Below are 43,135 nucleotides of genomic sequence, written 5' to 3' on the forward strand. Positions count from 1 at the left end.
GCTCCGCCTCGGCCTCGGCCGAGGCCCCCGGCACCGGACCCGCCGCGGGCTCCCGCACCGGGGCCGGCATCTGCAGCACCGGCCCCACCACACGCCCCGCCGTCACACCCACACCGTGAAACTGCTGCATCTTTGACCTTGAACTTTCTCCGCTTGTCAGGCGGCGACAGGCTGCGCTTCGGCGGCCGCGGGGGCCTTCTTGCCAACGTAGCGCTTGAGGCCCACCGTCGCCAGAGCCGTCACCGCGACGCCGACCGCGATCGAGATGACCCACATGATGAAGTTGTCGATCGCGAAGAAGACGAAGATCCCGCCGTGCGGAGCCTTCGAGCCCGCGTTGAACGCCATGCTGAGTGCGCCCGTCACCGCGCCGCCGAGCATGGAGGCCGGGATGATCCGGAAGGGATCGGCCGCTGCGAACGGGATGGCACCCTCGGAGATGAAGGATGCGCCGAGAAGCCAGGCAGCCTTGCCGTTCTCGTGCTCGGCCGCGTTGAACGTCTTCGGTGAGAGGACGGTCGCGAGGGCCATGGCGAGGGGCGGCACCATTCCGGCAGCCATCACGGCAGCCATGATGTGGTACGGAGCCTGGTTCGTTGCGCTCGCGGCGCCGAGGCCGGCGACGGCGAACGAGTAGGCGACCTTGTTGACCGGGCCTCCGAGATCGAAGCACATCATGAGGCCGAGGATGATGCCGAGCACGACGGCTGCTGCGCCGGACATTCCGGAGAGCCAGTTGTTGAGCGCGGTCGTGATGAAGGCGATGGGGCCGCCGAGCACCACGAACATGAGGCCTGACGCGATGATGGATGCGATGAGCGGGATGATCGCGACGGGCATGAGGCCGCGGAGCCACTTGGGCGCGGAGAACGACCCGAGCCAGTGCGCCGTGTAGCCGGCGAGGAGACCGCCGACGATGCCGCCGAGGAAGCCTGCACCCATGAAGCCAGCGACCGCACCGGCCGTGAAGCCGGGGGCGATGCCGGGACGATCGGCGAGGGCATACCCGATGTAGCCGGCCAGGGCCGGGACCAGGAAGCCCAGCGAGAGGCTGCCGATCTTGAACAGGACCGCGCCAAGGTAGGCGCCGAGCGGGCCCCAGGCCTGCGGGCCGAACTGCGACGGCAGGTCGAACACGTTGTTCTTGACGACGATCGTGTCCGCGTACTTCGTGATGTCGTAGCCGCCCAGGAGGAAGCCGAGTGCGATGAGCAGGCCGCCGGCCGCGACGAACGGGATCATGTAGCTCACGCCGGTGAGGAGGGCTCGCTTGAGCTTCCCTCCGACCGACTCACGGCCCTCGGGCTCCTCGACCCGGGCTCCGCCGGCTGCCGGGAGCCGCCGCCCGTTCGGGTCAGCCGCTGTGGAAAGCGCTTCGTGGAGCATGACGAGCGGCTCGTCGATGGCCCGCTTCACAGGGGACTGGACGTAGGGGAGGCTCGCAAAGCGATCCTTGCCGCGGACGTCGACATCGACAGCGAACACGACAGCGTCGGCGTTGTCGATGACGGTCTGGGGGATCGGCGTCGTGCCGGCGGAGCCCTGGGTCTCGACGATGACGTCGATGCCGTTCTCCCTGCCTGCGGCGACGAGCGAGTCGGCCGCCATGTACGTGTGGGCGATGCCCGTCGGGCACGCGGTGACCGCGACGACCAGCTGGCGATGCTTGCCTGCGGTGGGGGCCGCGGCCGCGGCGGTCGGGGTGGCATCGGTCGCCGGGGCCTGGGCGGGCGCGGCGGCGGCATCCGAGCTGCCGAGGCCGAGCGCCTCGTTCACGAGGGCGACGACGTCCTCCCGCGTGCGGGCCGCGCGGAGGGAGGCCGTGAAGTCCTTCTTGATGAGGCTCCGGGCAAGCTTGGCGAGGAGCTTGAGGTGCTCCTGGTCAGCGCCCGAGGGGGCCGCAATGAAGAAGACGATGTCCGCGGGGCCGTCCTTGGCGCCGAAGTCGACTGGCCGCGAGAGGCGGGCCATCGCGAGGGACGCAACCGTGACGGCCTCGGACCGGCAGTGGGGGATGGCAATGCCGCCGGGGACACCGGTGGCCGTCTTCTGCTCGCGGGCGTAGGCGTCCGCGAAGAGGCCGTCGACGCCGGTCGCGCGGCCGTCGTCGACGACGGCCTGGGCGAGCTGCCGGATCACGTCGGCCGAAGCGTCGCCGAGGGCGACGTCCAGCAGGACCAGCTCCGGGCTGATGAGTTCGGTCATGGTCAGTCCTTCGTGAGAGCCGTGACGGTCACGGCTGAGGGATCGGTCTGGTTGGCAGCCGGGACGGTGGATCCCGGCAGGGAGGCGGCGGCCGCGCCATGCGCGACTGCCTGACGGAGGCGGCCTTCGGCGTCCGCTCCGCCGATGTCGGCCAGGAGGTACCCGGCCAGTGAGGAGTCGCCGGCACCCACGGTGCTGACGGCCCGGATGGGGGCGTGCGTGGCGAGCCACGCGCCGTCGGCCGTCACAAGGACGGCACCTTTCGCGCCGAGCGTGGCAAGCACTGCCCCCACACCGGCGTCGACGAGGGAGCGTGCGGCGGTGGCCGCCCGCTCGGGTGAGGCCTCGAGCTCCGCCGGGGTGCCGGGGTCGGGGAGGCCTACGAGCTCTGCGAGCTCGGCGAGCTCGTCCGCGTTGGGCTTGAGGAGGTCCGGACGGCCGCCCAGCGAGGCGGCGAGCGGAGCCCCGGAGGAGTCCACGGCGATCTTGGGGGCGTCGGCGCCGAATTCTGCGCGGAGGCGCTCGGCGGCCGACGTGTAGAAGGTGGCCGGGACGCCCGGCGGCAGGGACCCCGCGAGCACGACCCAGGCCGCCCCGCTCGACTGCTCCACGAGGAGCTTCAGGAGCTGCTCCTGCTGGTCCGCGCTGAGTTCCGGTCCGGGCTCATTGACCTTGGTGGTTACGCCGCCGGGTTCCGTGAGGGTCACGTTGGAACGGAGGGCCTGGTCGATGGGGAGTGCCGCGAACGGCACTTCCGTCGCCTCGAGGCCTGCGAGGAGCGGGTCGCCCGGGTCGCCGGGGAGCACGGCGAGCGTCTCGAGGCCCGAGGCGACGAGGGCACGCGAAACGTTCACTCCCTTGCCGCCTGACTCCTGCCGCACGGCGACGGCGCGCTGCACCTCGCCCCGCAGGAGGGGGCCGCCGAGCTCGACGGTCCGGTCGAGGCTCGGATTGGCGGTCAGTGTCACGATCATCGGTTGCCTGCCTTCACTACTTCCACTCCAGCCCGCTCGAGCGCCGTCGCGAGTTCCGGCGACGGATCGGCGTCGGTCACGAGCGCATCGAGTTGGTCGAGCCGCGCGAACTGGACGAGGGTTTCGACCCCGAGCTTGCTCGCGTCGGCGAGGACGACGACGCGACGCGCCGCCCGCACGAAGGCCTCCTTGACCGCGGCTTCCTCGCTGTCCGGGGTGCTGAGCCCGAAGGCCGAGTGCACGCCGTTGGTCCCGATGAAGGCGAGATCCGGGCGGAGGCGTTCGACGGCGTCGACCGTCTCCTGCCCGACGGCGGCCCTCGTGAGCCCGCGGATGCGGCCTCCGAGGAGATGGACGGCGTGGGAGGGACTGCCCGCGAGTTTGTCCGCGAGGGGGAGGGCATTCGTGATGACGACCTGCTCCGCGGCGTGGTTGCGCCGGCCCGTCTGGGCGAGGAGGACGTCGACGAGTGCCTCTGTAGAGCTGCCCGCATCGAGCAGGATGCTGCCCGGCCGGCTGCTGGCCACGAGCTCTGCAGCGGCCTCTGCGATGAGGTGCTTCTCGTGGAGGTGCTGGACGAGGCGTTCGGAGAGGGTGGTCTCGGTCGTCGACACGCTGTCGGACGGGACGGCTCCTCCGTGGACACGGCGCAGGACGCCTGCCTGCTCGAGGGAGGCGAGGTCCCGCCTGACGGTCTCCGTCGTGACCGCGAAGCGCTCGGCAAGCTCTGTCACGCTCACGCGGCCGGCTTCGGCGACTCGCGCCGCCACGAGCCGCTGCCGTTCCTCGGCGAACATCTGCATCCGAACGTCCTTGTCCTCGTGCACCCATCCTCGAACAGATGTGGCGTGCATCACAACAACTTTGGTTTGATTGACTCTATCTGCGTTTATGTGGCTTTGTCAATGGGTTCCAACACAAACACAGATGAGCTGCAGCGAGGCGCACGAGGACGGGATGGCCAGACACACGTGGAGCCCGGCACTGGGCCGGGCTCCACGGTTTCTCTGGGCTCTGGGGAAACAGTCTCGGGGGTCACACGTCCAAATCGTCTACACCCGCGCGCCCATGCACGACGGTGCGGCGCGTCGAGGCCGCCATGATGAGCGACACGATGAGTCCGAGCACCCCGACCACCATGAGGATGTACCCGATCACCACTTGGTTGACGTAGGGGATCAGCCCTGGGGCCAGCGCGAACGCCAGGATGGCACCCAGCGCGATGAGAACGATCGATGAACCAATTCGCATGATTCACTCCTCTGGTTGGCGGGTGCAACTTGCACTCGATGATCGTGCATTACCCGCAGCGAAAGCTTTCAAACGGGGTACCCCTGTTCGCTTCCGGCGTCTCTCCCGAGTGCGGTGCCCGCCGCTACGCTGGGTGGATGGCGAGGAAGAATTCAGCACTCCGCATTGCCGGGACGACGGCCCGCGGCGCTATGTTCGACCGCGAGGGCAATGCCCGCCCGGGCCTCCAGCGGGCGATACTGCGGGCTGTGGACGTCCAGCGCCCGCTCGTCCTGGCAAACCTCCAAAGGCTCAGGCGACGCTACCCGCACCTGACGGCGGCCGAGCTCGGCCGGCGCCTCGACCGGGACTACCTGCGCGCCGTCGTCGGCGGAGGGGCCGCGATCGGCGGCACGGCCGCCGTCCCCGGAATCGGCACGCTCACGTCGCTGGGCCTCTCGGCGGTGGCGACCGTCGGCTTCCTCGAGGCCACCGCCTTCTACGCCGCCTCGATCGCGGAGCTGCACGGCGTACACCTCGACGACCCCGACCGCGCCCGTACGACGGTCATGGCGATCATGCTCGGCGAGGAGGGAACCGCACTCCTCAGCGAGCTCACGGGCCATGCCGTCGGGGACCGCGGTACACCCAACGCCGCGTGGGGGGCGGCGATCAACCGCTCGATCCCTGGACCCACCGCCCGGCTCGTGCAGCGTCAGGTGCGCAAACGCTTCGTCAAGTGGCTCGTGCGCCGCCAGACCGGCGCGATGATCGGCCGGGCCCTGCCGTTCGGGGTCGGGGCAGTCGTCGGCGGTTTCGGCAACCGTGCGATGGGGCGCGCCGTCATCCGCTCGACGCGCGCAGCCTTCGGCACGGCACCGGACGTGCTGCCGGGGGAGCTCGCGGTCTAGTCCCCTCGCGGGTCCAGTCCCCTCGCGCCGCTAGCCCCCAAAGATCGCGTGGGCGATCGTGTAGATGACGAGCCCCGCGAGGGCGCCCACGACGGTGCCGTTGAGCCGGATGTACTGGAGATCCCGGCCTACCTGGAGCTCGATCTTCTGGGAGGTCTCCTCGGCGTCCCAGCGCGCAATCGTGTCCTCGATGACGCCGGCTATGTCCGAGCGGTACGTCGCCACCGCGTAGCCCGCGGCGTCAGCTATCCACTTGTTCACCTTGCCCGCGAGCTCCTCGTCCGAGACCAGCCGCGTGCCGAAGTCCCGCACGGCGGTGGTGAAGCGGTGGTAGAGCTCGCTCTGCGGGTCGTTGACGGCGTCCAGGAGCGCGTGCTTGATGGTGGTCCAGGTACGCCGCGCGAGGTCGCGCACCTCGGGATCGCCGAGGATCTGGCCCTTGATGTTCTCCGCGCGGGCAATCATCTCGGGGTCGGACTGCAGGTCTCGGGCAAGGTCCTTGAGGTACTTGTCGATGGACTCCCGCACCTGGTGGTTCGGATCGCTCTGGACCGCAGCGACGAACTTGGAGAGTTCGATGTAGACCTTGTCGCCCACGAGCTCGTTCGCGAAGTTCGGGACCCATGAGGGAGAGCGGTCAGTGACGACGTGGGTGACGGTCCCGTAATTGGCTGCGACCCAATCGGCTGCCCGGTCCACGAGGAGGTCGACGAGGCGGTGGTGGTGGCCGGCGTCGAACACCCGCTCCGCGAGGCGCCCGATCGGCGGCCCCCACGGGGGCGCGAGCAGGTGCTTGCGGACGAGGGACTCGATGACCGCCTGGACGTCGTCGTCGTTGAGGACGGTGAACGCGCCGCGGATGGCCGCCGCACCCTCTTTCGCCACGCGCTCGGCGCCCGCGGGCGTGGCGAGCCACGAACCGGCCTTGCGGGCGATGTCGACGGAGTCCAGCTTGTCCCGCACGACGTCGGCGGAGAGGAAGTTGTCCTCGACGAACCCGCTGAGGGCCGAGCCGATCTGGTCCTTTCGGCGGGGGATGATCGCCGTGTGGGGGATCTTGAGGCCCATCGGGTGCCTGAAGAGCGCTGTGACGGCGAACCAGTCAGCCAGCGCGCCCACCATGCCGCCCTCTGCCGCCGAGCGGACGTACTCGAGCCACGCGAACTGGCGCTGGAGCGCGAAGGCGACGGCGAACACGACGGCCATGGCGATGAGGAGGCTCAGGGCCAGCGTCTTCATGCTGCGCAGGGCTTCCGCGCGCTCGGCGTCCGCGGGGCTGAGCTCGGCCGTCCGGCCCGTCTTCCGGCTCTCGGCCCGATTGAGCGTCACCATAGGCCAACCCTACTCGGGGAATCGCAAGCCGGCAGGTCCGATAGCGTAGGGCTATGACTTACGAGCGCCCTCTCGTGTATGCCCACCGCGGGGCCAGCGCCCAGTTCGCCGAACACACCCGCGCCGCGTACCTCCAGGCCCTCGAGGACGGCGCCGACGGCGTCGAATGCGACGTCCACCTCACCCGCGACCAGCACGTCGTCCTCCTCCACGACCCCAATCTGGACCGCACGTCGAACGGCACCGGGTCCGTCGCGGACCGCACTCTGGACGAGCTCCGTGACCTCGACTTCTCCTCATGGAAGGGCGCCCGCATTCCGGTCGAGTTCGGTGCGGTGAGCCAGCAGCTCCTGACGCTGCCCGAGCTGCTGGAGCTCCTCGCCGGCGCCGGCCGTGAGATCGGGCTCGCGATCGAGCTCAAGCATCCCAGCCCCTACCAGCTTCGGCTCGAGGACACCGTGCTCGCCCTTCTCGAGTCTCGCGGCTGGGAGCCGAGCTCGTCCCGTCTGGGCAATATCCGGGTGAGCTTCATGAGCTTCGACGCCGACGCCATCCGGCATCTGCTCGAGCGCGTCCCCGCAGAGCACGTGTGCATGCTCGTCGACGACGTCCAGGTCGAGGACGTCCGGACCGACCTGGCCTTGGGACGCTTCACGGGCGGGGCCGTGGCGAACGTCCTCAAAGCCGCGCAGGCCGAGGCTGAAGCGATCATCGACAGCGGCAGGACGGGCATGGCAGGGCCCGGCATCGGCTACGTGCGCACCCACCCCAATCGGGTCCGCGACTGGCTCTCCGCCGGCCAGCGCTTCCGGGTTTGGACCGTCGACGAGCCCGACGACGTCGAACTCTGCCTGTCCGTCGGGGTGCAGGAGATCACGACCAACCGCCCCGCGGAGGTGCTTCGACAGGTGGTCACGGCAGTTGCATGACGGGCTCGCTGACGGAAGGGAAGCGGACGACGGCGCTGGCCCGGTGCCGCTGCGGCGCTCGCCGGCGTTCCGCATCGGAATGTCCATCGCCGTTGCCACGGGCCTCTACGGGATCTCCTTCGGCGCCCTCGGCGTCGCCTCGGGCCTGAGCATTCTGCAGACCATGGCCCTGAGCCTGCTCATGTTCACGGGCGGCTCCCAGTTCGCGTTCATCGGCGTGATCGCCGGTGGGGGCTCAGGCGCCGCGGCAGGCGCGGCGGCAACACTGCTCGGGATCCGCAACGCCGTCTACGGGATGCAGCTCAATGCCATCTTCGGCCCCCGCGGCTGGAGGCGATTCGCCGCGGCGCATGTGACGATCGACGAGTCGACCGCGACGGCGTCGGGGCAGAGCGACCGCCTCGAGCAGCGCCGGGGGTTCTGGACTGCGGGACTCGGGGTCTTCGTGCTCTGGAACCTGTTCACGGCCGTTGGCGCGTTCGCTGGCAACGCGTTGGGCGACCCGAAGCAGTGGGGCCTCGACGGCGCCGCGGTCGCGGCGTTCCTGGGGCTCCTGTGGCCCCGTCTCAAGGGACGCGAACCCGCGGCGATTGCGGTCGTCTGCGCCCTCGCGACGGTGCTGGCCGTGCCGTTCCTGCCGCCCGGCGTCCCGATCCTGGTCGCCGCGCTCGTGGCAGCAGCCCTCGGCTGGATGAGCCACTCGCGGACGCGCCCAGGGCGCCCGCTCGAGACGGAGGGCCTCGAGCCCGACGTCGACCCGTATGCGCACCATCTGGGCGGCCATCGGGAGCCCGCAGACCCGACGAAGACACAGAACCGGACGAGGCCCCAGAAGCGGACGAAGAAGGAGCCGGGACAGGAGGGCGGCGAATGAACCTGTGGTTCTGGGTCGTCGCCTCGTGCGCGGCCGCCTACGCCATCAAGCTTCTCGGCTACCTCGTGCCGCGGCGGTGGATGGAGAACGAGCGGATGACCCGCGTCGCGGGGACGGTGACCATCGGACTGCTGGCCTCGCTCACGGCCGTCAACACGTTTGCGAGCGGCCAGTCGTTCGCGTTCGACGCGCGGGTCGGATCGCTCGTGGCTGCGGCGGTGGCGCTCATCCTGCGGGCGCCGTTCCTCGTCGTGGTCATCGTCGGAGCGGCAGTCGCCGCGGGACTCCGGCTGCTCGGCTGGGGCTGACCCGCGCGGCCGCCGCAGGCGTGCGGGGCCCCCACGCGGAGGCGCGGATCAGAGCGGCAGATCCACCTCGGGGATGGCCTCGAGCGGGGGGAGGGGCCGTGGCTCACGGCGCGTGCGGATGGCGTCTTCGACGAGGGCCACGTATCGGAGCCATGCCATGGAACCAGGAGCCACAGTGTCGCCGACTCCGATGAGCATCGCGACGAGGCGGACCATATCGAGCAGGCGGAGCTCCTCGCGCAGGGTGCCCTGTTCCTGTCCCCGGTTGAGCAGGACACCCAGGGACTCGATGAGCTTTCCGGCGAGCCCTACGAGGAGCTGGCGCCGGCCGGCGACGGCGGAGAGCAGGTGGTGCTCGTCGTTCGCCACCTGCATGACGGCGCTCAGGACCTCCACGAGTCCCGCGGCGGCGTCCGGGTTGTCGAGGGCCTCTTCCGCCACGGGTTCAACCTTGACCTTGATCTGCCGCTCGATCGCCGCGAGGACAAGCTCCTCCTTGTCCGCGAAGTTCCGGAACAGGGTGGCGGGCCCGACGCCCGCCCGGTCGGCAACCGACTTGAGGGAGACGTTGGGGCCGTCCTCCCGGAAGCACTCGAGCGCGGCCGTGATGATCTTCTCGATATTGCGGGCCGCGTCCGCCCGCATGGGCTTCCGCCAGGCGCCTTCGTACTGCATTCCTCCACGGTAGCTATCGAGAGTGGGAGTGTCGTCTATGTGAAGCTGAACTCTCAGGGAAATCTCGCCTGTTTCGCACGGAATAGCCAGCTTGGCCCCCCGCCGCTGCTCCGCCCGAGCGTGGAAGACTGGGCCCATGATCGTCGCATTCTCTGTCTCGCCCTCCGGTGACCGGCCTTCCCAAGCCGGACGCGCGCCGTCGGACGTTCCCTCCGACTCTGTCCACGAGGCCGTCGCCGCGGCCGTGAGGGTCGTGCGGGAGTCCGGGCTGCCGAACCGCACGAGCTCGATGTTCACCGAGATCGAGGGCGAGTGGGACGAGGTCATGGACGTCGTCAGGCGGGCGACCGAGGCCGTCGGCCGCTACGGGACGCGCGTCTCGCTCGTCCTCAAGGCGGACATCCGCCCCGGGCACACGGGGGAGATCGAGGGCAAGGTGGAGCGGCTCGAGCGGGCGATCGCCGAACAGTCTTCCTGAGCGTTGCGCCGGTCCTCCCGCGGGGCCAGACTGAGCGACATGGCCGAGCACGCACCCCAGTCCAAATGGATCGACGTCGAACGCTGGCTCACCTCGACTGTCGTGAAGCCGGGGCCCGAGCACGAACGGGCGCTGCGCACCGCTGCGGAGCGAGGGATGCCGACGATCGAGGTGCAGCCGACGGCGGGAAAGATGCTCCACCTCCTCGTCCGGATGAGCCAGGCGAGGCGAGTCCTCGAGATCGGCACCCTCGCGGGCTACAGCACGATCTGGATGGCCCAGGCGCTCCCCGAAGGGGGCCGACTGGACTCGCTCGAGTACCTTCCCGAGCATGCCGAGGTGGCCCGCGCCAACGTCGCCGCCGCCGGCCTGCAGGACCGAGTCGAGATCCACGTCGGGCCCGCCCTCGAGACGCTGCCCACTCTCGAGGGACCGTACGACTTCGTCTTCGTCGACGCCGACAAGCAGAACGACACGAACTACCTCCAATGGGCCGTGCGACTGGGGCGACCCGGGACGGTCGTCGTCTTGGACAACGCGGTGTGGGAGGGGGCGCTGCTCGACCCGCAGATGGACGAGACGAACGCCCCAGGGATCATCGCGGCCCTTGAGCTCCTCGGCAGCCCGCCGTTCGACTCGACCGTCGTCCAGACCGTGGGCTCGAAGGGCTGGGACGGCTTCGCGCTCGCCGTCGTGAAGTAGGTTCGGCAATCGCTGATGGCACCCACTCAACCCGACCCCCGCGTCGACGAGTACATCGACCGGCTGCCCGAGTGGCAGCAGGCGATCTGCCGCGAGGTGCGCGCCGTGGTGCGCGAGGCCGACGCCGAGGTCGAGGAGACCATCAAGCGGACGGTGCAGCCGTACTTCGTGCTCCAGGGCAACATCTGCGCTCTGCTGGCCGCGAAAGACCACGTCAATGTCTTCATCTACGACCCCACGGTCCCCGATCCGGACGGCATCATCAACCAGGGCCAGGGGAACTCCACGGCTCGGGCCGTCCAGATCTACCGGGACGACGAGATCAACCGGGGCGCCCTCCTGGCGATGTTCCGCGCGGTCATCGCGAACAACCGCGCCGGAGGCTGGCGACGCACCAGTCGCGGCGGCTGAGGCGATCTAGAGCTAGCGTGGACCCATGAATGCCCGTCCGGTTCCCGGCCTCTACCCGATCGACACGGGCACGGCGGAGCTGCAGCGCGACGGGGACTCGTCGGACGGCTGGCTCCTCAAGATCAATGGCGTCCAGAGCTCCCACGTCGTCCTGAGCGATCCGCTGCGCCTCGACTTCGAGTACATGCGCTGGATCGTCGCGCTCGTCGAGGAGCACTTCCCGCCAGAGACAACAGACCGGCTCCGCGCACTCCATCAGGGCGGGGGCGGCTGCTCGATGCCGCGATACCTCGCGGCACGCTACCCGCACGCGCGGCAGGTCGTCGTCGAACTCGACGGCCAGCTGGCCGAGTACGTGCGGAACTGGTTCGATCTCCCGAAGGCTCCGCTCATGCGGCTCCGGGTCGGGGAGGCGCGCGAGGTCACGGAGTCGCTCACTCCCGGCACAAGGGACCTCATCGTCCGCGACGTCTTCTCCGGCTCCCGCACCCCGTACCCCCTCACCACCGTGGAATTCACCCGCGCCTCGGCCCGGCTCCTCGACGGTCGCGGACTCTTCGTCGCCAACATCGGCAGCGCGCCCGACCAGGTCACAGCCCGGGAAGAGGCCGCCTCGATCGCCGAGGTCTTCCCCTACGTCGCCGTGGTCGCGGACCCCGCGATGCTCAAGGGGCGCCGGTACGGCAACATCATCCTCGCGGGGAGCGATTCGCCTCTCGAAGGCTCGGCTGCGCTGCGTCGTCGTCTCCTCGGCGGAGGAGTGCCTGCGCAGTTCTGGGACGACGCAGAGGCAAGAAGCTGGATCGGCAGAGCGACCCCCCGCCACGATCCGGCGTGACGCCCGAGCTCAGCCGGCGCCCATGAGGACGGGCCGCGCCTCCGCCACCTTGCGCTTGAGCGCGTCAACGACGGCGGCGACCGCGGGCTTCCGCATCGAGTCCGGCCGCAGGACCATCCAGTACGGAAGCTGCTCCTGGAAGTAGCCCGGGAGGAGCCGGACGAGATCGTCGTGGCGGTCTGCCATGAAGCATGGCAGGAAGCCGATTCCCGCACCCGCGCGGGTCGCCTCGACGTGCACGAACACGTTGGTCGACGTGAGGCCGTCCCGCATCTCGGGGGCGAGGCGGCGGGGAGCATCGAGGTCGTCGACCTGGAGCATGGAGTCGACGAAGTAGACGAGACCATGCGCGGCGAGCTCCTCGGGGGTCTCCGGGGCGCCGTGCCGCTCGAGGTAGTCACGCGAGGCGTACATGCCGAGCGTGTACTCGCCGAGCCGTACCGCCTCGGCCCGGTGGACCTGCGGCTCGCCCACCACGACCTCGATGTCGACACCGGACCGCTGCTGGAGGGCGCGGCGCGTCACCGTGATGAGCTCGACGGCGAGATTCGGGTGGTCGCGCCGGAGCTCCGCGACGGCCGGGGAAGCGATGTAGGCGCTGAAGCCGTCCGTCGCCGTCATGCGCACGACGCCCGTGACCGGATCGTCGGCCCCCGGCGCGAGGCGCGCCACAGCGTCGGCGACCTGTTCGGCGACGCCCACTGCCCGCGCCCCGAGGGGAGTGAGCTCCCAGCCTCCGGCCGCTTTCGCGAGGACGCGGCCCCCCAGTGACTTCTCCAAGGCGGCGATCTTGCGGGCGATCGTCGTGTGGTTGAGGCCGAGGCTCGCACCCGCCGTCGTGAACTTGCCGGCCCGGGAGACCTCGAGGAGGACGAGGAGCTGGTCGGGGGAGGGGGACGCCATGCCGCTCACTCTAGTGGGCGTCGGAGGGCGCATCTGCAGATTCGCACAGTTACTCTGCGGTACTGGTCATTGAAGCACCAAAATCGCGCAGGAATACTGGCAGGGTTCGCGTGGCCCACATCACAGGGGCCAGCGACGGCGAGACCAGCAAGGCCCAGCCAGCAAAGCCGCGCAGGGCCGACAGACAGCAGTGTCGGAGCAGACACCGGAGGGAACCATGAGCCCAACCCAGCGCCCGGTCGGCACAGCAGCCGACCGACCGCTTCTGACCAGGATCGTCTCCGCCTCGATGGCCGGGACGGTCGTCGAGTGGTACGACTTCTTCCTCTACGCGACCGCGTCGACGATCGTCTTCGACAAGATCCTCCTGCCCAAGATGGGCAACGAGTACGACGGGATCATCGCCGCGTTCCTCACGTACGCGGTGGGCTTCATCGCCCGCCCGCTCGGCGGCGTTGTGTTCGGCCAGATCGGCGACCGGCTCGGCCGGAAGCGGACGCTCCAGATCACCATCATCCTCATCGGCGCCGCGACCGTGCTCATGGGGTGCCTCCCTACCTACGCGCAGATCGGCCTCTGGGCCCCCACCCTGCTCGTCCTGCTCCGCTTCGTCCAAGGCCTCGCCCTCGGCGGCGAATGGGGCGGCGCGGTGCTCCTCGTCGCGGAGCATGCGCCGGACAAGGACCGCGCGTACTGGGCGTCGTGGCCGCAGGCGGCGGTTCCCGTCGGCAACGTCCTGGCCACCGTCGTCCTCTGGATCATGACGACGGCTCTCCCCTCGGGGGCGTTCCTCGCGTGGGGCTGGCGGGTCGCGTTCTGGCTCTCCGCCGTCGTCGTCCTCGTGGGCTACGTGATCAGGACCAGGATCACCGAGGCTCCCATCTTCGAGGCTGCCAAGGCCGAGCTCGAGGCAGAGAAGGCCGCCGGATACGGCGTCCTCGAGGTGCTCCGCCGCTACCCGCGTGGGATCCTCGTGGGAATGGGCCTCCGCTTCGCGGAGAACATCATGTACTACCTCGTCGTGACGTTCTCGATCGTCTACCTCGGTACCGGGCTCAAGATGAACACCGGCTCCATCCTCGGGGTGATCGCGATAGCACACGTGTGCCATTTCGTGGCGATCCTCACGGTCGGCCGCCTCGCGGACCGCGTCGGCCGCAAGCCCCTCTACCTCGCCGGAGCGATCCTCACGGCGACGTGGGGTTTCTGGGCCTTCCCGGCCTTCGGGACGAAGAACACAGGCGTCATCCTCTTGACGATCATCGTGGGCCTCGTCTTCCATGCCCTCATGTACTCTGGCCAGCCGGCCATCATGGCCGAAATGTTCCCGACCCGCATGCGGTACTCCGGCGTGTCCATCTGCTATCAGGTCACCTCGATCGTCGCGGGCTCCCTCGCCCCGGTCTTCGCGACCGCATGGCTCAAGTCCACGGGTTCGTGGTGGCCGACGGCCGTGTACCTCGCCATCGCGTCCCTCATCACCATCGCCGCCGTCATTGCGCTCCGCGAGACGAAGGGGGCCTCGCTCCGCGCGCTGGACGCCGCGGACGCGGCCCGCGTCGGGGCTGCCGGCGCCGGGATCCGCGCATGAGCGGGCTCGCGGGACGCAAGGCACTCGTCACCGGAGGTGCCGCCGGCATCGGCGCCGCCGTGGCGAGGGTGCTCGCGGAGCGGGGAGCCGCCGTCGTCATCGCCGACCTCGACGGCGATGGCGCCCAGAAGCTCGCCGCCGAACTGGGCGGCGAGGCGTGGGCGGTCGACCTCCTCGACACCGCGCCGCTCGAGTCCCTGCGCCTCGACTGCGACATCCTCGTGAACAACGCCGGGATCCAGAAGGTCGCCCCGATCCAGGAGTTCGAGCCCGGGGCGTTCCGCCGGATCCAGAAGCTCATGGTCGAGGCCCCGTTCCTCCTGATCCGGGCCGCGCTCCCGCACATGTACGAGCGCGGCTGGGGGAGGATCATCAACCTCAGCTCGGTCCACGGGATCCGCGCCTCGGCGTTCAAGAGCGCTTATGTGACGGCGAAGCACGCCCTCGAAGGCCTGTCGAAGGTCACCGCGCTCGAGGGTGCCGAGCACGGCGTGACCTCGAACTGCATCAACCCCGGGTACGTCCGGACAGCGCTCGTCGAGCGGCAGATCGCTGACCAGGCCGCGACCCACGGCATTTCCGAGGGCGAGGTCCTCGAGGAGGTCATGCTCACCGACATGGCCATCAAGCGGCTCGTCGAGCCGGCGGAGGTCGCCTCGCTCGCGGGCTGGCTCGCGTCGGACGACGCCGCGATGGTCACGGGCGCGAGCTACACGATGGACGGCGGCTGGTCGGCGAGGTAGGCCTAGCGGCTCGCGGCCGCCGCCTCGCCCGCCCGCTCGCCCGGGGCGACCACTGGAAGCGGTGCCGTCTCGTCCAGCAGGGCGGGACGGCGCCGCCCGTCGCCCCGGACCCACAGTGCGTAGGCGGCGCCGAGCAGCGCAAGCCACACGGCACCGACCACGAGCGCGACGCGCGTGTCCTCGAACCAGCCCAGCACGCCGATGACGAGGGCGAGGAACGCGATCGCGGCGATCGATGCTACCGGCCACAGCGGCGACGGGAACTCGGACGGGGCGAGCGCGAAGCGGCGGATCTCGCGCTTCATCGCGACGTGGCTAGCGAGGATCATGACCCACACCCAGACTGTCGCGAAAGTCGCGATCGAGGCGATGATCGTGAACACGTCCTCCGGGATCACGGCGTTGAGCACGACCCCCACGAGCAGGACGCCCGTCATGACCACCACGGTCAGCCACGGCACGCCCCGCTTCGAGACCTTCCCGAAGGACGACGGCGCGTGCCCCTGCTGGGCGAGCCCGAACAGTACGCGGCCTGCGCCGAAGATGTCGGAGTTGATGGCGGAGAGGGCGGCGGTGATGACGACGGCGTTGAGGACGTTCGCGGCACCCGGGATCCCGAGCCCGTCGAAGATCTGGACGAAGGGGCTGCCCTGGCTGCCCACCTCGGACCAGGGGAACAGGCTCATGAGCACGGTGAGCGTGAGCACGTAGAACAGGAGCACGCGAACGGGCACCGTGTTGACGGCCTGCGGGATGGCCCGCTTCGGGTCCTCGGCCTCTCCTGCGGTGACGCCGATCGTCTCGACCCCACCGAACGCGAAGACGACCACTGAGAACGCTGCGAGCAGTCCTCCGTAGCCGTGGGGGAGGAAGCCTCCGTGGTCCACGAGGTGCCCGAACCCGGGGTGCTGGGTGCCGAGCTGCACGCCGAAGACGATGAGGGCTCCGCCGCCGACGATCATGGCGCCGATCGCGACGACCTTGACGAGCGTGAACCAGAACTCGAGCTCGCCGAACACCTTGACGCTCAGCAGGTTCACGCCCGTGAGGATGAGGATGACCGCGAGGATCCAGATCCAGCGCGGGGTGCCTGGGAACCAGAAGCCCATGTAGATGGAGAAGGCCGTGACGTCTGCGATCGCGACGATCGCCATCTCGAACACATACGTCCAGCCGGTCACGAAGCCTGCCAGCGGGCCGAGGTAACGCCCCGCGTACTGGCTGAACGATCCCGCAACAGGGTGGCGGACCGCCATCTCGCCCAGTGCGCGCATGACCATGAAGACCGCGGCGCCCGCGATCATGTAGGCGACGAGGACAGCGGGTCCCGCGGATTGGATGGCGTCGGCCGAGCCGTAGAACAGTCCCGTGCCGATGGCCGACCCCAAGGCCATGAACCGGATGTGGCGGACGTTGAGGCCGCGACTGAGCACGGCAGGTGAAGGTTGCATGGGGGATTCCTCACGTCTCTGGGAAGGATTCCTTCCACTCTGCCGGGCGGCTCTGAGCCTGTGAGTGGCATCACGGGAGCTTGTGTCTCCAACCGCAGACGCCTAATGTCCGGAATCCCGGACGGTGCGGCTCCGGCCGGTGGTGTGTCTCGTCGTCGTCCGCGTGCACACTGGAGTTCGGTATTCCAGACACGGCCCACGTGCCGGCCCCGACCCGAGGTGCCCCCCATGCCCGCCGAAACCGGCCCGAAGTCCAAAGTCCCCGCTGCCGAGAGCACGCTGCGCATCCTGCGCCTGCTCGCCTCCCGTCGGGGCCCCCAGCCCGCCGCGAGCATCGCGGCCGCGCTCGGGCTCCCACGATCGACCGTCTACCACCTCTTGGCCGTCATGGAGGAGAACGGCTTCGTCATGCACCTGCCCGAGGAGCGGCGGTACGGGCTCGGGATCGGGGCCTTCGAGCTTTCAAGCGCCTATTCGCGCCAGGAGCCGCTCTCGCGCCTCGGGCGGCCCATGCTCGCCTCGCTCGTCGACACGATCGGCGAGAGCTCCCACCTCGCCGTCCTCCACGGGAGGGATGTCCTCTACATCGTGGAGGAGCGCGCCAAGAACCGCCCATCCCTCGTGACCGACGTCGGCGTCCGCCTCCCGAGCCACCTCACCGCGAGCGGCCGCGCGATCCTCGCTGCGCTTCCGAAGTCGCAGGTCCGAGCGCTCTACCCCAACGCCGCGGCGTTCAGCGAACGGACGGAGGAGGGAGAGCACATCCGGAGCTACGCCGCGCTCCAGTCCGCGCTCGACCAGGTGCGCCAGCGCGGCTACGCCACGGAGGACGGCGAGGTGACGTCCGGATTCGCGTCCGTAGCCGCCGCGGTGAAGGATCATGCCGGCTGGCCGACGGCCGCGGTCGCCGTCACGTTCCTCGGCGAGAAGGTGCCGACGGACGAGCGCGACGAGCTCGCACAACAGGTCCTGGAGGTGGCGGCCGAGCTCTCGCACCGCATCTACGGGCGGGCCTGATCTGCGGGGTGGACCAAGTCTGCAATCCCAGACGGCTCCCCTCCCAAACCCCTGTCCCGGGGGATGCCGCACGAGGTCTCATGGTGGAAGAAGGTCCGAAACGGGCCAGCCTCCATCACCGACGCAGGAGTCACGATGTCCACCACCGACCCGGCCCGCAAAGCCGACTTCACCACCGGCGCGCGCCCGGTCCGCGCCCCCCGCGGCACTGAGATCACCGCGAAATCCTGGCAGACCGAGGCGCCGATGCGGATGCTCATGAACAACCTCGACCCCGAGGTCGCGGAGCGCCCGGACGAGCTCGTCGTCTACGGCGGCACGGGCCGCGCCGCGCGCTCGTGGCAGGCTTTCGACGCGATCGTCGACACGCTGAAGGACATGGAAGACGACGAGACACTCCTCGTGCAATCCGGCAAGCCGGTGGGCGTGTTCCGCACCAACAAGTGGGCGCCCCGGGTGCTCATCGCGAACTCGAACCTCGTGGGTGACTGGGCGAACTGGCCCGAGTTCCGCCGCCTCGAGGCCGAGGGCCTGACGATGTACGGGCAGATGACCGCGGGTTCGTGGATCTACATCGGCACCCAGGGCATCCTGCAGGGCACCTACGAGACCTTCGCCGCGGTCGCGGCCAAGCTGCACGCCGAGGGCAGGACGGCCACCCCGACGCTCAAGGGCACGCTGACCCTCACCGGCGGGTGCGGCGGCATGGGCGGGGCCCAGCCACTGGCCGTGACCCTCAACGGCGGCGCCGTGCTGATCGTGGACGTGGACGAGGCGCGCCTCCGCCGCCGCGCCGGCAAGCGCTACTTGGACGAGGTCGAGACCGATCTGGATGCCGCGCTCGCCAAGGTCGTCGAGGCCAAGGCCGAGGGCCGGGCGCTCTCTGTCGGATACGTCGGCAACGCCGCCGAGGTCTTCCCCGAGATCCTGCGCCGCCACCGGGCGGGCGAGCTCGCCGTGGACATCGTGACGGACCAGACCTCGGCGCACGATCCGCTCTCCTATCTCCCGAGCGAGTACACCGTGGACCAGTGGCGGGCGGAGGCCGAGGCGGACCCCGACGGGTTCACGAAGAAGGCCCAGAACGCGATGGCCCGCCACGTCCAGGCCATGGTCGAGTTCCAGGACGAGGGCGCCGAGGTGTTCGACTACGGCAACTCGATCCGCGACGAGGCCCGCAAGGGCGGCTACGAGCGCGCGTTCGCGTTCCCCGGGTTCGTCCCCGCGTACATCCGGCCCCTGTTCTGCGAGGGCCTCGGGCCGTTCCGCTGGGTGGCCCTCTCCGGGGACCCCGAGGACATCAGGGTCACCGACCAGGCGATCAAGGAACTCTTCCCCGAGAACGAGCACCTGCACCGGTGGATCGACGCCGCCGAGGAGTTCGTCGAGTTCGAGGGCCTGCCAGCCAGGATCTGCTGGCTCGGCTACGGCGAGCGCCACAAGGCCGGCCTGCTGTTCAACCGGCTCGTGGCCGAGGGCAAGGTCAAGGCCCCAATCGTCATCGGACGCGACCACCTCGACTCCGGCTCCGTCGCCTCGCCCTATCGCGAGACCGAGGGCATGAAGGACGGCTCCGACGCCATCGCCGACTGGCCCCTGCTCAACGCTCTCACCGCCGCGTCCTCCGGGGCGACCTGGGTCTCGATCCACCACGGCGGCGGCGTCGGCATCGGCCGCTCCATCCACGCCGGCCAGGTTTCCGTGGCCGACGGAACCGAGCTGGCCGCCGCCAAGCTCACCGCACTGCTCACGAACGACCCGGGCATGGGTGTCATCCGGCACGTCGACGCCGGCTACGACCGCGCCGTCGAGGTCGCGGCCGAGCGCGGCGTCCGCATCCCCATGGCCCATCGACCGTAACGACTCTCGCCTTCCCATTCGCCACAACTCAGCGCCGCCTCGACCCTCAACGAGTCGAAAGGCGCCGCGAGTTGTGGCGGATCGGACCGTACCCCAGGAAACGACATGACTCTTACCGCTGCCGAAACCGGCCTCCCCACCCAAGTCACCCTCTCGACGCGCGGCCTCACGGCGGCGGACGTCGTAGCGGTCGCCCGCCACGGTGCGGCCGTCTCCATCGCTCCCGAGGCGCTAGCCGAGGTTGCGCGCGTCCGCGCCCACGTCGAGGAGCTCGCGGCGAGTGAGACCCCCGCCTACGGCATCTCGACCGGCTTCGGCGCCCTCGCGAACCGCCATATCCCGCAGGAGCTGCGGACGCAGCTGCAGAAGTCGCTCATCCGCAGCCACGCTGCTGGGATGGGTCCTGCCGTGGAGCCGGAAGTCGTGCGTGCGCTCATGCTGCTCCGGGCCAAGACACTGGCCTCCGGTCGGACCGGTGTGCGCCCAGTGGTCCTTGAGACCTTCGTCAAGCTCCTCAATGCCGGGATCGCCCCGGTGGTCCGCGAGTTCGGTTCGCTGGGCTGCTCGGGCGACCTTGCGCCGCTCAGCCATGTCGCCCTTGTGCTCATGGGCGAGGGCGAGGCGGTGGGCCCGGACGGTGAGCAGTTCGGCGGCCAGGGCCAGCGGCCGACAGCCCAGCTGCTCGCCGAGCACGGCATCGAGCCGGTGACCCTGGCCGAGAAGGAGGGCCTCGCGCTCGTCAACGGCACTGAGGGCATGCTCGGCATGCTGCTCATGGCACTCCACGATCTCGATGCGCTCGTGAAGACCGCGGACGTCACGGCGGCCCTGTCGGTGGACGGTCTCATGGGAACCGACCAGGTCTTCCTGCCCGAGCTTCACGAGCCGCTCCGGCCGCATCCGGGCCAGGTCGCCTCGGCGGCGAATATTCTCGCCGTCCTGCGGGATTCCAAGATCGTCGAGTCGCACAAGGTCGGCGACAGCCGCGTCCAGGACGCGTACTCGCTGCGCTGCGCGCCGCAGGTCGCGGGCGCCGTGCGGGACACGATTGCGCACGCACGGACCGTCGCCGAGCGCGAGCTTGCTGCGGCTATCGACAATCCCGTGGTCCTGCCGGACGGGCGCGTGAGCTCGAACGGCAACTTCCACGGCGCCCCGGTCGCGTATGTGCTCGACTTCCTCGCGATCGCCGCGGCCGACCTCGCCTCGATGGCCGAGCGGCGTACCGACCGCATGCTCGATCCTGCCCGCTCGCACGGGCTCCCGGCGTTCCTCGCGGACGATCCCGGTGTCGATTCCGGCCTCATGATCGCGCAGTACACGCAGGCCGGCCTCGTCTCCGACCTCAAGCGGCTCGCGGTCCCGGCGTCGGTCGATTCGATCCCGAGCTCCGCGATGCAGGAGGACCACGTCTCGATGGGCTGGCACGCGGCCCGGAAGCTCCGCAAGGCGGTCGAGAACCTGCGCCGGGTCCTCGCCATCGAGCTCGTGACGGCGGCTCGCGCGATCGACATCAGGACGGTGTCGTCCGACGGCGCGCTCGTCCCGGGCCCGGGCGGCGCGGCCGCGATCGAGGTGCTCCGGCGCACGGTGCCGGGCCCCGGCGTCGACCGTTTCATGTCTCCCGAGCTCGAGGAGGCGTACCGGGTGCTGGCAGACGGCGAGCTGCTCGCGGCTGTGGAAGCCGCGGTCGGGGGCCTCCGCTAGGCCAGCGCGCCTCCGCACCGGGGGCGGCCTGCAAAGGCCTCCCCCGGTCCGGAGAGGTGGTCCGACCACAGCGTTGGAGAAGTGCACAACAGCTACCTCGAAACATCGGCGGAGTCCACATAGCGACGCGCCAAGGGAACCGATAGAAACATAGAGTCCGCAATGGCGCGGATCACAATGGCACTAGAACAGGGCCAGATTTCACGAAGGGGTTAGGGAAAATGAAGGCACGCGGGGCAGTACTCACCAGGCGGAGCGCACACCAGGCGCCGCTCGCGGACTGGACGGAACTGCGCGCCGAGGATCCAGTCGAAATCGTGAAGCACGCCCAGGTCGTGGCCACCGGGCGGGTCGAAGAGGTCTCGCTCAGTGGGAACGTGCTGTGGCTCATGGCCGAGGGCGCAGAGGCGCGCCGGCTCTTCCTCAAGTCTGACGGCGTTCTCGTACGCCGAGCCTAGAGTTCCCTCGCTCGCAACAGGGAATGCCGGCACCGCCGGCGAACACTGGGGCCCCGCACCGATGACGGTGCGGGGCCCCAGTGCGTCAGACGCCGATCCGCGCGCCGGCAGCGCTCAGGCTGCTCGGTGCCCCAACCGGGCGAGGCTCAGGCCAGGATGGTGTCCACGAGGCGTGCGGCGACCCGGGCGGTGCGGGCGTCCAGATCGTAGGTCGGATTGAGCTCGGCGAGGTCCGCGTGCAGGAGCTTCCCGCTTGCCGCGACACGCCTGACGACGGCGATGATCACCTCGAGCGGCACGCCCAGCGCGGCGGGTGCGGACACACCGGGGGCGACGGCGGCCGGCAGGACGTCCAGGTCGATCGTGAGGTAGACCGCGTCGAGTCCCTCGAGGAAGTCCTCGACGAAGGATTCGGCCGTCTCGCGCGTCGCGTACTCGTCGAGGAGGTAGCGCACACCCAGCTCTTCTGCGCGTCGGAACAGGGCGAGCGTGTTGTTGGGGCGGGAGATGCCGACCACGGCGTACTCGAGCGTGCGGCCGGCGGCCGCTTCCGCTCGGGCCATCTGGAGGAACGGAGTGCCGGAACTCGCCCGGTCCTCGGCTCGAAGGTCGAAGTGGGCGTCGAGGTTCAGGACGCCGACCCGGACGTCGGACGTGCGTTCGGTGTCGGCGACGCCGAGGTAGCTCGCGAAAGCCGTCTCGTGCCCGCCGCCGAGCGTCACGGTGAGGGCACCGGCGTCGAGAAGGGACGCAATCGCCTCCCCGCAGCGCTCCTGTCCGCCCTCGAGGTCGCCAGGCGCGCCTTCCCGTCCGGTCTCGACCACGACGTCGCCCGCGTCGAACACCTCCCGTTCGAGGTGGAAGGCGAGCGGTCCGAGGGCAGCGCGAATGGCCGCCGGCGCCTTCGCAGCCCCGACCCTCCCCTTGTTGCGGCGGACGCCCTCGTCGGAACGGAAGCCGAGCAGCACGCCGGGCCTCCGTCCGCTCGCCTCCGCGGCCGACACCGCGTCGGCGAGTCCAGGCCCCGTGCAGGGCCGAACAGCCTGCCACCAGCGGCGATGCTCCGGGCCCTCGCCGTCATGGCGCCCGGACCATGGGGCGGGCTCGAGGTCTATGGGCAGGGCGAGGGAGGAGGTGTCGTTCATCCCAACAGCACATCGCACCCGGCGCCCAATACGCCAGTGTTCGGCGGAAGAGATGTCTCGACCGCCGGACACAGTGGCTCGGCGGGGCCGTCGGAGGCCCCGGCCCCAGCTAGATCAGAACCCGAGCGCCTGCTCGATGGGCCCCAGCGCGAAGAACAGGAGGAATGCCGCGGCGACCGCCCACATGAGGGGGTGGATCTCCTTGGCCCGGCCCTGGAACATCCGCACCAGCACGTAGCTGATGAAGCCGGCGCCCAGGCCATTCGCGATCGAGTACGTGAACGGCATGAGGGCGATCGTGAGGAACGCGGGGATGGAGATCCCGACGTCCGCCCAGTCGATCTTCGTGACCTGCTGGAACATGAGGAAGCCGACCACGACGAGCGCAGGGGCGACAGCCTCGAACGGGACGAGGTTGATGAGCGGCGTCAGGAACATGGCAATGAGGAGCATGACGCCGGTGACGACCGAGGCGAGGCCCGTGCGGGCGCCCTCCCCGATGCCCGCGCCGGACTCGACGAAGATCTGGTTGGACGAGATCGAGGAGCCGCCGCCCGCGATCGCACCGAAGGCGTCGACGAGGAGGACCCGGTCGACGTTGGGGATGTTGCCCTCGGCGTCGATGGTGCCGGCCTCGCGGGCGAGTCCGACCATGGTGCCCATCGCGTCGAAGAAGATGCTCAGCAGGATCACGAAGGCCATGAGGATCGCGGCGAGCGGACCGAGGTGCGCGAAGGCGCCGATGGGGTTGGCCTGGCCGATGAGGCTGAGGTCGATCGGCTGCACGTTCCCGAGGCCGGGGACGACGAGCGACCAGCCGGCAGGGTTCGCCTTCTGGCCCGGCGCTACGCTCGGGCCGATATGGAAGACGAGCTCGAGGATGTTGGCGAGGATGGTCGCGCCGATGATGCCGATGAGGATCGCGCCGCGCACGCGGCGGACCATGAGGGCGATCGTCAGGATGAGGCCGACGACGAACACGAGGGTGGGCCAGCCGATGAGGCGGCTGTCGACCCCGAGGCCGAGCGGGACCGTGGTGCCGGCCGCGTCGGGGAGGCGTCGCACGAAGCCCGCGTCGACGAGGCCGATGAGCGCGATGAAGAGGCCGATGCCCACGACGATCGCCGTCTTGAGCCCTTCGGGGACCGCCCTGAACACCGCGGTGCGGAAGCCCGTGAGGACGAGGATGAACATCACGATGCCGGCGACGACGACGATGCCCATCATGTCCGGCCACGTGACCCCGGGATGGGTGGCGATCGTGACAGCAACGAAGGCGTTGACGCCGAGGCCGGTCGCGAGCGCGAACGGGTGCTTGGCCCACACGCCCATGAGGATCGTGAGGACGCCGGCGACCAGAGCCGTAGCGGCGGCGACGCGGGGAATCCCGAGCGTGTGGCCGGCAGAGTCTGCCCCTGACAGGATCAGGGGGTTGAGGACGACGATGTAGCTCAGCGCGAAGAAAGTCGCGAGGCCGCCGCGGATCTCGCGGCCCACGCTCGATCCGCGGTCCGTTATCTTGAAGTACCGGTCAATCGCACTGGTCGACACAGTGGTGGTTGTCGACATAGGGGTCCCCTTGGCTCGGTGGGAGGAATTTGTGGATATGGTAGCGCCTTGTGCACGTGTCCCTGCGCGAACCCGCGGCAAATGTGATGGACAACTCTGAAACTGCAGGGTGGAGAAGATTGCTTCGGGGGGTAGCCCCGGCTTTCTTCTCGGGTGCACTTCTGGCTTTGCTGCTCGTGCTCGCCACCGCGAGCACGAGCGCGGCTGACCCCGGCCACGCTGCAGACGCCGGCCGGACCGCGCCGTCGGCCGTGGCCCAGTCGCCGATCACGCCCTCGGCGCCCGGAAACAGCCCCGCCGTCCCCGGGATGCAGCCAGCGGCTCCGGGGGCGTCCCAGACCCCTCCTGCAGCGCCGCCGGCACCGGGCGACCCGATGACCTGGGTCTTCATCGTGTTCGGGGTGCTCGGCGTCGCGCTTCTCATCGGTTGGGCCGTGCTCGCGCGTCGAGCGGCCGACGGCGAGCCTGAGGATTCAGCGGGCGGCGACAAGGCCGTTTGACGGACGGCCCGCAACGGCCGCGACCGCCTTGCCGACGGCCTTCGCCTGCCGAAGCAGCTCGCGCGTCGACGGCGACGACAGGTCCGCGACGCCGATGAGGAAGAGGCCGATCCCGGCGAGCTCCTGCACGAGGGTCTCCCCGAGCGAGAACCCCAGTTCCGCGAGGAACCGGCGGAACTGGTTGTGCGCACACCGGGTGAGCACGACGGCATCGGCGAAGATGACGCCGTTCTCGGTCCGGACTGCCCACCGGAATTTGGCCTTGGCCTCGGGCCGCTCGACGAGGGCAAGGTGCTGGGCGCTCACCGTGGCCCTGACGTCGAGGCCGAGGCTCGTGACGTGGTTGCGCAGGTGGCGCATGACCTGGAGGTACTCCGCAGAGTCGTCCGAGGACAGGTCCGTGACGCGCAGGGCGGTGGTCATCGTGCTCGGAGCGCCGGACTCGAGGCCGTGCACCGTCACCGTCTGGATGCCCCGCCGGCTGAGCTCGCCCGCCACGGCAAGACCGGAGAGCCCGGTGCCGATCACCACCGCGGTGGTCGATTCCGACGTGGCCGGCAGCGACGTGGACACAGGTCGACTCTCCTCCGTTTGTCGGGCAAAAGGTCTCGCGTGCGTCGTCCCCCGGGGAAGCACCCTCGGAAGACTACCCGGATTCCCGACGGACCGGTAGGCCGTCCCACCCGCACACCCGCCAGCGCGGCCCGCCGTCGTCGGAGCTTGACCAGCCCTGTAAACAGGCCACCATTGTCATTTAAGGGGCAGTTTCGCCTCAGCTGGGGGGCGATTTCGCCCCAGAGCCCCAAGCGGGTTCGCGGACAAGGAGGACGCCATGGCAGACCAGCGCGACCGGGAGACCGGCCAGAGCCTGGGTGGAGACGCCGCGCTTCCGACCGGCATCGTCGTCGGAGTGGACGGCTCGGACCACGGGCGCTGCGCGCTCGCCTGGGCGGCGAAGGAGGCGCAGCGGCGCCGTCGTCCGCTCCACGTCGTCACGGCCTACAGCGTCCCCATCTTCGCGGCCTCGGGGCTCGACGGCGGCTACTCGACGATCGACGACAACGTCATCCAGGAAGGCGCGAAAGCAGTCCTCCAGGAGGCCCTTGACTCCTTGGGCGCGTACGACGACGTCGAGATCACCTCGTCGGTCGAGAGCGGCGACGCCGCTGGGGTCCTCCTGCAGTTCTCTGAGAACGCCGAACTCCTGGTCTTCGGAACCCGCGGCCGGGGAGGCTTCGTGGGCCGGCTCCTGGGCTCGGTGAGCAGCGCCCTCCCGGCCCACGCCAAGTGCACCACCGTGACCGTCCCGCTCCGGTCCGCCGAGCGGCTGGGTGAGCGGGTCGGCGGCCGACGGACCCGTGAGGAGGCGGGGGGAGGCGCGAAGGCCGTCGAGCCCGTCGTCGCCGTCGGCGTGGACGGCTCGGAGCAGGCTCGAGCCGCGGTCCTGGTGGCCGCGGAAGAAGCCATGCTGCTGGGTGTGCCGCTGCGGGTCGTGTGCGCGGTGCCCCAGTTCAGCGGGAGCCTCGCCTGGGTTCCTGCGCCCGTAGACCGTGAACAGCTCTTCCGCGACATCCAGACTCAGCTCAAGGCAGGAACCGCGTGGCTCCAGAGCCACTTCCCCGATCTCGAGGTGCAGACGAGCCTCGTGGACGGCGCGCCGGTCGACGTCCTCGTGAACGCGAGCAGCTCGGTCGAGCTGCTGGTCCTCGGAACCCGCGGGCACGGCGGCTTCGCCGGCATGCTCTTGGGCTCGACGACCGACGGCGTCCTCCACCATGCGAGGGGCCCGGTCATGGTCGTGCCGGACCACGAGGATCCGCGGCTCGCCGATCGGCCGCAGTTCGGGCCGATGCTGACCACTACGTAGCCTCTCCGGCCTCTCCGGACGCCCGGCAGCCGGGCTAGCCTCTAGTAGCAGCGGGGCTGGGCCCCTAGTAGCGGGCGACGGTCGGCCAGACGCCCGACATCCAGGCGAGCGGCGTGACGGTGATGCCGTCGGTCGGGTTGAGGGCGTTCACGATCTGCCCGTTCCCGATGTAGATGCCTACGTGGTAGAAGTTGCCGGGCGTGCCGAAGACCACGAGGTCGCCGGGCTGTGCCGCGGACAGGGGGACGTGGACGGGCGCCGAGTCATACTGCGCCGTTGCCGTGCGGGGGACCCAGATGCCTGCCGCGTTGAACGAGTACCAGACGAGGCCCGAGCAGTCGAAGCCCGTCGGCCCTGTTCCGCCCCACAGGTAGTAGTAGGGGGGCCCGACCTTGGACATTGCGACGTTGATGGCCGCCTGGATGCCTGATCCGGTGGGCTGTGGAGCAGGTGCCGGTGCAGGATCTGGGGTCGGCGCTGGGGCCGGGGCCGGCGCGGGAGCCGGGGCTGGCGCGGGAGCGGGAGCCGGGGCTGGCGCCGGAGCGGGGGCTGGCGCGGGAGCTGGGGCCGGCGCAGGAGCAGGTGCTGGGGCGGGCGCAAGTGAAGAGGGCTGCCCGTTGGACGCAGGCTGAAGCGTCGACGTCGACTGGACCGTGTTGCCGCTGGATGCATTGCCGGTGGACGAGGTACCCGCAGCGCCCGCCGCGGTGCTGCCACCCGCCGTCGTCTGGCCTGCCTGTGTCTGGCCCGTCTGGCTCTGAGCCTGCGACTGGCTGTTCGCCGCGCTGGTCGACGCGGCGAGGAGGGCGGCGTACTGCTGCTGCTGCCGTTGGCGTTCGAGCCCTGCCACACGCTCCTGCTCGAGGGCGACCGTCGTGTTCTGGAGGGTTGCGAGTTGCCCCACGAGCGTCGCGCGTTGGGCCGTCGCCTGCTGGACGGCCTGCTGATGCGAGGTGTTGGCGGCGTCCGCCGCTGACTTCGCCTGCTGGGCGGCCTTGGCGGCGTCGTCCGCTGCCTGCGCGGCCTGGTCCGCCTGGTCCCGGAGCTGCTTCGATATCTCGGCAGCCTGCTGGGCAGAACTGAAGGCGGCGCTGCGCCGCTCGTCGATGGACTGCAGCGCGGCCGCCCGGTCGAGCACCGCCCCGCCGTTGTCAGCGACGAAAGCCTGGACGTTCGGATTGAGGCCGCCGCTCCGGTAGAGCTCGGCGGCGAGCGCCCCGACAGCCTTGCGAGCGGCCTGGTCCGCGGCTGCCGCGGAGTCGGCCTTGGCGCGCGCCTGCTGGGCCTGGGTCCGGCGCTGGTCGAGGGTGACGAGGGAGATGCTGTAGGCATCGTTGGCGCGCATCGCATCGGTACTGCTGCGGGCCAACGCGTCCTGGGCGGTGAGGATCAGTCCCTCGACGCGGCTGACCTCGGAGGCAGTCGCGTCGGCGTTCGCCTTGGCCGCGTTGATCTCCTGCGGCGTCGGGATGCTCGGATCGTCTGCGGTTGCAGGGCCGGCTGCGAGGGTGAGGACAAGTCCTGCGGCAGCGCCGATGGCGGCCAGCGCTCGGCCAGCGGACTTCACGTTCATCTCCATGCATACCTCGTAGCCTCGATGTTTCCCCAGTCGAGGCTACGGACCAATTGTCACAATTGCAACAATGGTCACAGACGTAGCTTAAACAACAAGAGTGTCATTTCGTCTCAAGAAGGATGGCGTGTCGCACGAAGGAGAGGGCCGTCAGTCCCAGCCGAGTTCGTGGAGTCTCGCGTCGCTGATGCCGAAGTGGTGCGCCACCTCGTGGACGACGGTCACGAGCACCTCGCGCTCGACCTCCTCCCGGCTGCGGCAGATCGCCAGGATCGGTTCGCGGAAGATGGTGATCCGGTCCGGCAGGGACCCCGCCCCGTACCATGAGTCCCGTTCCGTGAGCGGGATCCCCTCGTACAGGCCGAGCAGCGTGGTGTGTGGGTCGTCGTGGGGCCCGGGGTGATAGCGGTCCTCGATGAAGACGGCCACGTTGTCCATTCGAGATGCCAGCCGTCGCGGGATCCGGGCGAGGGCCGCGTCGACGGCCGCCTCGAACTCGTCCTCGTCCATCCACGCGCGCATGGGCGCCATGCTAGCCGGGCCCGGCGCGATCTGGACGCGGCGATTTGTGGGCGACGGTGGCACCCCGTATAGTTTTCTGCGTCCACTTCGACTGGGATGCCCCGCAGGGGGAGTCTCGTGAGGTTCTCAGGCCCCCATCGTCTAGCGGCCTAGGACACCGCCCTTTCACGGCGGCGGCACGGGTTCGAATCCCGTTGGGGGTACAAGATCTGGTTTTGGATCACGACCTGCGGGTCTGCTAGGATTTAGATCTTGTGAGCGAGGGAGACCTCGGACATTTCAAGGCCCTGTAGCGCAGTTGGTTAGCGCGCCGCCCTGTCACGGCGGAGGTCGCGGGTTCAAGTCCCGTCAGGGTCGCTTCGACGACTGACTCTGGTCAAGTTGTCAACGGTGATTGACTCACCGGGGCTCTGTAGCTCAGTTGGTAGAGCGTTCGACTGAAAATCGAAAGGTCACCGGATCGACGCCGGTCGGAGCCACAACGGAAACCCCCGAGAAATCGGGGGTTTCGTGTTTTAAGCCGTACTAAGGTGGGATCAGGCTCACTGACCTGCGAGGGCGACGGCGAGGGGAACGGAATGGAGCAATACCCAGAGGTGCGACCGGGCCCGCCCGCGTACGCCGTGGATCCCCCCGAGTCCGGTGGTCCTCCCGTCTCCGGAGTTCCTTCCGAGGCCACCGGGCGGACCGTCATCCAGGAGCAGGCGGTGGCCAAGGTCGCGGCGGCAGCTGCCCGTTCCGTCCCCGGCGTCCACTCGCTCGGCACCGCCCCCTCCCGAGCACTCGGTGCGATCCGCGATGCCGTAGGGGCTGATCATGCGGCCGGCGTACGGGCCGAGGTCGGCGAAACGCAGGCTGCCGTGGATGTCACGCTCGTCGCCAAGTATGGGGTCCCGCTGCAGAAGCTCGCGGACTCCGTTCGCGCGGCCGTCTACCTTGCCGTCGAGGAGCTCACGGGCCTGACGGTCATCGAGGTCAACGTTGAGATCGCCGATGTGTTCATCGGCGAGAGCAGGCCGGGCGACGCGCGCCAGGCGGAGGCCCCCGCGGCTCCGCGCTCGGCCGGTCCGGCCGGAATCGAGGTGCTGTGAATCTCACCGTCGTCGGTATCGCCATAGGGGCCTTCGTCGCCTTCATGTCCTTCCAGTTCGGGGCTTGGGGCTTCATCGGATCCCTCATCTTCATGGCCATCGGTGCGATCCTCGGCCGGGTGCTCGAGGGCAAGGTGGACCTTCGCCGCGTGTGGGACGCGCTGAGCGGAAGGCGCTCGTCGTCGTGAGCGAAAGCGCCCTCGCCGCTCGCGCGCTCGTGGGCCACAACCGCGTGAGCACTCAAGCCCTCACAAGCCTGGCCCAGGCTGCGGCCGCCGAGCAGTTCGGTGTGCGCCCCGGCGATGTCCGCGCGTCGTGGGCGGACGACGCCGGGCTCCTGGCCCTGAGCATCGTCTCGCCGATCGCCGTGCCTGATCTGGGCGAGGTCTCCGGCCCCGAGGATGTGGAGGCGGCGGGTGGCAGCGTCTGGGAACGGGCGACGGCGGCGAAGGCCGCGATCCTGCACCGCGTCTCGGGGCTGAGCGGTGCCCAATTGAGCCGCGTGGACATACGGATTGCGGGGGTCCGGCCGCGATTCGCGCGGAAGGCGCGGGTCGCATGAGCGTTGACGCTCCGGGAACAGAGCAGGGCAGCGGTCCAGAAGGCGACGGCGCCCAGGGCCAGCCGAAAGGACCTCGGCGGAGGGCCGCGGGATCGGGAAGCACGGCGGTCGGCAGCCCCCGATCGCGCCACGGCCTCGATTCGGCACTCCGCAGGGAAACCGGCTCGGGCCGAGCGCTCGCGTCGGCGATCGTCGCGCTCATCGTCACGGTGCTGTGTGTCTACGCCCTCCTCGAGTCCACGCTGCAGGCTATCAACCAGCCTGCATGGCTCATCGACCCGGAGAGCGCGGCCCGCTTCGTCGCGGGCCTGCCGGATGATGCCGACCGGGGCATCCTCGGGCTTCTCGGCCTCGTCGTCGCCATCGTGGGGCTCATCTTCGTTCTCGTCGCACTCCGCCGAGGCCGCTCTGGGCGCCGATCGCTGCCCGGCGACCGGATCGCCGTCGTGCTCGACGACGAGGTTCTCGCCTCGGCGCTCGCGCGCCGCGCTCGGGGCGCGGCGACGGTGCGCCCCGAGCAGGTGACCGTCGTGCTGTCCCGGAACGAGGCGATCGTCAACGTGCGCCCGACCTCGGGGGTGCCGGTCAGCGCCGAAGCTGTGCTGGCGGCCGTGGAGGACGAGCTCCGCCGGCTCCGGCCCCAGCCCTATCCGCTTCTTCGCGTACGCGTCGCGGGCACGGGGGTGGTAGGCGCATGAACGGCACACCGCGCGCTCTCAACCGCATCCTCATCCTCGTGTTCGGGCTGCTCGTGCTCGCGCTCGGCGTCCTCATGCTCCTGCTCGCAGCCGTGCCTGCGGTGGGGGAATGGTGGAGGGTCTGGGCGCCCTCAGCCTCGCTCGATGCGGGCCGTGCCTTCGGCTCCACATTGATCCCCGGCACGCGCGTGAGCTGGCTGTGGCTCCTCGCGATGGCCCTGCTCGTGGTGGTCATCCTGGCCATGATCGGCTGGATGGCGCTGCAGGGAACCGGGCGGCGAGACCTCATCGCCTGGTCGAACCCGCCAGCCGAACACGGACTTCCCGCTACGGGAGAAGCTCCCGGCAGGGTTGCCATCGCGGCCTCGGCTGCCGACCAGGCCCTCCGAGCCGCCCTCGCCTCACGGAAGGACCTGCTCGCCACTTCGGTCGCCGCGGTCGAGTTCGAGGGCAAGGTGGCCCTGCGGGTCCGCGTCGTGAGCCGCCAGGGCGCCGATCCCCAGGGCATCGCGAGAGAAGTCGAGCGGCTGGTCACGGGAATGGACTTGCTGTTCGGCCATGAGTGCCCGGTCCTGCTGCACATCTCGTCGGGTCCCCGAGCGCGGTTCAGCCGCGCCGAACGCGTGCGCTGACCCACACCGCGGGCGGGACGTTCTGCAGTTTTCCGTACGTTTGATCACGGAATGGAAACGTCATGCGTAAGCGCTTGCACACAGGTGTTGCACAGCCTATGGTGAGGTGCGTCACACACCCCCCGGGGGCGGCGAGAGGCTGCCCCGACAGACAAGGGAGTCGAGCATGAGAAAGACGTTCTCCAAGTACGCAGTGCCGTTGGCAACGGCAAGCGTGCTGGCCCTGGCACTCTCTGCCTGCGGCGGCAGTTCAGGCGGCGGCGGCGGAGGCAACAACGCGGCGACCCAGAACACCGACGCCCGGGGCCCCATCACTTACGTTCAGGGCAAGGACAACTCGAACGTCGTCCGCCCGCTCGTCGACAAGTGGAACGCGGCCCATCCGAACGAACAGGTCACCTTCAAGGAGCAGTCCGACCAGGCCGACCAGCAGCACGACGATCTCGTCCAGCACTTCCAGGCGCAGGACTCCAACTACGACGTCGTCGACGTCGACGTCGTCTGGACGGCGGAGTTCGCGGCCAAGGGCTGGCTCCAGCCGCTCACGGGCTCGATGGCCTTCGACACCTCGCAGATGCTGCCCGCGACCGTCAAGACCGCGACGTACAACAACACGCTGTACGCCGCTCCGCAGACCTCCGACGGCGGCCTGCTCTACTACCGCAAGGACCTCGTCCCGACCCCGCCCAAGACCTGGGCGGACATGATGAGCATGTGTTCCATCGCCAAGCAGCACAACATGGGCTGCTACGCGGGCCAGTTCGCCCAGTACGAGGGCCTCACGGTCAACGCGTCCGAGGCGATCAATTCGGCCGGAGGCCAGATCGTGGACTCGTCCGGCAAGGCCAACGTGAACACCCCGGAGGCGAAGACGGGCCTCAGCAACCTCGTGCAGGCCTACAAGGACGGAAACATCCCACAGCAGGCCATCACGTACCAGGAAGAGCAGGGACGGCAGGCGTTCGAGGCCGGCCAGCTCCTGTTCCTGAGGAACTGGCCGTACGTCTACAACCTGGCCAAGACTGACGGCACGTCGGTCGTCAAGGACACGTTCGGCATTGCGCCGCTCCCGGGCATGACGGACGGAAAGCCGGGCGCGTCCTCGCTCGGTGGCCACAACGTCGCGATGAGCGTCTACTCGAAGCACAAGGCGACAGCCCTTGACTTCATGAAGTTCATGACGAGCTCGGAGACCGAGCAGTTCTACGCGACTCAGGGCTCGCTCGCGCCGGTCCTCTCGAGCCTGTACTCCGACGCGACCCTCACGCAGAAGCTCCCGTACCTGCCGACCCTGCTGACGTCGATCCAGAACGCGGTACCGCGTCCTGTCACGCCGTACTACCCGGCGGTCACGAAGGCTGTCCAGGACAACGCGTACGCCGCCCTCAAGGGGGACAAGTCGGTTGACCAGGCCTTGAGCGATATGCAATCCGCACTCCAAGCGGCTGGAGCGAAATAGCCGCGGAGTGATCTAGGGCGGTCCGGCGCCGGCCCGGTGCCGGACCGCCTTCATCCCGGCCCCAGGGGGAGAAAAGGAGTCACCATGTCCACTGAGGTTCCGGCGAGGACTCGGGCCAAGGCCGCCCCGAAATCGCCACGTCAAATGCCGGGGAGGGAGAGCGCCGACCGCAAGCTGGTCACCCAAGGCCGCTGGGCGTCCGTCCTCCTGCTCCCCACCCTGATCCTGCTCGCCGTCGTCATCATCTACCCGGTCGTCAACGCCATCATCATGTCGTTCCAGAACGACGCGGGTCTGTCCTCATCAGGATTCTTCGTCCAGGGCGGCTTCGCCGGCGTCGACAACTACGTCCACTGGCTCGCCCAGCAGTGCAACGGCGTCTCCTGCCCCCCCGGAACCCTGGGATCGCAATTCTGGGGCGCGATGGCCACGACCTTCCTCTTCACCGTCGCCACCGTCGTGCTCGAGACGGTCCTCGGCTTCTGGATGGCCATCATCATGGCCCGCAGCTTCAGGGGCCGCAGCGTGATCCGCGCGGCAGTCCTCGTGCCCTGGGCCATCCCAACGGCCGTCACCGCGAAGCTCTGGTTCTTCATCTTCGCGTTCCAGGGCATTGCCAACACCCTCTTCAACACGCACATACTCTGGACCGGGTCCGAATGGCCAGCGCGCTGGGCGATCATCATCTCCGACACGTGGAAGACGACGCCGTTCATGGCACTGCTCATCCTCGCCGGTCTGCAGCTCATCCCCGACGAGGTCTACGAGGCAGCAAAGGTCGACGGCGCGTCATCCTTCCAGCGCTTCACGCAGATCACCCTGCCGCTCGTCCGCCCGGCGCTCATGGTCGCGATCCTGTTCCGCGTCCTCGACGCGCTCCGCATGTACGACCTGCCGGCCATCATGACCCAGGGCGCGAACAACACGACGACCCTCTCGATCCTCGTGGTCGACCAGATCCGCCAGGGCTTCAACAGCGCGGCGGCCCTCTCGACGATCACATTCCTCGTGATCTTCATCGTCGCGTTCATCTTCGTCCGCTTCCTCGGCGCGAACGCCGTCGGCGCGGCGACCTCCTCGGGAAAGAAGTGACGTCATGAGCGCCGCAACCGCAACCACCTCCCGAACTGTCTCGGTTCCGGAGCGTCGCCCCAAGAAGTACGACTGGGCCCTCACCAGGACGTACATTGCCGCGGTCATCATCCTCGCGTGGTGCCTCGCCCCGTTCTACTGGATGGTCGTCACGGCCTTCCGCGATGTCGGGTACACGTTCGATCCGACGTTCTTCTTCACCCACGTCACGATGGACAACTTCCGCACGGTGTTCGACACGAGCCTGGGCAACCACTTCGCCCAGAACCTGCTCAACAGCTTCATCGTCGCGGGCGTCACGACCGTCGTGGCCCTCCTCGTCGGGGTCTTCGCGGCCTATGCCCTCGCGCGCCTGAACTTCCGGTTCAAGTTCGCGGTCATGGGCTTCATCCTCGGGGCCTCGATGTTCCCCGGTGTCGCGCTCGTCACTCCGCTCTTCCAGCTGTTCACGAACATCGGCTGGATGGGCACGTACCAGGCGCTCATCATCCCGGACATCTCCTTCGCCCTTCCGCTCACGGTGTACACCCTCACCTCGTTCTTCCGCGAAATGCCGTGGGAGCTCGAGGAGTCGGCACGCATCGACGGTTGCACGCAGGGCCAGGCCTTCCGCAAGGTCATCCTGCCCCTCGCCGCACCGGCGACGTTCACCACCGCGATCCTCGCCTTCATCTCGGCCTGGAACGAGTTCCTCATCGCGAGCCAGCTCTCCTCGGACCAGACGAAGACGGTGACCGTTGCGATCGCCTCGTTCGCCGGATCGCAGCCGCACGTCGAGCCCTACACCGCTGTCATGGCCGCCGGAACCATCGTCACGATCCCGCTCGTCGTGCTCGTGCTCGTCTTCCAGCGGAAGATCGTCGCTGGCCTCACGGCCGGCGCCGTGAAGTGACGGAGGATCGCAACCGGCCCTGGGATCCTTTCGCGGTCGGAGGAGAGGCATACCGCCGCTCCTCCGGCCCGCGGAAGGCCGTGGTCGAACAATTCGAACTCTTCATCGGCATCCTGGGGTTCTGGGCCCTGGTCCTGCTCGTGGTCACGGTGTGGCTCGAGGTCACGGGGCAGCCTGCCCTGTGGTGGGCGCTCGGGCTTGCTGCCGTGCTCGTAGCAATGGCGGGCGTGTGGGGGCTGAGGCGTAAGGTGCTGCGAGGGCACACGCACGACGCCGAGCGGTAGACGCCATGCACCAGGGTGCCCTCGCCAGCGCTGGGGCTGGGCGGACACGGAGGGGAAAATGGTGGGGATCGAGGACGTGGCTGCCGCGGCAGGGGTGTCCACGGCGACGGTCTCGAGGGCGATCCGGGGACTTCCCCGGGTCTCCCCGCGGACCCGCGCGAAGATCCTGGCGACCGCGAAGGAACTCGGGTACGTGCCGTCGTCGGCGGCGTCCCGGCTCGCGAGCGGCAAGACTCGGACCATCGGCGTGCTGGCGCCCTACGTCGACCGCTGGTTCTTCGGGAAGGCGATCGACGGCGTCGACCGCGAGCTGCACGGGCGGGGGTACAACCTCTCGCTCTTCAACCTCGGCGGCCGCACCCAGCCTCGCGAACGGCTGTTCAGCAAGGCCATGGTGCAGAAGCAGATCGACGCGCTCCTCCTGCTCTGCATGTATCTGAACGAGGAGGAGATCGAGGACCTCCACGCGATCGACATGCCGCTCGTCGTTGTGGGCGGCCCGGTTCCCGGGCTCTCGAACGTCGGAATCGACGACTACCAGGCCTCGCGGACGATCACCGAGCACCTTATCGACCTAGGGCACCGGCACATCGCGCTGCTGCACGGCCAAGACGACTCCGACCTGAACTTCAGCGTCCCCCGCATCAGGGGAGAGGGCTTCTACGACGCCGTTCATCATGCGGGCCTCGAGTTCGACCCGGACACGGCGCTGTTCGGCGATTTCACGGTCAAGAGCGGGGTCGAGGCCCTTCGGAGGTTCCTGGAGCTGCCCGAACCGCGGCCGACAGCCATCGTGTGCGCGAGCGACGAGATGGCGCTGGGCGTCATGTTCGAAGCACGCCGCCGCGGAATCCGCATCCCCGAGGACCTCTCCGTGGTCGGCATCGACGGCCACGAGATGGGCGCCGCGGTCGGGCTCACGACCGTGTGGCAGGACCCGACGGCGCAGGCCCGCCGCGGCACCCGAATGCTGCTCTCGGAGCTGGGCGGAGACGAAGGCGCCGTCCGTCCTGAGAAGGCGGAACAGCGGCTCATCGTGCGCGAGTCGACGGCGCCGCCCCGTCGCTGAGGCTCTACCGGGAGTCAGGACGCGCGGGCGAGCTGACGGATCGGGATCCAACGGGACGCGAGCCGCCGGTACGCGGCGGCCGCTCCGGTGAGGTCACCCTCGGCGAGGCACTCGATGCCGAGCCGGACGTCGAGGCACGACTCGTCGGGGAACACCCTGTCTGCAACGCGCCCATAGTCGAGCTCGATCACCGAGTCAGGGTGGAACTGCTCGAGCCATTCCGTGAGCGAAGTGAGCTCGTCGAGCATGCTCATGTCCGGGGCCGCGAGGGCGAGGTTCGCAACGGCGAAGCGCGCCCGGCCGATCGCCTTGGCCCAAGGTGCGACGATGCGCACGGTCCGGACGTGGTCGCCGTCCTCGACGACCTCCGTGGGATCCGATTCCTGGAAGAGGACGAACCAGCTGAACGGGATTCCCCACAGGGACTCGCGGGTGTTGATCCGAGGGGCGGCGGTCTCGGCCGCAATCCGATCCACCCGGCGCTGGTGCCGCTCGCGGGCCTCCTCGGGGAGCATGAGCTCGGCAAGGATCCGGGGAGCGCTGCTGATGACCGATTCCGCCGCGAGGCCCGAACGCAGGACGAGCTGGCTCGGACAGTAGAGAGTCGTGCCGTTGACCGTCAGGGCCCGAGTGAACTCCGCCCCATCGGGCGGGAAGGGGTCCCCCGTTCCACGCACGATGCGACCCAGCGTCGCTTCTGTTTCCGCGGAGTCGAGATCCTCCCGGCCGCCCTTTCCGAGCAGGCCCGCCTCGATCCGCTTGCGCTCCTTCGGGCCGAAGGCATCGAGGGGTTCATAGATGCGGAGGTGGGATGACAGAGGCCTCGAGGCGCGGCTGTGCGGATCACTCATGCCCAGCCGCCAGTCTCGGGGCGCGGCTCACGCGCCGTCAGCAAGCTCCACCACCACGGGAGCGTGGTCGGAAGCGCCCTTGCCCTTCCGTTCCTCGCGGTCGATGTGGGCCCCGGTGACCCGGGCTTCGAGGGCGGGAGACGCCAGGACGAAGTCGATGCGCATGCCCTCCTTCTTGGGGAAGCGCAGCTGCTTGTAGTCCCAGTACGTGTAGACGCCCGGGCCCGGCGTGTAGGCGCGCGCCGCGTCGGTGAAGCCGCTTCGCTCGAAGGCGCGGAAGGCCTCGCGCTCGGGCTCGCTCACGTGCGTGAGGCCCTCATTGCGGAAGTAGTCGATGTCCCACACGTCCTCGTCCTGCGGCGCGATGTTCCAGTCCCCGACAAGGGCGATCTGCGCGAGCGGATCCTGGGCGATCCACTCGGATGCGTGCTTGTTGAGGGTGGCAAGCCATTCCAGCTTGTACGGCATGTGCTCGTCGTCGAGGGCCCGGCCGTTGGGGACGTAGAGGCTCCAGACGCGCACGCCGTTGCACGTCGCCCCGATCGCCCGGGCCTCCTGCTCCCCGTCCGTGCCGCCCTTGCCGAACGTCGGCTGGTCGGGGAAGGTCCGCTCGACGTCCTCGAGTCCCACGCGGGACGCGATGGCGACACCGTTCCACTGGCTGAGGCCGAAGTGCGCCACCTCGTAGCCGTTGCGCTCGAAGAGCTCCCATGGGAAGTTCTCGTCCCGGCACTTCGTCTCCTGGAGGGCGACCACGTCTACTCCGCTGCGCAGCAGCCAGCTCTCCACGCGGTCAGCGCGGGCACGGAGGGAGTTCACGTTCCAGGTGGCGATCTTCACGCAGACCACGCTATCAACGCCGCGCCGTCGGCGCGACGGACCACTACTTGGCCCAGGCTGCCGCACCCTCCTGCCACCACGTGTCGAATCGGGTGACTGGGGTCGAGCGCTTGTGCCGGGTCAGGAGATAGCGCTTCTCGATGGACTCCGCGACCTCGTCCGGGACGTCGCGTCCCTCGAGGTAGTCGTCGATCTCCTCGTACGTGATGCCGAGCTCGTGCTCGTCCTGTCGGCCCGGCTCGAGGTCCAGGAGGTCCGCCGTGGGGATCTTCTGCCAGATGCGTTCGGGCGCGCCGAGGTACTGGAGGACCTGTCGGTTCTGCCGCTTGTTGAGCCCGAAGAGCGGCAGGATGTCGGCGCCGCCGTCGCCGTACTTCGTGAAGAAGCCGGTCACCGACTCCGCGCCGTGGTCAGTGCCGACGACGAGCAGGTTGCGCTCACCGGCAATCATGTACTGGGCGATCATCCGCGCGCGCGCCTTCGTGTTGCCACGCGTGAAGTCGCTCAGCTCCTTGTCCGAGCTCCGCTCGTACTCCTGCTCGAACCCGTCCACGGCCGGCTTGACGTTGAACGTCCACTCCGTCTTCGCCTTCACGAACTCGAGGGCGGCGCGGGCGTCGTCCTCGTCGTGCTGCACCCCATGCGGCAGGCGAACTGCGATGAAGTCCGCCTCGACGCCGTCCTCCTCGAGGGACTCGACCGCGAGCTGGGCGAGGCGTCCCGCAAGGGAGGAATCCAAGCCCCCGCTGATGCCGAGGACGAAGCCCTTGGCGCCGGTGGCCTTGACATAGTCCTTGAGGAAGCCAACCCTCGCCGTGACTTCCTGGGCCGGGTCGATCTCGGGCTTGACGCCCATTTCGTCGATGATCTTCGCCTGGAGTTCGCGCATGGGCATAGCCTACCCACGTGACGGTTAAGCTGAACAAGAAGGCTTTCGAACACGCCAAGTCGCTGGTCCGGGAGGGCAAGGTCGCGCGCGACAGCCGTGACGACTGGAGCGAGCACGCCCCGAGCACCAAGGAGCTGAGCGACTTCCTCGACAGGAAAGGCCCGGGGGAGTACTCGCAGTGGTTCCTGGGTCTCGACGACGAGGCGTCGGACGAGAGCAAGGCGCACTACAAGTTCCCGTTCGGTGATCTCAGCAAGGTGCACCGCTGCGCTGTGATCTCGGGGGAGAGCCGGGCGAGCCAGTACGGCCACGATGAGATCCGCGAGGCGCTCGGCGACCTGCTCAAGCGCATCGACGAATCCTGAGCCGACGGCCTGACGACTCGAGCAGGGGTCGCTCGGGCTGTGGCGCGCCAAGCTAGGCAAACGGTTGCCCCACGCTGGCGCTCGTCACTAGGTTGGGACGATGGCACCTGATGCGCCCGCCGAGTCCCCCCAATCCGCCGTGACGCAGTCCGTCCCGACGGAGTCCGCCGCGCCGCCGCCCGTCGTGAGGCGCGCCGCTGTCGTAGGCTGCGGCGACATCTCGGCCCAGCACTTCGCCGCGATTGAAGCGGTCGACGGCGCCAGGCTGGCCGCCGTCGTCGACCCCGACCCGGAGCGCCTCGCCAAAGCGGCAGACGCCCACGGCGTGCCGGGGTACGCGACTCTCGGTGAGCTCCTCGACGCGGGGGAGGTCGACGTCGTCCACCTCTGCACGCCCCATAGCGAGCACGCCCCGCTCGCGCTCGAAGCCCTCGCGCGGGGGGTCCACGTGCTCACGGAGAAGCCCGTCGCGCATACGCTCGCCGACGCGGAGGCGCTCGTCCCTGCGACCCGCAAGGCATTCGCCGAGCGGGGGGTGCAGTTCGGCGTGTGCTTCCAGAATCGGTACAACGCGACCATTCGCGCGCTCCGGGACCTGCTCGAGGGCGGAAGCCTCGGCCGGGTCCTCGCCGCGAACGCGACGGTCATGTGGCACCGCACTGCCGACTACTACGCCGCCCGGCCATGGCGGGGGACTTGGGAGGGTAGCGGCGGGGGGCTCCTCATGAATCAGGCGATCCACACCCTCGACCTCCTCCAGTGGCTCGTCGGCCCCGCCACGGTCGTGGGCGGGGGAGCCTCGAGGCGCGCGCTGGAGGGTGTGATCGAGGTCGAGGACACCGCGGACATCCTCCTCGAGCACACGAGAGAGGACGGGGAGTCTCTCCGGTCGGTCTTCTACGCGACGAACGCGAACGCCGTGAATTCCCCGGTGACCCTCGACATCGTCACGGAGCGGGCCGAGCTGAGCCTGCGGGGAGTCCTCACGGTGCGGTACGCCGACGGGACGATCGACATCGTCGAGGAGTCCGGCGCCCTGCCCGGCGAACGGAGCTACTGGGGCGCGTCCCACCGACTGCTCATCGCGGACTTCTACGCGTCGCTCGACTCCGGCGTGCCGTTCTGGATCGGTGCCGACGAGGCGACCGGGGCGCTGCGGCTCATCAAGGACGTCTACGCGCGGTCCTTCCCGGAGGGCGGCTGGCTCTAGCGTTCCGTCTCGGGTACGGAAACGTCCCTCCATTTCCCATCTTGGGTACAGAAAAGCGCGCCTGTCCTGATCTCGGGTACAGAAACCGCCCATTGGCAAGTCATGGCAAACGGTTTCCATTGCGTGCCATCCCTGCCTACGGTGAAAAGCGTGTGATGGCCGTCACGAGTACGGCCGGCAATTCCAACGAGGGGAGCGCAGCGATGGCCAAGATCGGCGTCCAGGCGATGATGCTCAGGGAGAGCTTCGCAGAAATCGGCCCTTTCGAGACCCTCCGCAAGGTCGCGGACATCGGGTACCGGGCGGTCGAAGTGTCGCAGATCCCCATGAATGAGGGGAACGTCGCGGAACTCGAGCGGGCGCGAGGGGAGCTGGGGATCGAGTTCGCTGCCTTGTCGGCTCAGCTCGACGGGGATAAAGGCGCGACGCCGTACCCGCTCGCCGTCGACGTCGAGCGCGCCGTCGCCGACTGCCGGCGGCTGGGCAGCCGGATGCTCCGTGTCGGCATGGCGCCGATGGGCGAGCTCCGCAGCGAGGCGAGCGTCGTGGACTACGCGAAGCGCGCCGAGAAGGCGGCCCGCAGCCTCGACGGCGAGGGGATCTCCCTCTACTACCACAACCACCACGTCGAATTCGCGAAGATGGGTGGCCGTCACATCCTCGATATCCTCGCCGCCGAGGCGCCGAGCATGGGCCTCGAGATCGACGTCCACTGGGTCCAGCGCGGAGGCCTCGATCCTGTCCGTGCGCTCGCCAAATACGCGGGACGCACAGCGATGGTCCACCTGAAGGACTACCGGATCGGTGCCCTCTCCGAGGAGGGCATCAAGGCCCACGGGACAGGCGACCACGCCACCTTCCAACGCCACTTCTGGGACACCGTCCAGTTCGCCGAAGTCGGAGAGGGCAACCTCGACTTCGCGGCGATCATCCCTGCTTCGATCGACGCCGGGGCGCAGTACCTGCTCGTCGAGCAGGACCAGCTGTACGGACGCACCGTCTTCGAGGCGCTCCAGACCTCCTACGACAACCTCGTGGCTCTCGGTTTCCGGGACCTCTTCTAGAGCACCACCAGCAACCCCGACAGGAGCAGCAGAGAAGCATGAGCAGGAAAGTCCGCCTCGGCATCGTCGGATTCGGCAACCAGGGCAGCAACTACGCACGGTTCCTCGCCGAGGGCAAGGTCCCGAACATCGAACTTGTGGCGATCACGGACACGGATCCGTCCCGTCGGGAGCTCATCGCAGAGCGGCACCCGGACCTCACAGTCTTCGACGACTACCTCACGATGCTCGATTCCGGCGACGTCGAAGCCGTGGTGACCACGGTCCCGCATTACCTCCACCCCCAGATGGGCATCCAAGCCCTCGAGCGCGGCATCCACGTGCTCATCGAGAAGCCCGCCGGGGTGTACACGAAGCAGGTCCGCGAGCTCAACGAGTTCGCAGCCTCCAAGCCCGAGCTGACGTTCGCGATCATGTTCAACCAGCGCACGAACCCCCTGTTCCGCCGCCTCAAGGAGATCGTCTCGTCGGGCGAGATCGGTGCGATCCGCCGGACCAACTGGCTCATCACCACGTGGTACCGCCCGCAGGCGTACTACAACCAGAGCGCGTGGCGTGCCACGTGGGGTGGAGAGGGCGGCGGCGTCCTCGTGAACCAGGCCCCGCACAACCTCGACCTGTGGCAATGGATCTGCGGCGTCCCGAAGAGCGTCTTCGCGAAGGCCGGCTTCGGCTTCCGCCGGGACATCGACGTCGAGGACGAGGTTGTCGCCGTCGTCGACTACGGCGACGGCGCCACCGGGACCTTCACGACGGCGACGCACGAGATCGTCGGCACGGACCGCTTCGAGATTTCAGGCGACAAGGGCAAGATCGTCGTCGAGGGCTCGAAGACGGCCGTCGTGACGCGCTACCGCAGCTCCGAGCAGGAGATCAACGCGAGCATCCCCACCGAGGACATCTGGAAGATGACCAGCGCGGAGTTCAACCCCGACGAGTACTACACGCAGGAGACCGTCGAGTTCGACTCGGCGTGGGGCGGGCAGCACGCCACGGTGTTCGAGAACTTCGCGGCCAACATCCTGGACGGCACGCCGCTCATCGCGCCGGGCAGCGACGGGATCCTCGGCGTGCGCCTCGCGAACGCGATCCACCTCTCGGCCTGGACTGGCAAAGAAGTGCCGATGGACTTCGATGAGGACGAATTCCTCGCCCTGCTGAACAAGAAGATCGCCGAGGAGGGCAAGTTCCCCCAGCGGTCCTGACCTCCTGGGCAGCGGTCCTGGCCTTCGGGGGTTCCTTGAGTTCAGGACTTCGAAGCAACGCTTGCGATGATTTCGGGGGCATGAGCTGAGGAGTCGCATGGCGCGTAGGGAGCTGACTGCTGAGGATCGGCTGATGATCCAGGCGGGGATTGGAAAGCG

General features: G+C 69.0%; 46 protein-coding genes and 3 tRNA genes. 33 read left to right on the forward strand and 16 right to left on the reverse strand.

The genetic code is table 11. The annotated features are described in order from the left end of the window. Nucleotides 1-156 precede the first annotated feature (156 nt). The 4 genes from E6A21_RS16690 to E6A21_RS16705 all read right to left on the reverse strand — a co-directional run bounded on the left by E6A21_RS16690 (nt 157) and on the right by E6A21_RS16705 (nt 4,430). Nucleotides 157-2,205: a PTS fructose transporter subunit IIABC gene (locus tag E6A21_RS16690; RefSeq protein ID WP_138445298.1), complete on the reverse strand. Its 2,049-nt coding sequence runs from the start codon at nt 2,203-2,205 to the stop codon at nt 157-159. 2 nt (nt 2,206-2,207) lie between these two features. Next, the gene (locus E6A21_RS16695; protein WP_138445299.1) at nt 2,208-3,179 is read right to left on the reverse strand and encodes a 1-phosphofructokinase family hexose kinase; all 972 of its coding nucleotides are present in this window, start codon (nt 3,177-3,179) and stop codon (nt 2,208-2,210) included. Continuing rightward, nucleotides 3,176-3,976 (reverse strand): DeoR/GlpR family DNA-binding transcription regulator, encoded by an 801-nt coding sequence (locus E6A21_RS16700; RefSeq protein ID WP_138445339.1) that lies wholly within the window; start codon nt 3,974-3,976, stop codon nt 3,176-3,178. The genes E6A21_RS16695 and E6A21_RS16700 overlap by 4 nt, the downstream gene beginning before the upstream one ends. Before the next feature lie 238 nt (nt 3,977-4,214). Then, a complete protein-coding gene (locus E6A21_RS16705; RefSeq protein WP_138445300.1) occupies nt 4,215-4,430 on the reverse strand; it encodes a hypothetical protein in 216 nt (71 codons plus the stop codon). 137 nt (nt 4,431-4,567) lie between these two features. Between E6A21_RS16705 and E6A21_RS16710 the strand changes: the two genes are divergently transcribed. Beyond that, on the forward strand, nt 4,568-5,320 hold the full coding sequence (locus E6A21_RS16710; RefSeq protein WP_138445301.1) for a hypothetical protein: 753 nt from the start codon (nt 4,568-4,570) through the stop codon (nt 5,318-5,320). A 30-nt stretch (nt 5,321-5,350) separates the two neighbouring features. On the opposite strand, the gene E6A21_RS16715 is transcribed toward E6A21_RS16710, so the two are convergent. Next, on the reverse strand, nt 5,351-6,652 hold the full coding sequence (locus E6A21_RS16715) for a DUF445 domain-containing protein (protein ID WP_138445302.1): 1,302 nt from the start codon (nt 6,650-6,652) through the stop codon (nt 5,351-5,353). Between the two features lie 53 nt (nt 6,653-6,705). On the opposite strand from E6A21_RS16715, the gene E6A21_RS16720 reads away from it, so the two are divergent. From E6A21_RS16720 to E6A21_RS16730, 3 genes are all read left to right on the forward strand, one after another. Then, complete coding sequence (locus tag E6A21_RS16720) at nt 6,706-7,581, forward strand: glycerophosphodiester phosphodiesterase (protein WP_138445303.1); 876 nt, start codon at nt 6,706-6,708, stop codon at nt 7,579-7,581. A gap of 79 nt (nt 7,582-7,660) precedes the next feature. Then, nucleotides 7,661-8,455 carry an AzlC family ABC transporter permease gene (locus E6A21_RS16725; protein WP_138445340.1) on the forward strand — a complete coding sequence of 265 codons (795 nt, stop codon included), beginning with the start codon at nt 7,661-7,663 and terminating at the stop codon, nt 8,453-8,455. Next, nucleotides 8,452-8,763 (forward strand): AzlD domain-containing protein, encoded by a 312-nt coding sequence (locus E6A21_RS16730; protein ID WP_138445304.1) that lies wholly within the window; start codon nt 8,452-8,454, stop codon nt 8,761-8,763. Before E6A21_RS16725 ends, E6A21_RS16730 begins: the two co-directional genes overlap by 4 nt. Before the next feature lie 48 nt (nt 8,764-8,811). Here E6A21_RS16730 and E6A21_RS16735 read toward each other — a convergent pair whose 3' ends face one another. Continuing rightward, nucleotides 8,812-9,438, reverse strand: a complete 627-nt coding sequence (locus E6A21_RS16735) for a TetR/AcrR family transcriptional regulator (RefSeq protein WP_138445305.1) — start codon at nt 9,436-9,438, stop codon at nt 8,812-8,814. Nucleotides 9,439-9,574: 136 nt separating this feature from the next. Here E6A21_RS16735 and E6A21_RS16740 point away from each other — a divergent pair, with 136 nt between their 5' ends. Genes E6A21_RS16740 through E6A21_RS16755 form a run of 4 tightly spaced genes read left to right on the forward strand, consistent with a single transcriptional unit; the run spans nt 9,575 to nt 11,867 of the window. After that, entirely contained in the window at nt 9,575-9,916 is a 342-nt protein-coding gene (locus E6A21_RS16740) for a thiamine-binding protein (protein ID WP_138445306.1), read from the forward strand. Nucleotides 9,917-9,955: 39 nt separating this feature from the next. Next, nucleotides 9,956-10,618 carry an O-methyltransferase gene (locus tag E6A21_RS16745; protein WP_138445307.1) on the forward strand — a complete coding sequence of 221 codons (663 nt, stop codon included), beginning with the start codon at nt 9,956-9,958 and terminating at the stop codon, nt 10,616-10,618. 15 nt (nt 10,619-10,633) lie between these two features. Further along, nucleotides 10,634-11,029, forward strand: coding sequence for a DUF1801 domain-containing protein (locus tag E6A21_RS16750; protein WP_138445308.1), 396 nt, complete (start codon nt 10,634-10,636; stop codon nt 11,027-11,029). 25 nt (nt 11,030-11,054) lie between these two features. Beyond that, nucleotides 11,055-11,867, forward strand: a complete 813-nt coding sequence (locus E6A21_RS16755) for a spermidine synthase (protein WP_138445309.1) — start codon at nt 11,055-11,057, stop codon at nt 11,865-11,867. A 9-nt stretch (nt 11,868-11,876) separates the two neighbouring features. Here E6A21_RS16755 and E6A21_RS16760 read toward each other — a convergent pair whose 3' ends face one another. Further along, on the reverse strand, nt 11,877-12,770 hold the full coding sequence (locus E6A21_RS16760; protein ID WP_246036592.1) for a LysR family transcriptional regulator: 894 nt from the start codon (nt 12,768-12,770) through the stop codon (nt 11,877-11,879). A gap of 217 nt (nt 12,771-12,987) precedes the next feature. On the opposite strand from E6A21_RS16760, the gene E6A21_RS16765 reads away from it, so the two are divergent. Beyond that, nucleotides 12,988-14,361: an MFS transporter gene (locus E6A21_RS16765; protein ID WP_138445311.1), complete on the forward strand. Its 1,374-nt coding sequence runs from the start codon at nt 12,988-12,990 to the stop codon at nt 14,359-14,361. Next, on the forward strand, nt 14,358-15,104 hold the full coding sequence (locus E6A21_RS16770; RefSeq protein ID WP_138445312.1) for a 3-hydroxybutyrate dehydrogenase: 747 nt from the start codon (nt 14,358-14,360) through the stop codon (nt 15,102-15,104). Before E6A21_RS16765 ends, E6A21_RS16770 begins: the two co-directional genes overlap by 4 nt. Nucleotides 15,105-15,106: 2 nt before the next feature. On the opposite strand, the gene E6A21_RS16775 is transcribed toward E6A21_RS16770, so the two are convergent. Then, on the reverse strand, nt 15,107-16,555 hold the full coding sequence (locus E6A21_RS16775; RefSeq protein WP_138445313.1) for an amino acid permease: 1,449 nt from the start codon (nt 16,553-16,555) through the stop codon (nt 15,107-15,109). Between the two features lie 228 nt (nt 16,556-16,783). Between E6A21_RS16775 and E6A21_RS16780 the strand changes: the two genes are divergently transcribed. The 4 genes from E6A21_RS16780 to E6A21_RS16795 all read left to right on the forward strand — a co-directional run bounded on the left by E6A21_RS16780 (nt 16,784) and on the right by E6A21_RS16795 (nt 21,597). Beyond that, entirely contained in the window at nt 16,784-17,572 is a 789-nt protein-coding gene (locus tag E6A21_RS16780) for an IclR family transcriptional regulator (protein ID WP_138445314.1), read from the forward strand. 135 nt (nt 17,573-17,707) lie between these two features. Further along, a complete protein-coding gene (locus E6A21_RS16785; RefSeq protein ID WP_138445315.1) occupies nt 17,708-19,432 on the forward strand; it encodes a urocanate hydratase in 1,725 nt (574 codons plus the stop codon). A 105-nt stretch (nt 19,433-19,537) separates the two neighbouring features. Beyond that, the gene (gene hutH, locus E6A21_RS16790; protein ID WP_138445316.1) at nt 19,538-21,139 is read left to right on the forward strand and encodes a histidine ammonia-lyase; all 1,602 of its coding nucleotides are present in this window, start codon (nt 19,538-19,540) and stop codon (nt 21,137-21,139) included. Between the two features lie 221 nt (nt 21,140-21,360). Continuing rightward, nucleotides 21,361-21,597, forward strand: coding sequence for a hypothetical protein (locus E6A21_RS16795; RefSeq protein ID WP_138445317.1), 237 nt, complete (start codon nt 21,361-21,363; stop codon nt 21,595-21,597). Between the two features lie 146 nt (nt 21,598-21,743). Here the strand turns inward: E6A21_RS16795 and hutG are convergent, their stop codons facing one another. Next, nucleotides 21,744-22,742: a formimidoylglutamase gene (hutG, locus tag E6A21_RS16800; RefSeq protein WP_138445318.1), complete on the reverse strand. Its 999-nt coding sequence runs from the start codon at nt 22,740-22,742 to the stop codon at nt 21,744-21,746. A gap of 114 nt (nt 22,743-22,856) precedes the next feature. Next, a complete protein-coding gene (locus E6A21_RS16805) occupies nt 22,857-24,311 on the reverse strand; it encodes an NCS2 family permease (RefSeq protein WP_138445319.1) in 1,455 nt (484 codons plus the stop codon). Between the two features lie 167 nt (nt 24,312-24,478). Here E6A21_RS16805 and E6A21_RS16810 point away from each other — a divergent pair, with 167 nt between their 5' ends. Then, nucleotides 24,479-24,811: a hypothetical protein gene (locus E6A21_RS16810; RefSeq protein WP_138445320.1), complete on the forward strand. Its 333-nt coding sequence runs from the start codon at nt 24,479-24,481 to the stop codon at nt 24,809-24,811. On the opposite strand, the gene E6A21_RS16815 is transcribed toward E6A21_RS16810, so the two are convergent. Beyond that, nucleotides 24,785-25,384 carry an NAD(P)/FAD-dependent oxidoreductase gene (locus E6A21_RS16815; protein WP_138445321.1) on the reverse strand — a complete coding sequence of 200 codons (600 nt, stop codon included), beginning with the start codon at nt 25,382-25,384 and terminating at the stop codon, nt 24,785-24,787. The genes E6A21_RS16810 and E6A21_RS16815 overlap by 27 nt on opposite strands. Before the next feature lie 259 nt (nt 25,385-25,643). Between E6A21_RS16815 and E6A21_RS16820 the strand changes: the two genes are divergently transcribed. After that, entirely contained in the window at nt 25,644-26,678 is a 1,035-nt protein-coding gene (locus E6A21_RS16820) for a universal stress protein (RefSeq protein ID WP_138445322.1), read from the forward strand. 64 nt (nt 26,679-26,742) lie between these two features. On the opposite strand, the gene E6A21_RS16825 is transcribed toward E6A21_RS16820, so the two are convergent. Both E6A21_RS16825 and E6A21_RS16830 read right to left on the reverse strand, forming a co-directional pair. Further along, nucleotides 26,743-28,257, reverse strand: coding sequence for a C40 family peptidase (locus E6A21_RS16825; protein WP_138445323.1), 1,515 nt, complete (start codon nt 28,255-28,257; stop codon nt 26,743-26,745). 144 nt (nt 28,258-28,401) lie between these two features. Further along, on the reverse strand, nt 28,402-28,782 hold the full coding sequence (locus E6A21_RS16830) for a metallopeptidase family protein (RefSeq protein ID WP_425471575.1): 381 nt from the start codon (nt 28,780-28,782) through the stop codon (nt 28,402-28,404). A 121-nt stretch (nt 28,783-28,903) separates the two neighbouring features. On the opposite strand from E6A21_RS16830, the gene E6A21_RS16835 reads away from it, so the two are divergent. The 13 genes from E6A21_RS16835 (at nt 28,904) to E6A21_RS16895 (ending at nt 36,552) form a co-directional block, all read left to right on the forward strand. After that, a tRNA-Glu gene (locus E6A21_RS16835) sits at nt 28,904-28,976 on the forward strand. 80 nt (nt 28,977-29,056) lie between these two features. Then, nucleotides 29,057-29,130: transfer RNA gene (locus E6A21_RS16840), tRNA-Asp, on the forward strand. Nucleotides 29,131-29,179: 49 nt separating this feature from the next. Continuing rightward, nucleotides 29,180-29,252, forward strand: a tRNA-Phe gene (locus E6A21_RS16845). Between the two features lie 99 nt (nt 29,253-29,351). Continuing rightward, complete coding sequence (locus E6A21_RS16850; protein ID WP_138445324.1) at nt 29,352-29,864, forward strand: Asp23/Gls24 family envelope stress response protein; 513 nt, start codon at nt 29,352-29,354, stop codon at nt 29,862-29,864. Further along, nucleotides 29,861-30,052, forward strand: coding sequence for a hypothetical protein (locus E6A21_RS16855; RefSeq protein WP_138445325.1), 192 nt, complete (start codon nt 29,861-29,863; stop codon nt 30,050-30,052). The genes E6A21_RS16850 and E6A21_RS16855 overlap by 4 nt, the downstream gene beginning before the upstream one ends. Further along, a complete protein-coding gene (locus tag E6A21_RS16860; RefSeq protein WP_138445326.1) occupies nt 30,049-30,426 on the forward strand; it encodes a hypothetical protein in 378 nt (125 codons plus the stop codon). The genes E6A21_RS16855 and E6A21_RS16860 overlap by 4 nt, the downstream gene beginning before the upstream one ends. After that, the gene (locus E6A21_RS16865; RefSeq protein WP_138445327.1) at nt 30,423-31,124 is read left to right on the forward strand and encodes a hypothetical protein; all 702 of its coding nucleotides are present in this window, start codon (nt 30,423-30,425) and stop codon (nt 31,122-31,124) included. The genes E6A21_RS16860 and E6A21_RS16865 overlap by 4 nt, the downstream gene beginning before the upstream one ends. After that, nucleotides 31,121-31,756 carry a hypothetical protein gene (locus E6A21_RS16870; protein WP_138445328.1) on the forward strand — a complete coding sequence of 212 codons (636 nt, stop codon included), beginning with the start codon at nt 31,121-31,123 and terminating at the stop codon, nt 31,754-31,756. The genes E6A21_RS16865 and E6A21_RS16870 overlap by 4 nt, the downstream gene beginning before the upstream one ends. A gap of 166 nt (nt 31,757-31,922) precedes the next feature. Beyond that, nucleotides 31,923-33,215 (forward strand): ABC transporter substrate-binding protein, encoded by a 1,293-nt coding sequence (locus E6A21_RS16875; RefSeq protein ID WP_138445329.1) that lies wholly within the window; start codon nt 31,923-31,925, stop codon nt 33,213-33,215. Between the two features lie 84 nt (nt 33,216-33,299). Further along, nucleotides 33,300-34,307: a carbohydrate ABC transporter permease gene (locus E6A21_RS16880; RefSeq protein ID WP_138445330.1), complete on the forward strand. Its 1,008-nt coding sequence runs from the start codon at nt 33,300-33,302 to the stop codon at nt 34,305-34,307. A 4-nt stretch (nt 34,308-34,311) separates the two neighbouring features. Next, nucleotides 34,312-35,199 (forward strand): carbohydrate ABC transporter permease, encoded by an 888-nt coding sequence (locus tag E6A21_RS16885; protein WP_138445331.1) that lies wholly within the window; start codon nt 34,312-34,314, stop codon nt 35,197-35,199. A gap of 80 nt (nt 35,200-35,279) precedes the next feature. Continuing rightward, nucleotides 35,280-35,483, forward strand: a complete 204-nt coding sequence (locus E6A21_RS16890; RefSeq protein WP_138445332.1) for a hypothetical protein — start codon at nt 35,280-35,282, stop codon at nt 35,481-35,483. A 58-nt stretch (nt 35,484-35,541) separates the two neighbouring features. Further along, nucleotides 35,542-36,552, forward strand: coding sequence for a LacI family DNA-binding transcriptional regulator (locus E6A21_RS16895; RefSeq protein ID WP_138445333.1), 1,011 nt, complete (start codon nt 35,542-35,544; stop codon nt 36,550-36,552). Between the two features lie 14 nt (nt 36,553-36,566). On the opposite strand, the gene E6A21_RS16900 is transcribed toward E6A21_RS16895, so the two are convergent. The 3 genes from E6A21_RS16900 to nadE are packed head-to-tail and all read right to left on the reverse strand — an operon-like array spanning nt 36,567 to nt 39,132. Next, entirely contained in the window at nt 36,567-37,403 is an 837-nt protein-coding gene (locus E6A21_RS16900) for a DUF8083 family protein (protein WP_138445334.1), read from the reverse strand. A 27-nt stretch (nt 37,404-37,430) separates the two neighbouring features. Beyond that, complete coding sequence (locus E6A21_RS16905) at nt 37,431-38,243, reverse strand: exodeoxyribonuclease III (protein WP_138445335.1); 813 nt, start codon at nt 38,241-38,243, stop codon at nt 37,431-37,433. 43 nt (nt 38,244-38,286) lie between these two features. Next, on the reverse strand, nt 38,287-39,132 hold the full coding sequence (gene nadE / locus E6A21_RS16910) for an ammonia-dependent NAD(+) synthetase (RefSeq protein ID WP_138445336.1): 846 nt from the start codon (nt 39,130-39,132) through the stop codon (nt 38,287-38,289). Nucleotides 39,133-39,149: 17 nt separating this feature from the next. Here nadE and E6A21_RS16915 point away from each other — a divergent pair, with 17 nt between their 5' ends. The 4 genes from E6A21_RS16915 (at nt 39,150) to E6A21_RS16930 (ending at nt 42,976) form a co-directional block, all read left to right on the forward strand. Further along, entirely contained in the window at nt 39,150-39,497 is a 348-nt protein-coding gene (locus E6A21_RS16915; RefSeq protein ID WP_138445337.1) for a hypothetical protein, read from the forward strand. 100 nt (nt 39,498-39,597) lie between these two features. Then, nucleotides 39,598-40,707: a Gfo/Idh/MocA family protein gene (locus E6A21_RS16920; RefSeq protein WP_246036595.1), complete on the forward strand. Its 1,110-nt coding sequence runs from the start codon at nt 39,598-39,600 to the stop codon at nt 40,705-40,707. Between the two features lie 155 nt (nt 40,708-40,862). Beyond that, a complete protein-coding gene (locus E6A21_RS16925) occupies nt 40,863-41,771 on the forward strand; it encodes a sugar phosphate isomerase/epimerase family protein (protein WP_246036597.1) in 909 nt (302 codons plus the stop codon). A gap of 38 nt (nt 41,772-41,809) precedes the next feature. Further along, a complete protein-coding gene (locus E6A21_RS16930) occupies nt 41,810-42,976 on the forward strand; it encodes a Gfo/Idh/MocA family protein (RefSeq protein ID WP_138445338.1) in 1,167 nt (388 codons plus the stop codon). The last annotated feature ends 159 nt before the right edge of the window (nt 42,977-43,135 follow it).

This window comes from Sinomonas susongensis, assembly GCF_005877005.1.
Lineage (GTDB): Bacteria > Actinomycetota > Actinomycetes > Actinomycetales > Micrococcaceae > Sinomonas > Sinomonas susongensis.

Coding starts and splice junctions, on each gene's coding strand:
- E6A21_RS16690 (WP_138445298.1), bottom strand. CDS start 2,205: ATGACCGAACTCATCAGCCCGGAGCTGGTCCTGCTGGACGTCGCCCTC.
- E6A21_RS16695 (WP_138445299.1), bottom strand. CDS start 3,179: ATGATCGTGACACTGACCGCCAATCCGAGCCTCGACCGGACCGTCGAG.
- E6A21_RS16700 (WP_138445339.1), bottom strand. CDS start 3,976: ATGTTCGCCGAGGAACGGCAGCGGCTCGTGGCGGCGCGAGTCGCCGAA.
- E6A21_RS16705 (WP_138445300.1), bottom strand. CDS start 4,430: ATGCGAATTGGTTCATCGATCGTTCTCATCGCGCTGGGTGCCATCCTG.
- E6A21_RS16710 (WP_138445301.1), top strand. CDS start 4,568: ATGGCGAGGAAGAATTCAGCACTCCGCATTGCCGGGACGACGGCCCGC.
- E6A21_RS16715 (WP_138445302.1), bottom strand. CDS start 6,652: ATGGTGACGCTCAATCGGGCCGAGAGCCGGAAGACGGGCCGGACGGCC.
- E6A21_RS16720 (WP_138445303.1), top strand. CDS start 6,706: ATGACTTACGAGCGCCCTCTCGTGTATGCCCACCGCGGGGCCAGCGCC.
- E6A21_RS16725 (WP_138445340.1), top strand. CDS start 7,661: ATGTCCATCGCCGTTGCCACGGGCCTCTACGGGATCTCCTTCGGCGCC.
- E6A21_RS16730 (WP_138445304.1), top strand. CDS start 8,452: ATGAACCTGTGGTTCTGGGTCGTCGCCTCGTGCGCGGCCGCCTACGCC.
- E6A21_RS16735 (WP_138445305.1), bottom strand. CDS start 9,438: ATGCAGTACGAAGGCGCCTGGCGGAAGCCCATGCGGGCGGACGCGGCC.
- E6A21_RS16740 (WP_138445306.1), top strand. CDS start 9,575: ATGATCGTCGCATTCTCTGTCTCGCCCTCCGGTGACCGGCCTTCCCAA.
- E6A21_RS16745 (WP_138445307.1), top strand. CDS start 9,956: ATGGCCGAGCACGCACCCCAGTCCAAATGGATCGACGTCGAACGCTGG.
- E6A21_RS16750 (WP_138445308.1), top strand. CDS start 10,634: ATGGCACCCACTCAACCCGACCCCCGCGTCGACGAGTACATCGACCGG.
- E6A21_RS16755 (WP_138445309.1), top strand. CDS start 11,055: ATGAATGCCCGTCCGGTTCCCGGCCTCTACCCGATCGACACGGGCACG.
- E6A21_RS16760 (WP_246036592.1), bottom strand. CDS start 12,770: ATGGCGTCCCCCTCCCCCGACCAGCTCCTCGTCCTCCTCGAGGTCTCC.
- E6A21_RS16765 (WP_138445311.1), top strand. CDS start 12,988: ATGAGCCCAACCCAGCGCCCGGTCGGCACAGCAGCCGACCGACCGCTT.
- E6A21_RS16770 (WP_138445312.1), top strand. CDS start 14,358: ATGAGCGGGCTCGCGGGACGCAAGGCACTCGTCACCGGAGGTGCCGCC.
- E6A21_RS16775 (WP_138445313.1), bottom strand. CDS start 16,555: ATGCAACCTTCACCTGCCGTGCTCAGTCGCGGCCTCAACGTCCGCCAC.
- E6A21_RS16780 (WP_138445314.1), top strand. CDS start 16,784: ATGCCCGCCGAAACCGGCCCGAAGTCCAAAGTCCCCGCTGCCGAGAGC.
- E6A21_RS16785 (WP_138445315.1), top strand. CDS start 17,708: ATGTCCACCACCGACCCGGCCCGCAAAGCCGACTTCACCACCGGCGCG.
- hutH (WP_138445316.1), top strand. CDS start 19,538: ATGACTCTTACCGCTGCCGAAACCGGCCTCCCCACCCAAGTCACCCTC.
- E6A21_RS16795 (WP_138445317.1), top strand. CDS start 21,361: ATGAAGGCACGCGGGGCAGTACTCACCAGGCGGAGCGCACACCAGGCG.
- hutG (WP_138445318.1), bottom strand. CDS start 22,742: ATGAACGACACCTCCTCCCTCGCCCTGCCCATAGACCTCGAGCCCGCC.
- E6A21_RS16805 (WP_138445319.1), bottom strand. CDS start 24,311: ATGTCGACAACCACCACTGTGTCGACCAGTGCGATTGACCGGTACTTC.
- E6A21_RS16820 (WP_138445322.1), top strand. CDS start 25,644: ATGGCAGACCAGCGCGACCGGGAGACCGGCCAGAGCCTGGGTGGAGAC.
- E6A21_RS16825 (WP_138445323.1), bottom strand. CDS start 28,257: ATGGAGATGAACGTGAAGTCCGCTGGCCGAGCGCTGGCCGCCATCGGC.
- E6A21_RS16830 (WP_425471575.1), bottom strand. CDS start 28,782: ATGGCGCCCATGCGCGCGTGGATGGACGAGGACGAGTTCGAGGCGGCC.
- E6A21_RS16850 (WP_138445324.1), top strand. CDS start 29,352: ATGGAGCAATACCCAGAGGTGCGACCGGGCCCGCCCGCGTACGCCGTG.
- E6A21_RS16865 (WP_138445327.1), top strand. CDS start 30,423: ATGAGCGTTGACGCTCCGGGAACAGAGCAGGGCAGCGGTCCAGAAGGC.
- E6A21_RS16870 (WP_138445328.1), top strand. CDS start 31,121: ATGAACGGCACACCGCGCGCTCTCAACCGCATCCTCATCCTCGTGTTC.
- E6A21_RS16875 (WP_138445329.1), top strand. CDS start 31,923: ATGAGAAAGACGTTCTCCAAGTACGCAGTGCCGTTGGCAACGGCAAGC.
- E6A21_RS16880 (WP_138445330.1), top strand. CDS start 33,300: ATGTCCACTGAGGTTCCGGCGAGGACTCGGGCCAAGGCCGCCCCGAAA.
- E6A21_RS16885 (WP_138445331.1), top strand. CDS start 34,312: ATGAGCGCCGCAACCGCAACCACCTCCCGAACTGTCTCGGTTCCGGAG.
- E6A21_RS16895 (WP_138445333.1), top strand. CDS start 35,542: ATGGTGGGGATCGAGGACGTGGCTGCCGCGGCAGGGGTGTCCACGGCG.
- E6A21_RS16900 (WP_138445334.1), bottom strand. CDS start 37,403: ATGAGTGATCCGCACAGCCGCGCCTCGAGGCCTCTGTCATCCCACCTC.
- nadE (WP_138445336.1), bottom strand. CDS start 39,132: ATGCGCGAACTCCAGGCGAAGATCATCGACGAAATGGGCGTCAAGCCC.
- E6A21_RS16920 (WP_246036595.1), top strand. CDS start 39,598: ATGGCACCTGATGCGCCCGCCGAGTCCCCCCAATCCGCCGTGACGCAG.
- E6A21_RS16925 (WP_246036597.1), top strand. CDS start 40,863: ATGGCCGTCACGAGTACGGCCGGCAATTCCAACGAGGGGAGCGCAGCG.
- E6A21_RS16930 (WP_138445338.1), top strand. CDS start 41,810: ATGAGCAGGAAAGTCCGCCTCGGCATCGTCGGATTCGGCAACCAGGGC.